A 54,687-nucleotide genomic window follows, 5' to 3' on the forward strand; every position below is an offset into this window, starting at 1 on the left:
CTTCACGGGCGGGCGGCACGGCCGGGGAGTCGGGCGGGGCGGGCATGTCCCGCAGGGCTCGGACGGGGGAGGTCGGCAGCAGGACCACGGGCACGACCTGGAGGAGCGCGCCTACGGCGAGGACGGCCCGTACGTCGAGGAGGAGCGCGAGGGCTCCGGCGGTCGCGGCGGCCAGGGGGCGGCTTCCGGCGGTCACCGTGGTGCCGGCCGCCTGCATCCGTCCCTGGAAGCGCGGGTCGCACCGGATCCGGCGGAGCGACTTCTCCGCGTTCTGCATGTCTCATGAGACGGTCTGGCCCCACAGATCGCTTGCCGGTGCGGGTCTCGAGGATGCCTTGGAGTCGGGCCCTTGCGGAGGAGGTTGAGACAGGGCGTACTCGAAAGTGGTTGGCCGTGAGGTTCACTCGGAAGAGGCTGGTTGGAGATCTGGCGGATAGTCGCTCGTGGACGGAGCGGAGGGTGGGAAGAACAGCGTTGCCGGGGTCTGACGCCCCAGCCTTCGCTGACTGACCGAGGTGATCGCGGTGAGCCGTTCCAAGACAGCCTCCGAGTTCGCGACCGGCACGGCCCATACGCGTAACCAGCAGGAGCCGTACTCTGCCGCTGCGTGTCCTTCCGGCCCGGCCGTGAGCGCTTGGCACTCGAAGACCACTGCCTGGTGCGGCGCCGTGACGCTCGAGCCCGGATGCCTGACGTTCGCTGGCCGGGTCGGCGTCACGGGTCTTCACTCGCACGCCGCGGTACAGCTGATGGTGGTGACGGAGGGGGAAGTGGTACTGGGGGATATGTACGGGCAGCGCCTGGCGGTGCGGGCCGCGTTGATTCCCACGAGGGCTGTTCACGTCGTTCACGGTCCAGGAGCCACGGCCGTCTTCGTCTACTGCGACCCGGACGGACTCCTCGGACCCTTCAGGACTGTTTCGCGGGCGAGCAGCGAGATCGCCTCGGCGCGTGGGCCGCCGCAGCGGGGCCGGCTCGGCAAGCGGCCGAGGCGTCCAGGCAGGATCGAGTCGGCCAGGAGGCACTTCGCGCACTGGGAGGCGGGCCGTGCCCGGTGCGCACAGGTCACCCAGCAGTACGCCGCGCCATCGGCCGTACGCAGTCCCTGCTGGGCGGCCCGGTGCGGCTGCAGGATCTGGCTGAGGCCGTGGATCTTTCCCCGAGCAGGCTCGGCCAACGCGGTCGAGACGTGATAGAGCACGGCGTCCGCGTCGGCCACGAGCCGCACGATCTGACGTGTGCCCGCTTCGTTCAGCGCGTGAGTGGCCTCCGGGCCGCTGGAGAAGTCGGTGACCGCCGCGCAGTGGACGACGGCGTCCACCCGTCGCACCACGTCGCTGTACACGGCCGGGTCCAGGCCGAGAAGTGGTGCGGTCAGATCGCCGACGAGCAGCTCGTCGGCACCGGGAACGGTGGTGCGGTGGATGAGGGCGATGACGTGGCAGTCGGAGAGTTCGGCAAGGAGCGCCGTACCGATCACGCCGGAAGCGCCGGTGAGCAGGACGGTGGGAGCACTAGACACGAGCGAGCACCTCACGGATGGGCAGGATTGCGCGTACGAGAGGACAGGAGCCGCCGAGGGTCCGAGTCGGGAGGGCGGCGCGGGGTATCGGCGCCCCGGCCCACAGGAGGGCAAGGGGGCGCCGCGGAATCCGCCCCCGTACCCCGGCGGACGCCGGAGCGGGGCGGTGCAGCAGAGCAGGTGGGACCGAGGGGGGCTCAGGGGATGCGCAGCGGATCGCCCGCCAGAGCGTCCACCAGAGGCGCGGCCATGCGGGCCCGCGAGGGCGGGTGGAACGCCAGCGCACGACAGGCGGAGTTCAGGTACGCGATGTCACCGGAGGAGATGAAGGCCATGCCGCCCAGGGCCTCGATCGTCAGCCCGAGAACCCGGTTGATCGCGTCCTGGGCGGCGTAGCGGCAGATCAGGGCGGACGCGAGGGCGTCCTGCCCGATCGGCTCGGTGGACGCGGCCAGCCCCTCTACAGCCAGGACGGCCGCCTCCAGGGCGGTGGCGGCCTCGGCGCGCACCGCAGCGTCGACCTTGGTGTTCGCGAGGGTGCGTTCGACCAGCGCGGAGGCAGCGCCCAGGTAGCCGGCGGTCATCAGCAGCTCGAACCAGACGAAGCCGACGGTCTGCAGGTGGTCGAGGCGTCCGTCGTTGGTGACGTCGGTGCGCACCAGGAGTTCGGCGGGCACTTCCACGTCGTCCAGGACGACCTCGTCGCTCTCGGCTGCGGCCAGGATCGGGCTGCCCCAGAACGGCCGTACGCTCACTCCGGGGGCTTCCGCGGGGATGAGGGCGATGGCGAGTTGAGGTGTGCCGTCGGGGCCGGGCAGGGTGACGGAGGCGGTGAGCAGGTTCATCGACCGGGCGAGACTGCATGGCTTCTTCGACCCGCTCAGCCACACCTTCTCGCCCTCCGTGCGGGCGGTGAGGTTGGGGGAGAGGATGCCCTGGCCGGTGCGGCCTTCGGCGAAGCCGGAGGCGAGCAGGAGTCGGTCCTTGGCGATGGCGGCCAGCAGCATCCACTCCAGGCCGTCACTCAGGGCAGCGGCCTCGACCAGGGAGGCGACGGAGAAGTGGTGCATGGTCGTGGCCACGGCCAGCGACGGGGAGCGGGCCCCGATCGCGCGCTGCACCCGTACGGCCGTCAGGAGGTCGGCGCCGTGGCCCCCGTGCTCGGCGGGGACCAGGAGCGCCGGCCCGCCGGCCTTGGTGAAGGCGGCCAGCCCCGGCCCGCCGGCGCTCTCCAGGTCCATGAGCGGGTATCCGGCCAGCTGCTGGTCCAGTCCGGGCATCACCGTCTCGAGAGCGGCGCGTTCGCGGTGCAGGAACTTCATCCCCGGATTCCCCCACAGTGTCGTGTGCTGATCGCCGAACTGCCGCCCATCGCAGGCTGGTTGGGCCGTGCTTGAGGCGACACCCAAGACGCTACGAACAGGCCATGCAGAACCCGTGCAACGCATATGCAGCTGCCGAACAGGATTTCGCGTGTAGGGGAATGTGTCGTTCCTTGAACTCGGCCGCCGGAGGGATGCCCGGACACAAGGCCGCCCCGGTGTCGTTGATGACACCGGGGCGGCAGGTAGCTGCTGAGGGGCGGGCGGGAGTCAGTCGTCGAGGCCGATGCGCTTGTGCAGGCGGGCCAGGGGGCGAGGGGCCCACCAGTTGGCTCGGCCGGCCAGGCGCATGAAGGCGGGCACGAGGATGCCCCGCACCAGGGTGGCGTCCACGATGACGGCCAGTGCCAGACCCACCCCGAGCAGCTTCAGCGGGGTGAGCCCGGATGTGGCGAACGCCAGCAGGACGGTGGCGACCAGGACGGCCGCGGCGGTGACGAGGCGGCCGGTGCGCTCCAGACCCCACGCGACCGCGGAGACGTTGTCGCCGGTGCGGTGGTACTCCTCCTTGATCCGGGAGAGCAGGAAGACCTCGTAGTCCATGGACAGGCCGAAGGCGACGCAGAACATCAGCACCGGTGTGTCGATGTCGATGGCCCCGGTGACGGTGAAGTCGCCGACCAGCCAGCGCAGATGCCCTTCCTGGAAGACCCAGACCATGGCACCGAAGGTGGCGGTGAGGCTGAGGAGGTTCAGCACGATGGCCTTGAGCGGGATGAGGAGGCTGCCGGTGAACAGGAACAGCAGCAACAGAGTGGAAGCGGCGATGATGCCCAGCGCCCAGGGCAGCTTGTCGCCCAGAGTGTCCTTGGAGTCCACCAGCAAGGCCGCCTGCCCGCCGACCAGGCTTTCGGACGGTGAGGGCACGGCCCGCACGGTGGAGACCAGGGACATGCCTCGCTCGGAGTACGGCTCGGTGTCGGAGGTCACGGACAGCCAGGTGCCGGATGCCGTGTCCTTGGCGGCGAACCGCTGGGAGAGCTCGCTGGGCGGGGCCACTTCACGGCCCGCGTTGTAGGAGCCGGTCGCGGCGTCCACCCGGGTCACGTCGGGCAGCTTCGACAGAGCGGTGGCGTAGGCGGCCACCTTCTCGGAATCCGTCGTGGGGTCCAGGTCGGGCAGGACGACAGCGATGGGTGAGCCTTCCTGGCTGTCGAACTGCTCGCGCAGCACCTGCGCGCCCTGGTGGGCGGTAGAACTGGTGGGCAGGACCCGGTCGTCGCTGTCGGCGAACTCGACACGCAGGAACGGGATTCCGAGCGCGATCAGTACCGCGGCCACGGTCAGGGCGAAGGGCAGCGGGCGGCGCATCACGGCCATCGCCAGCCGGTGCCAGAACCCTTCGCGGTCGCTGCGTGCGCCGCTGTTCTTCGACTTGCGGCGCCACCACCGTACGTTCCAGGCGTCCACCCGGCGGCCGAGTACGGCAAGTAGCGCGGGCAGGACGATGACCGAGCCCAGTGCGGCCAGAGCCACGACGGCGATCCCCGAGTAGGCGAAGGAGCGCAGGTGGTACATGGGGAAGACGAGCATCGCCGACAGCGACAGGGCCACCGTCAGTGCGGAGAACAGCACGGTGCGGCCGGCGGTGCGCATGGTCTCGGCGATGGCCGGATGCACCTCGCGTCCCGCTGCCAGTTCCTCGCGGAAGCGGGTGACGATGAACAGGCTGTAGTCGATGGCCAGGCCGAGCCCCAGTGCGGTGGTGATGTTCACCGAGAACACCGAGACCTGGACCACCATGTCCAGGAGCCGCAGGACGACGAACGAGCCGATCACGGCCAGCACGCCCACGGCGAGCGGGGTGCTGGCGGCCACCACGCTGCCGAACACCAGCAGCAGGATGATCAGGACCAGAGGAGCGGACAGCATCTCGGCCTTGACCAGGTCCTCCTCGCTCTGCTTCTCGATCTCCATGCGCACCGCGGTGGCCCCGGTGACGGTCAGTTTCAGTGGCCCGCGCTCGCCGATGACGGTGGGCATCACACGCTTGGCGTGCTTGCGGACCTGGTCCTCGTCCCCGGCGAGACGCACCATGATCAGGGCCGACGTCCCGTCCTTGGCCTTCAGCGCCTCGGCGTTGCCCAGAGACCAGTACGAAGCGGCCTGCACCACGCCCGGTTCCTTGGCCAGGCGGTCGGTCAGCGCCTGGCCCTCCTTCGCGGCATCGGCTGCGTCGACGGAACCGGCGGCTCTGGCGATGAACACCAAGTGCGGGGAACCGCCTTCGAACCGGGTGTTGAGCAGCTCATCCGCGCGCGCTGCCTCCGAGCCGGGGGCGGTGATACCTCCCTCGGAGAGGCGGCTTTCCACGTCGGAGCCGAACGGAACCGCGAACACGAGTGCGGCCAGGGTGAGAAGGAGCACCAGCACCCGCCGCCGGGCGAGCCATGTGCCCAGGCGCGCGAGCCCTCGCGCGGGGGGCGGTGGTGGCGGAGCAGGGCTGGCGGGTTCGGCTGTCACGGTGGTGCGGGCAGCGGGTCGGGTTCCCACGCCTCCTCCTAGGGGTGAGTGCGGCCCACGACGGGGCCGGCAGATGTAAGAGATCAAGGGCCGGCGAACACAGGTGGCCACCGGACGGGCAGGGACGCCTGCCACATTCATCCGCGCGCGCAGAGAGTGCCGAACGCTGCGGGCAACGGCGTCAGCGTAGAGAGCCGCAGGTCAGCAGAGCGGCAGCGCACATACAAGGCACGTGCAAGAAGGGGCACAAGATCACCTCCGGCTCGACTCGAGCGCGGCGGGACCCGAAAGGGCGAGGTCCGGCTGCCAGATGGGGAGTTGTACCTCGGCATGCAGGCCGCCGGCGGGGGCGCGCTCCAGCAGCACCTCGCCGCCGTTGGCGCGCGCCAGACTCGCTGCGATCGCCAGCCCCAGCCCAGAGCCCTCGCCGGGTTCGGCATCGGGGCCGCGCCAGAACCGGTCGCAGGCCCGCGAGCGATCCGCGGCGCTCATGCCGGGCCCCTGGTCCTGGCACTGAACCGCCACGACACCCTCGTCGGCGACCACCCGTAGACGGATCGAGCTGCCACTCGGGGAGACGCGTACAGCGTTGTCGAGAAAGACGTCGAGGATCTGGTCGAGCGTGCCCGGGATCGCCGCGCCCAGCGGCTCGCACCCTTCGACGATGTCGATGCCGACGGCACAGGGGGCGGCCACCGTCCGCCAGGACGCCACCCGCTCCTCCAGCACCGCGAGGACGTCGACCGGGTGAGCGGGTTGCTCCTGGCTCTCCGAACGAGCCAGGAGCAACAGGGCGTTGAGGATGCGCCGCATCCGCTCCGCCTCCGCCAATGCCTGGGCAAGGCGCGCGGAGCCGTCCTCGTCGACGTATGGTTCCAGGTTCTCCAGACGCAAGGACAGCGCCACCAGCGGCGAGCGCAGCTGATGACTGGCGTCGGCGACGAACGACTGCTGAACTTGCACCTGGTGCTGGACCTGCTGTGCCAGGTGATTGAACGTCTCGGCCAGCACCCGAAGCTCCGGCGGCCCCAGGTCCACCGGTACGCGCGCATCGTGGTCCCCGGCGGCGAAATCCAGCGCGGCCCGCTCCAAGTACCGGATGGGCTTCAAGATCCACCGGGCCAGCGGCTCTGCCAGGAAGGCGGCCACCGCCAGTGCCAGGAGAGCGATGACAGCGATGATGACCCATGCCGTTACTACGCTGACCTGCAGGTCGTCGAGGAACGAGCAGATGACCACCACCCCGACCAGCACACCGCCGTGGACGACCGGGACAGCGATCACCAGCTCGGCCGCCTGCCAGGACGTCCGCTGTTCCGCCGAGTCTCTGAAGTCACCCGTAAGCGCGGCTCGCACCGGCTCCTCGTCTCGCAGCTCCTCGGGCGAGAGAATGCACAGCGCGCCCAGTAACGCCCGGCCCGCCGCGTCATAGACCTGGATCCGTCCGCCGGTACGGTCCTGGAAGTCGGCGATGTGCCTGCGTGCCCTGTCCGAGTCGCCGCCGCGCACCACATCGGCGGCCAAGTCCTTCATCTCCCGTGCCTGCTGCGTGCGGATCTGCGTGAGCTGCCGCACCGCCCGGTCGTCGCGCTCCGCCGCCAACGGGAGCCCGAGCACCACCAGCACCACCGTCGGTAACACGACCAGGGCAGCGACCAGATGACTCCGCACGCTGCCGACCTTCTTTCCGCTCCGCCCGGCGAGCCCGCCGCGCGGCCCCGCCCTGTCGCCGCCCTCAGGCCGCATCAGCCACCGCCAGGCGGAACCCGACTCCCCGCACCGACTCGATCCACTCCCGGACACCGAGCTTGCTGCGCAGAGAACCGACATGGACGTCCAACGTCCTGGTCGATCCGTGCCAGTTGGCGTCCCATACCTCGTTGATCAGATCTTCACGGGCACGGACGGCCCCCGCGTCTGCCGCGAGGGCCGCCAACAGATCGAACTCGCGCCGCGTCAGACTCACCGGCTCGCCATGAACCCGCACCTGACGAGCCCGCAGGTCCAACACCAAGGGGCCCGCAGTCCAGCAGTCCTCACGGGACTCGCCACCAGCGGCAGCAGTAGCGGGGCCGGTGACCCGGCGTGCCACGGCATCCATCCGGGCCAGCAGCTCGCGCATGCTGTAGGGCTTGGTCAGATAGTCGTCCGCCCCTGCCTGCAACAGCAGGATCCGGTCCACCTCCTCCGCGCGGGCCGTGACCGCGATGATCGGCACCCACGACCGCTCCCGCAGCCGGCGGCAGACCTCCTGCCCGTCCAAGTCCGGAAGCCCCAGGTCCAGCAGAACGAACTCGGTCCTCTCCGCCGCCGTCAGTGCCTCGCGCCCCGTAGCCACCCTGGTCACGTCGTGGCCGAACCGCTGCATGGCTTCCCCGAGCGCATCCGCGATCCTCTGGTCGTCCTCAACAATCAGAACGTGCATCTCAACCCCCACAGGCGATGCGGCCGACCCCCCGCCGACCGTTCCGATATCGGATCCTAGCGATATCATCGACGCGTGGCGATGAAACCAGAAGGTAACTTTCGCGCCCTTTGCGGCTTCATTGTGTGAGCTGGGGGCACTCCTGCCGTTCCCGTCGTGGGTGCGGCGTCGGGGGATGGTCGCCATCTCCGCTCACTGCCCGTCATCACGGGCGGCTGCCCTTCGGTGGCATCCCTGAAGGTGAGGTGCGCGGTGCGCCTCGGACCTTGGTGCATTGCGATCGGGATTCCCCCTTGTCAATGCATCGGCAGAGTTCGCTATCATCGTTCCATGACGATGAATAGTGCGGGGGTGGCCCCGTCGGCCACCACGACGACGTGCGGGGCGCCGTCGGCTGCCGTTGCCCTGTTCCGCTCCCTGGGGGAGCCGGCCCGCTTGGCGATCCTGATGCGCCTGGCCGAGGGCGAGGCGCGGGTGGTCGATCTGGTCAGGGCGCTCGGCCTGGCTCAGTCCACGATTTCGGCGCACCTGGCGTGCCTGCGCGACTGCGGCCTGGTCGACTCCCGGGCCGAGGGGCGCTCGTCGTTCTACTTCCTGGCCCGCCCGGAGCTGCTGGACCTGCTGGCTTCGGCCGAGGATCTGCTGGCCGCCACGGGCGAGGCCGTGGATCTGTGCCCCACCTACGGCCGCACCCCGGCGGCCACCCAGCGCAAGGAGGACGACCATGGGTGACGCCTGCGGTTGCAGCGGCGACGAGCCGCGCACCGGTGCCGAGACCGAAGAGGCCGCACCGGAGAAGATCTGGCAGGTCAGCGAACTGCAGTGGGCCGCGGTCGGCGGAGTGTTCCTGCTGGCCGGCTTCATCACCGGCCTGGCCGGCGGCTCGGAGACGGTCCAGCTGGTCCTGAACGCGACAGCCCTGGCCGCCGGCGCCTGGACGTTCGTGCCCGGCACCCTGCGCCGCCTGGCCAAGGGCAAGATCGGCGTCGGCACGCTGATGACGATCGCCGCCGTCGGCGCCGTCGTCCTGGGGCAGGTCGAGGAAGCGGCCATGCTCGCCTTCCTCTACTCCATCAGCGAGGGCCTGGAGGAGTACTCCCTGGCCCGCACCCGCCGCGGCCTGCGCGCCCTGCTGGACCTGGTGCCCAGCGAGGCCACCGTGCTGCGCGACGGGGCACAGGTCACCGTGGACCCGGCCACCTTGAAGCTCGGCGACGTACTGCTGGTCAAGCCCGGCGAGCGCCTCGCCACCGACGGCACGATCCGCAGCGGCCGCAGCGCACTCGACGTCTCCGCACTGACCGGCGAATCCGTCCCCGTCGAAGCAGGTGTCGGCGAAGCGGTGTACGCGGGGTCGATCAACGGCACCGGCGTGCTGGAGGTCGAGGTGACCGCCACCGCGGCGGACAACTCCCTCGCCCGCATCGTGAAGATCGTCGAGGCCGAGCAGTCCCGCAAGGGCACAGCCCAGCGCCTCGCCGACAAGATCGCCAAGCCACTGGTTCCCGGCATCATGATCCTCGCCGCCATCATCGCCATCACCGGCAGCGCCCTGGGCGACCCGCAGACCTGGATCGAGCGGGCCCTGGTCGTCCTGGTCGCGGCTTCCCCGTGCGCCCTCGCCATCTCCGTGCCCGTCACCGTGGTCGCCTCCATCGGCGCCGCCAGCCGCCTCGGCGTCCTGGTCAAGGGCGGAGCCGCCCTCGAAGCCCTCGGCCGGATCCGCGCCGTCGCGCTGGACAAGACCGGCACCCTGACCCGCAACGAGCCCACCGTCATCCGAACCGTCTCGGTCGACGGCCGCAGCGACAAGCTGGTCCTTGAGATCGCGGCCGCGCTGGAGGCCCGCAGCGAGCACCCCCTGGCCCGCGCGATCCTGGCCGCCGCCCCCGAGTACCCGCAGGCGGAGGGTGTGGAGGCGGTCACCGGTGCCGGTCTGATTGGCACCGTCGACAGCCGCCCCGCCCGCCTGGGACGGCCCGGCTGGATCGAGGCCGGCACTCTGGCCGACGATGTCACCGCCCTGCAGGACGCCGGCGCCACCGCCGTCCTCGTCGAATACGACGGACACGTCATCGGTGCCATCGGCGTACGGGACGAACTGCGCCCCGAGGCCGCCGAGGTCGTCGCCCGCCTGCACGGCTCCGGCTACACGGTGGCCATGCTCACCGGCGACAACGAGCGCACCGCCGCCGCCCTGGCCGCCCAGGCCGGCATCACCGAGGTCCACGCCGACCTGCGCCCCGAGGACAAAGCCACCCTTGTCCGCGGCATGCGCGAGACGCGGCCGGTCGCGATGGTCGGCGACGGCATCAACGACGCCCCCGCCCTGGCCAGCGCCGACACCGGCATCGCCATGGGCGCCATGGGCACCGACGTCGCCATCGAGACCGCCGATGTCGCCCTCATGGGCGAGGACCTGCGCCACCTTCCCCAGGCACTCGACCACGCCCGCCGCTCCCGCGCGATCATGCTGCAGAACGTCGGCATGTCCCTCGGCCTGATCACCCTGCTCATCCCGCTCGCCGCATTCGGCGTCATGGGCCTGGCCGCCGTCGTCGCCGTCCACGAACTCTTCGAGATCGTCGTCATCGGCAATGGCGTGCGTGCCGGACGCGCCCGCCCCCTGCCCCCGGTGCCGGCACCGACAGCAGCCGAGCGGCCTGTCCCGGCGGCGGCAGGAGTCTGAACCATGTCCGAGCAATCCACCCGCGTGTCCTCGGCGGCCCGGCGGCGCGCGGCCCTTGCGGCCGGCGCCGCCGCCCTGGCCGGAGCCGACCTCGCCCTGAAAACCTGGGCCCAGGACACCCTGGCCGGAGCACCCGTCGGCCCCGACTTCGCCCAGCTGCGCCTGGCCTACAACCCCGGCGTCGCCTTCTCCATGGGCGACACCCTGCCCTCCTGGGTGGTGATCGGCTTCACCGCCCTGATCACCGCCGGGATCGGCGTGGCCGCCTGGCGCACGGCTCCCAAGTCGAAGGCCGCCACCGCGGCGCTCGCCGTCATCCTCGCCGGCGCCGTAGCGAACCTGATCGACCGCGCCGGTGACGGTGTCGTCACCGACTACCTCCACACCGGCTGGTGGCCCACCTTCAACCTCGCCGACGTCTTCATCGTCTGCGGCGGTCTCGCCGTCGTCGCCCTGTCCTGGCGCCGCACCGACCAGGAGCACGCAAAGGCACCTGACATCACCTGAGGACGGGAGGGGCGAACGCCATGGCTGTCCTCGCGCTCGCCCTGTTCGCGGGGTTCCTGCTGCTCGCCGGCGTCGCCCGGATTGTCGTCCAGTACCGCCGCACCGGGGACACCGGCGTCCGTCGGGCCCGTGCGGCGGGCCCGGCCCAGCTATGTGCCCGCGCAGCCTTGATCACGGGCAGCCTCCTGACCGGGTTGCCGCACCCGCGGCCGGACTTCTGGGCGTGGATGCGGTACCCGTCCTGGACCAGCCGGGCCTGCGAGCGGTCGGCGCCGTCATCGCCGTGCTCGGCATCGCCGCCGTCATCGGCGCCCAGAACGCCATGGGCGCCTCCTGGCGCAACGACGTAGATCCCACCGAGCGCACCGCCCTGGTCACCCACCGCCCATTCCGCCTGGTGCGCAACCCGATCTACACCGCCGCCCTCGCCTTCGCGACCGGCCTGGCCCTGACCGTGCCCAACTTCCTCGCCCTGCCCGGCCTGGTGCTGCTCCTGTTCGGCCTGGAACTCCAGGTGCGGTACGTCGAGGAGCCCTACCTGCACCGCATCCACGGCACCGCGTACGAGGAGTACGCCGCGCGCACCGGCCGGTTCCTGCCCGGCGTCGGCCGGCGACGGGGCTGATCAGGCGCCTGGCTAAATCCCTCGGTGGCCAGGTGTCCAGGGCAGAAGGGGTCCCTGTCGTCGGCGATGACTGCGCGGTTGCCGAAGCCGACCCACTGGGAGAACCGGTTGAACAACTCGCCCTTGTTCGTCGCTGCGGTCACCAGCGTGCGAGGGCTGGGCCAGGCCCCTGTGGGCCTGTCGGGTCATTCCGGATTTCGGCGCCCGCGACGGGGGTCAGCCCGTGGGTGAGGGGGCAGCTGTCGTCTTGCGGCCGTCCGGGGTTCCGGCCGGCTCGGATTCGAGGATCCAGCAGACGCTGGCGTTGTCGTGGTCGGACGGCTGGCCGTGCTCGGCGTGGGTGAGCAGGGTTTCGAGATGGGCTTCGAGGGTGACGAGTTCGGCGATCTGGGCGCGTACGTTGTCCAGTCGCTCTCCCAGCAGGCGTCCGACGTGGCCGCAGGGGCTCTCGCCGCGGTCGTGGACGGTCAGGATCTGCCGTACTTCCTGGAGGGACATGCCCGCGGCCTGGCAGCGGCGGATGAACCGGAGCCGGTCGGCGGTCTCGGGGGCGTAGTCGCGGTGGCCGCCGGGGGTGCGGGTGGGGGGCGGGACGAGGCCGGTGTCCTCGTAGAAACGGATGGTCTTCGTGCTCGCGCCTGTGAGCCTGGCCACTTCGCCGATCTTCATCGCACCCTCCACTTGAACTTCCAGTGCGCTGGAAGTGTAACGCTGTGCGTGTTCCAGGGTCCCCCTGCAACCGACGACCGCGGATCCCGGCGGTCGCCCCACGCAAGCGAGGAGCGTCAGATGAGCGACACCACGTACACGGTCACCGGCATGACCTGCGGCCACTGCGGCGACGCGATCACCAAGGAGCTCAGCGACCTCCCCGGTGTCCGCAAGGTCGATGTCGATGTCCCCTCCGGCCGGGTCACGGTGACCAGCGACAGCCCGCTGGCGACGGAGGACGTACGGGCCGCCATCGTCGAGGCCGGCGAGTACGAGCTGGTCGCCTCCTGACGCTTGCCGGAGAGTCCAGCGGCGCCCGGCGGCTGCTGGGCGCCATCCGGTGCCACACCCAAGGCCCCCAGACCGCCGGTGAAGGTCGGCGGCCGAACCAGAAGCGGCCTGTTCCCGGTCCCAGGCACAGAAAGACACGTAGCCGTATGACGACCACCGAGTCGGAAACGACCGTTCAACTGTCGGCAGTCGCGCCGCAGAACACGGTCGATCTGTCCATTACGGGGATGACCTGTGCCTCGTGCGCTGCGCGGATCGAGCGGAAGCTGAACAAGCTGCCCGGTGTGAGCGCGTCGGTGAACTTCGCGACCGCCAACGCGCGGGTCTCCTACGCCGACGACGTGACGCCCCAGAAGCTCATCGAGGTGGTCAAGGCCACCGGGTACGGGGCCAGTCTCCCCGCACCGCCCGCCTCCGCCGAGACCGGGGGCGCGGGCGACGGCGGTGACGGTCCTGTCGGCGAGGAGGAGCGCCACGTGCGGGCGCTGCGGGACCGGTTGCTGGTCTCCGCCGCGCTGACGGTGCCGGTGGTGATGCTCTCCATGATCCCAGCCCTGCAGTTCCGGTTCTGGCAGTGGCTCGCCTTCGCGCTGGCCTCCCCGGTCGCGCTGTGGGGCGCCTGGCCATTCCACCGCGCGGCCGCGCTGAACCTGCGGCACAAGGCGGCGACCATGGACACACTGGTGTCGCTCGGCGTGATCGCGGCCTGGCTGTGGAGCGTGTACGCGCTGTTCCTCGGCGGCGCGGGTGAGCCGGGCATGAGGATGACGTTCTCGCTCCTGCCCAGCACGGGCGGCCACGCGGGTGCCGAGGTGTATCTGGAGGTGGCCGCGGCGCTGACCGCGTTCATCCTGGCCGGCCGCTACTTCGAGGCGCGGGCCCGCAGGCGTGCCGGCGAGGCGATCCGGGCCCTGATGGACCTGGGCGCCAAGGACGTCACCGTGCTGCGCGACGGGCGCGAGGTGCGGGTGCCGATCGACCAGCTGGCGGTCGGGCACGAGTTCGTCGTACGGCCCGGGGAGAAGATCGCCACCGACGGCGTGGTCGTCGAAGGCTCCTCGGCCGTGGACGAGTCGCTGCTGACCGGTGAGTCGCTGCCGGTGGAGGTCGGCCCGGGTGACGCGGTCACGGGCGCGACGGTGAATGCCGGGGGCCGACTCGTCGTACGGGCCTCCCGGGTCGGATCGGACACCAAGCTCGCGCAGATCGCACGCCTGGTCGAGGAGGCCCAGACCGGCAAGGCCGAGGTGCAGCGGCTGGCCGACCAGATATCGGCGATCTTCGTCCCCGTCGTCATCCTGCTGGCCGTCGAGACCCTGCTCGCCTGGCTGTATCTGGGCTACTCCCCGCAGGTCGCGCTGACCGCGGCGGTGGCGGTGCTGATCATCGCCTGCCCCTGCTCGCTGGGACTGGCCACGCCGACCGCGCTGATGGTCGGCACCGGACGTGGGGCCCAGCTCGGGCTGCTGATCCGGGGCCCGGAGGTGCTGGAGTCCACCCGGCGTATCGACACGATCGTGCTGGACAAGACCGGCACCGTCACCGAGGGCCGGATGCGGCTGGCCGACGTGGTTCTCGCCGAGGGCGAGGACCGGTCGGAGGTCCTGCGGCTCGCGGGCGCGGTCGAGCACGCCTCGGAGCACCCGATCGCCAAGGCGATCGCCGACGCCGCCGCCGACGAGCACGGTGACCTCGCGCCGGTCACGGACTTCGCCAATCACGCGGGGCGAGGCGTCACCGGCATCGTCGAGGGGCGCGAGGTGATCGCGGGCCGGGCGAGCTGGCTGTCCGAGCAGGGTCTGGAGATCCCGTCCACGATGGTGCGCACTCAGCAGAAGGCCGAGCGCGCGGGACGCACCGTGGTCTTCGCCGCCTGGGAGGAGAAGGTACGGGCCGCCCTGGTGGTCGCCGACACCGTCAAGGCCACCAGCGCGGAGGCGGTCGCCCAGTTCAAGGCGCTCGGCCTGACCCCCGTACTGCTGACCGGCGACAACGAGGCCGCCGCCCGGCACGTCGCCGCCGAGGTCGGCATCGACACCGTCATCGCCGAGGTCCACCCCGAGGACAAGGTCGCCGAGGTCAAGCGGCTGCAGGGCCAGGGCAAGGTCGTCGCGATGGTCGGCGACGGCGTCAACGACGCCGCGGCCCTCGCCCAGGCCGACCTGGGACTCGCGATGGGTACCGGCACGGACGCGGCGATCGCCGCCGCCGATCTCACCCTGGTCAAGGGCGACCTGCGTGGCGCGGCCGACGCGATCCGCCTCGCCCGCAAGACGCTCTCCACCATCAAGGGCAACCTCTTCTGGGCCTTCGTCTACAACGTGGCCGCCCTGCCGCTGGCCGCCTTCGGCCTGCTCAACCCGCTCATCGCCGGGGCCGCGATGGCCAGTTCCTCGGTCTTCGTCGTCACCAACAGCCTGCGACTCCGGCGTTTTAAGCCGGGCAACCGCACGTAGCGATCCTCTCCACCCGTACGCACTTCTCACACGTCAGACACACGCGCAAAGGACAAGCCCATGGCTCTGGAGATCAAGCACCGCACCGCCCTCGCCATCGCCGCCGGAATCGTGACGGTCGGCGTCACCGCCACCGTGGCGGTCGCCGGAGGCGCAGATCCGGACATGCCGAACATGCCGGCCGCCTCGCCGACCGCGACCGCTGCCCCGGCCCCCTCCACGACGGCGGCGCCCGCTCCCTCCGCTTCCCCGACCCAGCCGGCCCAGTCCGCGCCGCCGGCTCAGCCGACCGCGCCCGCCAACGGCATGAGCGCGGAGCAGATGCGGATGTGGATGGAGCTGGAAGCCATGCGCATGGGCATGGAGATGGGCATGAAGATGGGGAACGGGCAGCAGATGCCCGGCATGAACGGCACCCCGGCCCCTGGCGGCACCCAGCAGAACGGCACCGGCGGCGGCGCACCCAGCAACGGCATGGGTGGCGGCGGCATGGGCATGGGTGGCGGCGGCATGGGCATGGGTGGCGGCATGGGCATGGGCGGAATGATGGGCATGGGCGGGATGTGACCGTGGCCGACCCCAAGAACCCCGAGGACGAGCGGGACCGTCGTATGGCCGTGCGGGTGAGCGTCGCGGCGGCGAGCCTGGCCGGGGCCACCCTGCTCACCGCCGCGCTGGTGGGCGCCGCCGAACCGTCCGCGGCCGCCGCCGCGCCCGCGGTGGCGAGCGCCACGCCCTCCGCCGCGACACCGGCTCCCCAACAGACGGCGCCCGCCGCTCCGGTGACGCGCAGCAGCGGCAGCGGTTGCGGCTCCGGTGCTCAGTCCGCACCGCAGGCCGCAGCCCCCGCACCGCCCCAAGGCCAGGGCCAGGGGCAGGCGGTGCCGCCGTCCGCTCCACCGGCTCCCCCCATGACGACCAGCCGTGGCAGCTGAGCCGGCCGAGGCGCGGTTCCCGGTGATGGGATCCGACGGCCATCTCCTGGTGACCGGCGGATCCGCACCGCAGCTCCTCTCCCGGGCCCGCTCCCGCCTGGAGGAACTGGAGTCGCTGTGGTCCCGGTTTCGCCCCGACAGCGAGCTCTGCCGCCTCAACGCCTCGCAAGGCCGCTGGGTCCGCCTGTCCGAGCCGACCGCCACGCTCGTCCGTCAGGCCGTACGGGCCTGGCAGGCGACCGGTGGGCTGTTCGACCCCACCGTGCTCCCCGCACTGGAAGCCGCCGGATACACCCACAGCTTCCCGTCGCTGCCACGCGACCTGCCGCCCACCGTCACGCCGCCCCCGGCTCCGGCCCCGGGCTGCGCGGGCATCGAGATGGCGGACTACCGGGTACGCCTGGCCCCCGGTGTACGGCTCGACCTCGGCGGCATCGGCAAGGGCTTCGCCGCCGACCTCGTCGCCCAGGAACTCCTGGCGGCTGGAGCGGAGGGCGCCTGCGTCAACCTCGGTGGAGACGTACGGGCGACGGGGGCGGCCCCCGGCGCCGGGGCGTGGACCGTCGCGGTGGAGGACGAGGCCCGACCGGGCACCGACCTGGCGTGGCTGGCCCTCGCCGACGGTGCGGTGGCCACCTCAACCCGGCTGCGCCGCCGCTGGGAGCGGCAGGGACAGCGGCTTCACCACATCATCGACCCGGCGAGCGGCGCGCCGGCCGCCGGCGCGGTGGCCACGGTCACCGTTGTGGCGGGTCAGACGCACTGGGCGGAGGTGCTGGCCAAAGCGGCGCTGATCGCCGGACTGCCCGCGGGCCGAGCCCTGTTGGAGGCCCAGGGGGTCGCCGGCCTGCTGGTAACGGAAGACGGGACGGCACACCGCGCCGGGCCCTGGGAAAGGTATGTGACGTGGACCCCCAACTCTGGTGGCACCTCGCCCGCGTCGGCGGGCTGATGTCCTGGTGGCTGCTCTCCGCCACCGTCCTGTGGGGACTGCTGATGTCCACCCGCGTGCTGGGCCCTCGCGTGGTTCCCGCGCGCCTGTTCGACCTGCACCGCTTCCTGTCCGGCCTGTCCCTGGCCTTCCTGACGGTCCATCTGCTGGCGCTCGTCGCCGACTCCTGGGTGGACATCGGCCTGCTCCAGCTGCTGATCCCCTTCACCTCCGACTACCGGCCCGCGGCCGTCGCCTGGGGTGTCACCGCCCTCTACCTCCTGGCCGCCATCGAGGTCACCTCCCTGCTCAAGCACCGCATCCCGCACCGGTGGTGGCGCTACGTCCACGCAAGCACCTTCGCCGTGTTCGTTCTGACCACCGTGCACGCCCTGACCGCGGGCACCGACAGGACAACGGTGTGGTGGACCGCGCTCGCCCTCGCCGCCGCGGTCGGCTTCCTGTCCCTCTACCGGCTGCTGGCCGGACGCCGAACCGGCGGCGGCGATGCGCCCGCGACCGCACGTACCGCCGTCGAACCGCCCGTACACCGCGACCCGCTCGGATCCCGGCCTGTGGTCGTGAGGGACACACGGCGCGCCGCTGACGGCGTCGTGACCCTCGACCTCGCCGCCCCTGACGGCGCACCCCTGCCCCCATGGGAGCCCGGTGCCCATGTCGACCTCGTCCTGCCGTCGGGGACGATCCGGCCGTACTCGCTGTGCGGCGACCCCGCCGACCGGAACACCTACCGCATCGGCGTACTGCACGTACCCGACGGCCGCGGCGGCTCGGCGGAGGTCCACGCGCTGGAGGAGGACCAGCGCATCGCCGTCAGGGGGCCACGCAACAGGTTCCCGCTGGTCCTCGCCGACCACTACCTGTTCATCGCCGGCGGCATCGGCATCACGCCCATCCTGCCCATGGTCCGCGCGGCAGCCGCGGCGGGGCGCGACTGGCACGTTCTCTACGGCGGCCGCTCCCGCGCGACCATGGCCTTCGCCGACGAACTACTCGCCCTCGGCGGTGACCGGGTATGTCTGGTCCCCGAGGACACCGACGGCCTGCCCGACCTCGCCACCGCACTGACGGCGACCCGGCCGGGAGCGGCCGTCTACACTTGCGGCCCCGAACCGCTGATCAGAGCCGTGGAGAAGACCGTCGCCACGGACTTCCCCGACCGGCACCTGCACATCGAACGGTTCGCCGCCCCCCGGAACGCGAGCCTGAACTCTGATGATCCGGCCCCCGCCCGCGAGTTCCAGGTCGAGCTGCGCCGAACCGGACGAGTCCTGCCGGTCCCGGCCGAGCGCACCCTGCTGGAAGTCATCCGCGAGGCCGCCCCGAACGTCCCCTCATCCTGCGAGGAAGGCTTCTGCGGCACCTGCGAACTGCGCGTCCTGGCAGGCACCCCCGACCACCGCGACACCGTGCTGCCCGCCGGCGAGCGGGACCGCCGCGACATCGTCTATCCCTGCGTGTCACGCTCCCGCACCTCCCGCCTGGTCGTGGACCTGTGACACGCGTCGGCAGGCCCGAGGCCGCGCCGGGGCGGCCTCGGGCCTACTGATCAGGGTCCGGCAGGGCTTCGATGACCTGGCAGATGACGGCTTCGCCGTCGGCCCGGCGAGCCTCGTCGGCCGTGCGGCGGGCTGCCTGCAGGACCTGCCGCAGCTGCCGAAGCTCGGCCATTCTGCGGGCTATCTGGCCGATGTGGGCGTCGAGCATCTCCGTCACCCGGCCACATGGTTGGGCTCCGCCTCGTTGCAGGTCCAGGATGTCGTTGATCTCTTCGAGGGTGAGGCCGAGGGCCTTGGCGCGCCGGATGAAGCGCAGCACCTCAAGATCCGCCTCGTCGAAGAGCCGGTACCCGGACTCAGTCCGGCTTGCCCGTGCGATCAGGCCCTTGGCCTCCCACAGTCGTGTGGCCTTGGAGCTCACACCCACCAGCTCCGCGGCTTTACCCACGGTCATGCCGTTCACGAGTCGTCCTTGTCTCCGTGACCTACGCGCATCTGCTGCTATGGCGGCCCGCGGGGTCGAGCAGTTCGGCCTCCGAGCCGGTCATGGTCACGGTCGGTGCGAGCTCGTCGAGTGCCTGGGGCTTCCACGCGCCGTCGCGGGCGTAGTCGGCGGCGAACAGGGCGATCAGCTGCTGCTGCCGGGTGCGCTGCTGTCCGGCCAGGTAGTCGTCGAAGCGGTCGCCGAAAGCGGTGTTCACCAGCACGGCGGTCAGTGCGGCCGTGCCGATCCCGAGGGCGGCGAAGGCCAGGGCGAGGCGGCGGGCGAACCGGCCGCGCAGCAGTTCACGCATCGCGGTCCACATCGCGATCCACTCCGAGTTTGTAGCCGACGCCCGGCACGGTGACGATCACGGTGGAGGGCGGGGTGTCGCCGAGTTTGCGGCGCAGGTTCTTCACGTGCACGTCGATGGTGCGTTCGTACGCCTCGAAGGTGTGGCCCTGGACGCGGCCGACCAACTCCAGGCGGGTCCAGGCCCGCCCGGGGCGGGAGGCGAGCGCGGCCAGCAGGTCGAACTCGGTGCGGGTCAGGTCGACCGGCCGGCCGTCGGCGTGCACCTCGCGGCGTTCGGTGTCGATCCGCAGCCGGCCCTCCCCGTACGACGCGGCCTCCTCCTCGGCGGGCGTGCGGCCGGCACGGGCCCGGCGCAGCACGGCCTCGACGCGGGCGACCAGCTCGCGCGGGCTGAACGGCTTGACGACGTAGTCGTCGGCGCCCAGTCGCAGCCCCATCACCCGGTCGTTCTCGCTCGCCTTGGCGGTGAGCATCACGATCGGCACGTCCCCGGCCTTGCGCAGGAGCCGGGCCACCTCCTCGCCGGGCAGACCGGGAAGGCCCAGATCGAGAACGACCAGGTCGGGAATGGGAGGCGGTGGCGAGGTCCAGGGCGCTGCGGCCGTCGCTCGCCTCCAGCACCGTGTAGCCCTCGCGCTCCAGATAGTCGCGCAGCAGGCCGCGCAGCTTCGCCTCGTCGTCGACGACCAGCACCGTCGCGGTCACGGGCACACATTCCTTCGTACGGGTTCCATCATGCGGCCACAGGCGCCTTGGCCGCGGCGTCCGCCGACGACGGCGGGGAGGGGGGCAGCGACTGGGGGGTGAAGCGGCGCAGCCGGTTGGCGTTGCCGACCACCGACAGCGAGGAGGCCGCCATCGCCGCGGCGGCGATGATCGGGCTGAGCAGCCAGCCGGTGACCGGGTAGAGGACGCCTGCCGCGAGCGGGATGCCGGCGGTGTTGTAGACGAACGCCAGGAACAGGTTCTGGCGGATGTTGCGCATGGTGGCCCGGCTCAGCGTCACCGCGGTGACCACGCCGCCCAGGGATCCGGAGATCAGCGTGATGTCGGCCGCCTCGATGGCGACATCGGTGCCGGTGCCGATCGCGAAGCCCACATCGGCCTGCGCCAGGGCCGGGGCGTCGTTGATGCCGTCGCCCACCATGCCCACGCGCTTGCCCTCGTCCTGCAGGCGGCGGATCTCGTCCGCCTTGTGCTCGGGCAGCACCTCCGCCAGCACGCGGTCGATGCCGACCTGGGCGGCGATGGCCTCGGCGGTCCTCGTGTTGTCACCGGTGATCATGACGATCTCCAGGCCGAGCCGCTTCAGAGCGGTGATGGCGGCGGCCGAGTCCTCCTTGACGGTGTCGGCGACCGCGACCAGGCCGAGCAGCCGCCCGTCGGCCGCCGCGAACATCGCCGTCTTGCCCCCGGTGGCCAGCCCCTCCGCCTCCACCGTGAGCGGGCCGGCGTCGATTCCCTGGTCGGCGAGCAGTGATGGCTTGCCCACCAGCACGCGGCGGCCGTCGACGGTGGCGGTGATGCCGTGGCCGGTGACCGAGTCGAACTCGCCCACCTCGGCCAGTGAGATGCCGCGCTCGGCGGCACCTGACACGATCGCCTGGCCCAGAGGGTGCTCGGAGGAGTGCTCGGCTGAGGCCACCAGGCGCAGCACCTCGTCCTCGGTGAAGCCGGCTGCGGGCACAAGGTCCGTCAGCTGCGGCCGGCCCTGGGTGACGGTGCCGGTCTTATCCAGCACGATCACGTCGAGGCGGTGCGCGCTCTCCAGCGCCTCGGCGGAGCGGATCAGGATGCCAGCCTGGGCGCCCTTGCCGGTGCCGACCATGATGGACAGCGGTGTGGCCAGGCCCAGCGCGCACGGACAGGCGATGATCAGCACGGCCACGGCCGAGACCAGCCCCAGGGTCAGCGCCGGGGCGGGACCGATCAGGAACCACACAGCGAACGTGGCGACGGCGATGAACATCACCGCGGGTACGAAGTAGCTTGAGACCAGGTCGGCGATCCGCTGGATGGGCGCCCGCGATGCTTGCGCCTGCTGTACCAGCTTGATGATCTGTGCGAGCACGGTGTCCGCGCCGACCTTGGTCGCCTCGAACCGGAAGGCGCCGGTCTGGTTGATGGTCGCGCCCACCACCTCGTCGCCCACGGTCTTGGTCACCGGGAGCGACTCACCGGTGACCATGGACTCGTCCAGCGTGGAGCGGCCGTCGACGATCACGCCGTCCACGGGGACCTTCTCCCCGGGCCGGACCACGACGATGTCCCCTGCGGTGACTTCCTCGACCGGCACCTCGACCTCCACGCCGTCGCGCACCACGCGGGCCGTCTTGGCCCGCAGGCCAAGGAGCTCGCGGATCGCCTGCCCGGTCCCGGCCTTGGCCTTCGCCTCGAACAGCCGGCCCAGCAGGATGAGGGTGAGGATGACTCCCACCGCCTCGTAGTACACCTCGCGCACGCCCTCGGGCAGCACGCCAGGTGCGACCGTCACCAGCAGGCTGTAGCCGTACGCCGCCGACGTGCCGAGCGTGATCAGCGCGTTCATCTCGGCGCTGCGGTTCCGCAGAGCGCGCCAGCCGGTGCGGTGGATCGGCCAGCCCGTGTAGAACATCACCGGCGTGATCAGCGCGAACTGGAACCACCGGTTGAGCAGCAGGCCGGGCACCTCCACGCCGAACACCTCGTGCAGCATGACGGCCACGACGACGGGCAGCGACAGCAGCGCGCCGAAGACGACCCGGCGCGACAGATCGGCGATCTCCTCGCGTCGAGCAGCGGTTTCGGCGTCCTCCCGCTCAGCGTCGCCGGGCGTGGTGGTGACGGCGGGCCGTTCACCCTCGGCGGGGGAGACCGTCGCGTCCGCCTGGCCGTCATCGTCGCCCGGCTCGACCAGCAGGGTGCCGTGCACCATGTTCATCCCGCACGCGAACCCGAACCGGCCCGCCTTGTCGGGCGTGAACTCCACCGCCGTCCTCTCGTTCGCCGGCAGCGACGCCGCCACCGCGAAGTCGGGAAAGACAACCCGCGAGGTGCAGTCCCCGCTCTCCTGCCGGTCGAAGAGCAGACGGACCGGCAACCCCTGACGAACCGTCACGAGATCGGGCGAGTATCCGCCTTTCACCGTGATCCCGATCTCCTGCACGCCACCGACGAATTCGGCCTGGCGTGACTTCTTCGGCCCGAAGAAGTACCAGGCCAGGAACGCGATCAGTGCGACCGCGCCGGCGACGACTCCGATGTCCGTGGCGCTCATGACGATTTTCCTTCCGTGCGCTGCGTGATGTCGTGTCCGGACCGCCGCTCGGTCTTCATGCCGATCCCGGCCAGGCGTACAAGCGACTCGCCGCCGACCTCAGGGGCGAGGCACTGCCGCTTCGGTGCAGCCTCGGGATGTGTCATCACGCACCTCCTGACTCGGAAGCTACGCCTACCCCCGGGGGGTAGCAAACAGCTGTAAGAGCGGATTTTCGGGGTGTTCCAGCCCGTACCCACGGCACCGCCCTCGGTGAAGGTGCTGGTCAGTGGCGTCTTCGGTGGAGGTGTGGGTGGGGGTGGCGCAAGCCGGGACGAAGCTCGAACGCCGTCAGCGCACAGGGCCCGCACATGGCCGCTTCACGGCCCCTTCACAGCGCGGGCCTAGCTTCGGCGGCGTACCGGGAAACGACGGGAAGGACCACGGTCATGATCAACCGCAGGACCATCGGTGTGGCCGCGGCCACCGCCCTGCTCGGCGGCCTCGGCGCCTACGGTGCCGCCACCGCCTTCGCCTCCCCTTCGGCCACGGACCCGCAGCCGACCCCCTCGGCCACGGCATCAACGAACAGCACCCACGATGGCATGGACCGCGACGAGATGATCCGTCACTGCACGGACCAGCTGCCCGCCGGTGAACGCGCCAAGGCCCGGCAGCAGATGGAGAAGATGATGCCCGCCGACATGGACGGCATGATGTCCGGCTCGATGACGGGCGGCGGCATGGACGGCATGATGTCCGGCTCGATGACGGGCGGCGCGTCCACGGACGGTCACCACGGCATGGGCTGACACCCGGCCACGCCCCGGGCCGGGCCGCACCCCCGGCGACCCACCGCATGGGCATGGGCTGACACCCGGCCACGCCCCGGGCCGGGCCGCACCCCGGCGACCGGCGACCCACCGCATATCCACACCCCTCGACGCCAAGAGAACCGATGACCCTTGCCTTTCTGCCGAGCCCGCCCAGCCCGTACCTGAACCTCGGCCCCCTCATGCTCCACTGGTACGCGATCATGGTGATCCTCGGCGTCATCGCCGCCGTCGCCATTGGCCAGCGCCGCTGGAGCGCCCGCGGCGGCGCCGCCGGCACCGTCCTCGACGTGGCCATGGTCGCGGTGCCGTTCGGCATCCTCGGCGGCCGCCTCTACCACGTGATCACCAGCTGGCAGCTGTACTTCGGCGAGGGCCGCAACCCCGTCGAGGCCCTGTACGTGTGGCAGGGCGGTCTCGGAGTCTGGGGAGCCATCGCCGGCGGGGCCCTGGGTGCCTGGATCGCCGCCCGCCGCCGCGGCATCGACTTCGCCGCCTTCGCCGACGCGGCAGCCCCCGGAATCCTGGTCGGCCAGGCCATCGGGCGGATCGGCTGCTGGTTCAACCAGGAGCTGTACGGCCGCCCCACCTCCCTGCCCTGGGGCCTGGAGATCGACCCGGCCAACCGCCCGGCCGCCACCCCGGACGCCGCCACCTACCACCCGACGTTCGCCTACGAGGCAACGTGGAACCTGGGCGCGGCCGCGCTGATCGTATGGGCCGAACGGCGCTTCCGCCTCGACCGCGGCCGGGTCTTCGCCCTCTACGTCGCCGCCTACACCGCGGGCCGCGGCTGGATCGAGACCCTGCGGGTCGACCCCGCCAACCACCTCCTCGGCCTGCGCCTGAACGTGTGGACCAGCCTGCTTCTCTTCCTCGCCGCGGTCGCCTTCCTCATCTGGCGCCGCGGCGGCGGCCCCGCCCTCGCGGCGGCGACCGACGACGCCGGGGTCCCGGCGTCGGGGACACACGTGGCGACCGCTGCGGCCGTCGGCGAGCCCGGGGCAGTGCCCGAGCCGAGCGAGAGCACGGTCACGCCCAGTTCGCCCAGGCAGCAGAAGAGAGATCCCGTGGCGGAATCGACGGCCGCGACGAGGAGGACGCGATGAACGAGCGACACCACCGCCTCCGGGGCGCGGGTACCGGGCAGGACACGCTTCTGCTCTACACCCTGATGCCGCTCGGACTGATCCTCTTCGCCCTCGGCATCCTCGGCGCCACCACCGGCATCACCCTGCTGCCCTTCGACCCCCACCACGTCATCACCCAGATCGGCGGCCTGGTCCTCGCCTTCATCGGCCTGCGCCACTGGAAATAGCCCCCTTCCCCACGGCCGCCAGGACCCCGACGCACATCGGCCGCGCATCACGAGCACACCGGCTCTTCACAGCACCCGCCTAGATTCGACCGTAAAGCCTCCTCCGGGCATCACCATGGAGGGAGACCCGCCCCTTGGAGTGGTCATGAAGATGTGCCTGAACAAGAACGTTCTCATCGGCCTCGGCGTCGTCGCCGTCGGCCTGCTCGTGCTGAGGCCGGCGTGGGCGCTGGCAGTCCTGCCGTTCCTGATCCTCGCCATCTGCCCGCTGAGCATGATCTTCATGATGCGCGGCATGGGCAGCCGCGGCGGCAAGGCTGGCTCCTCCTGCTCCACCGGCGCCCAGAACCAGAGCGGAACCTCGAGCACCTCGGCCGACGAGACCGACCAGCAGATCAGCGCGCTGCAGGCAGAGCTCCGCTCGCTGAAGGCCGCGCAGGCTGCCCAGGCCGAGCGGGAATCCGGCGCCACCGCAGAGCAGCCCCAGCCCAGGAAGCACCTGTGAGATCACCCGCCCTCAAGAGCGGAAAGCGTGCTTCGGCGCCCTGAGGGCGCCGAGCCACGTGCCAGATGGACGCCACGGGCAAGGGAGCGAGGAGGGACGACGGGCAGCGGTTACGGCTACGGCCTGTGGGCCCTGGTGGCCGTCAACACCCTGTTGCTGGTGATCTTCGCGGCGAGTTTCTTCCACCCCCGCACCGGCCGGGACTGGCGGGTGCTGGGCGGCCTCTCCGCCTTCGCGGTGGCTCTGTTCACCGAGATGTACGGCTTCCCGCTCACCGTCTACCTGCTGGCAGGCCCCCTGGGGAACTGGTTCCCCAACCTCGGGCTCAGTCACGCCCAGGGCCACCTGTGGAACGACCTGATCGGCTGGGAGGCCGACCCGCACATGAGCCCGCTCCACCTGGCCGCCTACGCCCTGATCATCACCGGGTTCGTCCTCATCGCCGCCGCGTGGAGACAGCTTCACGCCGCCCAGAAGGCGGGCCGGCTGGCCACTCAAGGCCCCTACCGGCGGATCCGCCACCCGCAGTACACAGGGTTCCTCGCCATCATGGTCGGGTTCCTCCTGATGTGGCCGACCCTGCCTACACTGGTGATGTTCCCGGTGCTGGCCTGGGTCTACCGGCGCCTTGCGATGCGGGAGGAAACCGAGGTCGCCGCGAGGTTCGGCGCCTGGTACGCGGCCGATACGCCCCGCTTCCTGCCGTCGTTGCGACCGCGCAAGACCGTCGAGGCACACGCCGAGCCGCCGACGGGTGGCACATTCCGCTCCGAGTCGGCGAATGACCCCACCGCGGCGGGATCGCGGACCCGAACGCGGCCCCGTGGTCGGTGACCTGGGCTGTCGGCGGGCCTGCCGTCCCTTCGGAAGGAGCTGACGATGTCCCAGTACCTTCCGCTCCTGCTGCTGTTGCTTGCCTGCCCCGTGGGCATGGTCCTGATGATGTGGTTCATGGGGCGGTACCAGCACAGGAACGTCGAGCAGAACCAACCCGAGCGTCGGCCCGCCGCCCCCACCGCCGCCGGTGACGAGGACGCCCGGGCAGCCGAGGTCGTCCGCCTGCGGGCGGAGATCGACCAGCTCAAGGCCGCCCAGCGGGACTCGGGCGACAAGCCGGCATCGTCACCCGGAGACCGCCCGCCCCAGACTTGACACCGGGGTCGGCACAGACGACGCCGCGCGGCGCGTGGGAAGCACTCGGGCGGTGCGGCCGGGAGTTGTCCCGGCCGGGCCGCCGTGTGCAGCGCGACCGTCGCGTCAGCCGTCCAGGCGGGCCTGGTATTCGCCTGCGCGCCCAACGGCCGCGACGAGCTCGGCGGTGTCCACTTCCGCCCCCTTGTCGAGCAGGATGGTGGTCCGTCCCGCGCGGAAGCTGGTGCTGGCCGAGCGAACACCGGGGACCTCCTCCAGCTCGTCGTCGATCAGCAGACCGCAGCTCGTGCAGTGCATGCCCTCGATGTCGAGCACGACCTCGGCACCGGTCTCGGCCTTGTTCTTTCGGCTGAACAACATCACTTGGTGTCTTTCTACTGGAAGTCGATGCTGCCGGTCTGCATGCCCATCGCGCAGGAGAAGCGCAGGGTGCCGGCCTTGCGGGTGCCCAGGTCGACATTGGTGTCGCCGTCACGCTTGACGATCTCCTGGACCCCGAGTTCGGGGATGGTGAAGGCACGTGCACAGCCGCCGGAGTCCTTGCCGCGCAGCACCAGTGTGGTCGGCACGCCCGCCTTCGCGGTGAACTGGGTGGGGACGTAGAAGTCCGTCACAGTCAGAGTCACGATCTGCTTTCCGGAGGCGTCGATGCGCACGGGTCCGTCGGCGGCCGGCTTCTGGCCGCTCCCCGATTCCTTCCCGGCGTCCGACGGGGCCGGTGCGGCGGCAGCGGCCGGGGTGTCGCTGAGGTTGAAGGTCGCCCAGCCGCCTGCCTGCAACCCCGAGACGACCGTCCACGCGGCGACGCCGAGCACGACGACGCCGGTGAGGACGGCCAGACGGCCGGACAGGGCCTGGCTGGTACGGCGGAACAGGTAGCCCAGGGCGGCGAAAAGCGGCGCCGTCCCCACGACGAACCCCGCCATCACCGCCGCACCGGCCACCGGGGATCCGGAGGTGATCGCGAGCAGCTCCACCGACAGGGTCACGCCGCAGGGCACCAGTACGGTGGCGAAGCCGATCAGGGCCGGGGTGGCCACCGAATCGGTCTTGGCGCTCCGTCGCAGCAGGCGGCCGAAGGAGGCCGGGGCCCGTGGCACGAGCCGCCCCACGGCCTTGACGCCGAGCAGGTCGAGCGCGAAGAGGACCATGAGGACCGCGGCGGCCAGCAGCATGATCGCCTGGGCCCGGGGGCTGGGCTGGAGAGCATCACCGAACACGCCCAGCAGGGCACCGAGCAGAGTGTGGGAGACCAGCTTCCCGGCGAGGAACGCCCCGACGGGCACCAGCGGCCTGGGCTCCGTCAGCACGGCGTGTGACCGACTGGCAGTGCGGTGTTGCGTCGCCGTGCGGGATCCGCGGCGCGCGGGTGCCGGTGAGGCGGTTTTCGAGGTGGGGGTGGTGGCGGGGTTGCGGCGGGTCACCGCGCCGGCCAGCAGACCCCCTTGGACGGCGGCGCAGGAAGCACCACCGGCGAGCAGACCGGTGGAGACACCGGTGACGAGCAACGCGACAGACGACGGCATGCGTCGACACTCCTGAACAGAAACGACGGCACGCGCACGCGGGCGTGCCGAATCGGACATGACAGGCAGCACGTCCGCGCGACAGAAGTCCGCGGACGTGGTGCCCTCACGTCCGGCACACGCACAAGCGGTGCAGATCAGGAGGGGGAGTCGGCGCGGTGGGAGGTGGCACACCGGAGCGGGGCGCCTGCGACACCGAGGAGACGGCCGCTCCCGCGTCGGCGACGCGGGAGCCGGCATGGCCGGTATCCGTTCCGTGGGTGGGACCGACCGACGGCTGCGCACAGGCGGTGGTCGTCGACGGGCAGTCGCCCATGCCCCCGGCTTCGGCGGACGCCGACGTCGTTGCCTGCCCGGCGGTGTGCCCGGCCCCGTGGTGCATCGTCTGCATCGGGCCGGTCATCGCCATGGCCGGGCGGGCCATGCCGGTCACACAGAACGCGAGCGCGGCGACCAGCACAAGCCCTGCCCACAGGCGGAACGAGTACGGAGCGCGCGAGATCACGAGCGGCATCGTAGCGGCTCGCGCGCCGGGGCGTCGGACGCCGTCGCCTCCCGGGCGACGAAGAGCGCCCCGGGCGCCTCCGGCCGGGCACAGAGCGTGCACATGACGGCTTCATCGGTTCTTCACACCACCTGCCTAGCGTGGTCGGCGACCCGGAGACCCCCGGTAAACAGGGAGTTCGGTCCGCCCGGAGTGCCATGGGCGATCGCTGAAGGCGCGGCATGGCGCCGTACGGAAAGGCTATGGATGAGCGAGCTGCTTCTCGGGACGACCCTGCTGGCCTCCTTCTTCGGCGGGATGGTGGCGCTGCTGGCCCCGTGCTGCATCTCGGTGATGCTGCCGGCCTACTTCGCCACCGGGTTCCGTTCCCGTGGCCGGGTGGTCGCGGGAACCCTGGTGTTCGGCGCCGGTGTGGCCACCGTGATCGTGCCGATCGGGCTCGGAGCCGCAGCCCTGTCCGCCGCGCTCCAGCGATACCACCTCGTCGTCTACCTGACCGGCGGCGCGCTGATGCTGGCCGGCGGCCTGGCGGTGCTCGCCGGGTGGAAGCCAAAGCTCCCCATGCCCTCCGGGCGCTCTCCCCAGGGAGGCGGCTTCGGCGCCGCCTACGGGCTCGGGGCCTTCTCCGGTATCGCCAGCGCCTGCTGCGCGCCCGTACTGGCCGGAGTCGCCGTCCTGTCCGGGGCCACCGCCTCCTTCCCGGCGGCGCTGAGCGTGGGCTTCGTCTACGTACTGGGCATGGTCGCCCCCCTCGTGGTGATCGCCCTCGCGTGGGAGCGCGGCCACCGAGGCCCCGCCAAGATCCTTCAAGGCCGGCGGGTGCGGCTGCGGGCCGGGGCCTGGCAGCGGAGCCTGCCGCTGGGCGACCTGCTCGCCGGGATCCTGCTGATCGCCATGGGCGTACTGACCGCCGTCCTGGCGCTCAGCGGCCCGTCGATGCCGAACTCCGGCTGGCGGGTCACCTTCGCCGCCGACCTCCAGCACCTCGCGTCCGCCGCGACCCGGGCCCTTGGCTGGCTGCCCGGCTGGGCGGTCGCCGCGATCGCCGCCGTGGCCCTGGCGCTGCTGATCCGACGCGCCCGCCGCCGCCCCACCAAGACCACCACCGACGCGGACAACGCCGACTGCGGCCGCATCCCGTCCGCCGACCGCACCACCGCAAGGGAGAGCTCCACCCATGGGCGCTGAATCCCGTCCCCGAGCCACCGGGGCCACGAACAAGACCGCCCGGCGCGAGCGGGCGATCCAGACGCGCGAGCAGGAGCAGCGACAGCATCGCCGTCGGCGCCTGCGCAACGCCGCCGTCCTCGCGGCGCTTCTCCTCGCCGTCGTCGCCGGCCTGTACGCGGTGTTCGACAGATCCGGGTCCGGACAGCCGTCGGCCAAGGACTACGAGGTCGGCAGCCCCGGGGTGGGCCAGACCGCGCCGGGCTTCTCCCTGGCCTCCAGCGACGGCGGGAACACCAGCCTGGCCGCCTTGAAGGGCAAGACGGTGCTCCTGTACTTCCAGGAGGGTCTGACCTGCCAGCCCTGCTGGGACCAGATCCGCGACCTGGAGAAGTCCGCCGCCGAGGTCAAGGCCGCCGGCATCGACCAGATCGTCTCGGTCACCACCGACCCGGCCGACCTGGTGGCCCGCAAGGTCAAGGACGAGGCACTGAAGACCCCGGTGCTCTCCGACCCGGACCTGAAGGTCTCCACCGCGTACCAGACCAACGAGTACGGAATGATGGGCACCTCCCGCAACGGCCACAGCTTCGTGCTCGTCGGCCCCGACGGACAGATCCAGTGGCGCGCGGACTACGGCGGCGCCCCCAAGTACACGATGTACGTCCCCGTCGACCGGATCCTCACCGACCTGAACTCCGGGCGGCAGGCATGAGCGCCCGGCGGATCACCCTCCTCACCCAGGCCGACTGCGCGCTGTGCGAGCACGCCAAGACCGTCCTGGCCAAGGTCGGCGCCGACCACGAGCTGGCCGTCACCGAAATCGACCTGGCCGAGGAGGAGGGCCGCCGGCTCGGCACCGAGGCGGGAGTCCTCTTCGCCCCCGGCATCCTCCTCGACGGCCGCCCCTTCTCCTACGGACGGCTCTCGGAACGACGCCTGCGCCGGGCCCTCAACGCCACCCCCTGACAACCCCGCCGACCGTCCCCACACCACCGAATCGCCAAGGAAACCGACCATGAGCGAACTGATCAAGCTACTGCCCCTCCTGGCCTGCCCGCTGGGCATGGGAGCCATGATCTGGTTGAGGGTGCGGTCCGGCCGCAAAACCACCGACACGCCCTCCACCGCCCCCAAGACCGCAACCTCCGATGCCGATCCGCGCGAGCAGGAACTCGCCGCGCTGCGCACGCAGGTCGACGACCTCAAGCGGCACATGGCCCACGACGGCCAGGCCCCCGACCAGGCGCACACGCGCTGACGGACTACGCCCTGCCCGCTGCGAACTGCGACAGCCGCCCTGCCCCGAGTCCCGGGACGGCCACAAGACGTTCGCGCCACACCGGCTACGCAACGGCCTGTCGGAGCGTGGCCAGGTGTCCGGCCTGGTGGGCGATGACCTCCTCGACGACCTGTCCGAGGGTCCGGCTGGCGTCGGAGATGTGCGGGATCGGCGGGGTCATGCTGTCGAGCTGGTCGGCCGTCAGGTCGGCCAGTCGGCTGATCGGGACCTCGGCGTCGGCCAGGCGGCGAATCAGGTCCGGCACGGTCATCGGAGCCGGGCGCTCGGGGCGGGTGTGCCCGGCTGCATGAGCGTGGGCTGTGTCCGGCAGAAGTCGGCCCAGCCGGTGATACCCCTCGGCGATGTGCGCGGCCAGTGCGCCGACCGTGTCCCCGGCCTGACCGCCTGTGCAGGGCTGGAGCAGGTCGTCCTCGCTCAGGGTGGCGAAGAGCTCCTTGACCTCCGACAGTTGCCGGCCTGCCCTCTCCATCAATTCGGTACCGCGTCGGCTCACGACAACCTCCTTTTACGCCGTCAGGCCGTACCACCCCGGGGTGGTACGGCCCGCTGCTGTCGCTGCCTGCGTTGGCCGTAGCGGGTCCGGCCGGGCGGCTTGTACACCGACAGCACCGTGGCCACGAGCAGCACCAGCACGGCGAGGCCGGACTGGATCACGAGCTGAGTCCCCAGCCCCGCGTGCTCACCAGCGGACCAGTCCGGGCCGGCCGCGAGGCCCGCGACGTAGCTGACCGGGCCCATGTGGACGACCAGGGCGACGGTGGCCAGGGCGGTGATCACCAGCTTCACGACGACCCAGTAGTACCGCAGCAGCCCCCAGGTCGTGCCGAGCGCGGACACCACCCCGGTCAGCAGCGAGGCTGCGGCCAGCGGCACGATCACGTACCAGCCGGTCACCTCCATGGCCATGTACGCGCCCCTGACCGTCTGGTCATTCCGGCTGGTCAACGCGGCGACAGCGAGGGCCAGGAAGGCGGCAACAGCACCGAGCCAGCCCACCGAGGCCGTCACGTGCGCGGTCAGCGCGAGCTTGCGCTGCCGGGGCGTCAGGGCGGCCATCAGCCGTGTCCCCCCATGCCGCCGCCCGCGACATGGACGATCACGAAGACGAGGACCAGGGCGATGGCGACGTAGATGAATGCGGTCACCCAACGCGGCCGGCCCGGGTCCGTGCCGGGGGAGGGCGAGTCGGCCATGAGCATGTCCTTCGCTGTCGCGCGTGGCTGCCGGATGCTGATGGCCGCCACTTTTACGAGACAGATTGTCTCTGTCAAGTCATGGTGTCACGGAATCGGCGTCACGTATATTCGGAGGATGCCGAAGCTGTGGAACGAGACGATCGAGACGCACCGGCACGCGGTGCGCGAGGCGGCCCTGGACGCCACCGCGGCGCTGGTGGCCGAGCGCGGCCTGCTTTCGGTGACCATGTCGCGCATCGCCCAGGAGGCCGGCATCGGACGGGCCACGCTCTACAAGTACTTCCCCGATGTGGAGTCGATCCTGGCCGCCTGGCACGAGCGCCGAGTCACCGGGCACCTCGAACACCTCACCGCCGTACGGGACCAGGCCGGCAGCCCGGGCGAGCGACTCGAAGCCGTCCTGACGGCCTACGCGCTCATGATCCACCAACGGGGCGAGCATCACGGCACCGAAATCGCCGCGCTCCTGCACCAGGGCGAGCCCATCGCCGAGGCACACCGGCAGCTCCACGACCTCGTCCAGGACCTGCTCGCCGAAGGCGCCCAGGCGGGTGAACTCCGCGACGACGTCTCCCCTGACGAGCTTGCGGACTACTGTCTCCACGCCCTCAGCGCCGCCGCCGGTCTCCCGTCCGAGGCCGCGGTCCGCAGGCTCGTCGCCGTCACCCTCACCGGCGTTCACCTCACGGCCAACCCCGTAAACCCCGGGCACGCCCAGGAGGACGCCGCAGAGGGGCAACACCCGCCGCGCCGGCACCGGCACGCTCACCACTGATCCAGGGTCTTGGGCGGCCGGTGGTGAACTCGCGGTCGACTGCCGCGAGTTCACCACCGGCTGGCTAAGACCCTCGGCGATTAATTGCGGTAGCCGAGGACGGTCATCATCCCGGACTCCGCGTGGTAGACGTTGTGGCAGTGGATCATCCACAGGCCGGGGTTGTCGGCGTCGAAGTCGACGTGCAGCGTCCGGCCCGGCAGGACGATCGCGGTGTCCTTGCGTGCACCGCCGTTGGGCAGGGAGAAGGTGTGGCCGTGCAGATGCATGGGGTGCCACATCTGGGTGGTGTTGACGAAGGACAGCCGGACCCGCTCGCCGGAGCGCACCCCGTACCGCTGTGCGGGGTCGTACTTCTTGCCGTTGATGGCCCAGTCGTACTTGGCCATCGAGCCGGTGAGCTCCAGCTTGATCGTGCGGTCGGGCTTGCCGGACTTCAGGCGCACAGGGTCGGCGGCCTTCAGCTGCCCGGCCTGGAGCAGCTTGCCGTCCAGTTCCTTCGGCCGTACGGACGCCTTCGGCGCGGCACCGCCGCCCGTACGAAGGATCGCCATCGCGGTCTGCTGCTTGCCCTCGGCGAGCGCGGTGAGGGGGAAGACGCCGTCCTTCGCGGTGACCAGGACGTCGTAGCGTTCGCCCATGCCCAGCAGCAGCGCCTCGGTCGTGGCCTGCTCGACGGGGAAGCCGTCGGTGTGCGTCACCGTCATCTCGTGGCCGCCGAGGGCGACCCGGAAAGCGGTGTCGCCGCCCGCGTTGATGATGCGGAGGCGGATACGGTCGCCCGGCTTGGCGGAGTAGGTCTCCGGGTTCTCGGGCGTACGGCCGTTGACCAGGTAGTACGGGTAGGCCACGTCTCCGGCGTCGCCGCCGAGGAGGTCGCTGGTGGCGCCCATCATCATCCGGGGCGGGCCGGACGGCTTGGGGGAGGGAGACTTCTTCGCCGTCATCGACATGCCGGACATGTCGTGCCCTCCTGTGCCGCCGGAGTCGCCCTCGCCCATGTCCATGCCGCCCATGCCCCGGCTCAGCTCGGCGAGTACGGCGTCCGGCGTGCTGCCGTCCACGCCGTCGACCCAGTCGTCGAGGACGATGACCCACTCCTTGTCGTACTTCAGCGGCTCCTTGGGGTCCTCGACGATCAGCGGTGCGTAGAGCCCGCGGTCCTGCTGTGCCCCGGAATGCGGGTGGAACCAGTACGTGCCGGGGTGCGCGACCGCGAAGCGGTAGTCGAAGGCCGCGCCGGGCTTGATCGGTGTCTGGGTCAGGCCGGGGACGCCGTCCATGTCGTTGCGCAGCGCGAGGCCGTGCCAGTGCAGTGAGGTGGACTGGGGCAGGTGGTTGGCGAGAGTGAGGGCGAGCGTGTCGCCCGCGGTGACGCGGACCTCCTGGCCCGGCAGCCGGTCGCCGTAGGCCCAGGACCTGACGGTACGACCGCCGAGGTCCAGGCGGGTCTCGACCGCGGTGAGCTTCACGTTCCGAACGGGACCAGGGTTGCGCCGGGCTTCGGCGTCGGCGACCTCCTTGCCGTCGGGGGACACGTAGCCCTCCGGAGTGGCCATCGGCTTACCGCCCATGGCGGAGTGGTCCATGCCGGAGCCGGAGCAGGCGGCGAGCAGTCCGCTGCCGGCCACGGCAATGCCCGCGCCGAGCACGGCGCGACGAGTGGGTGTACGCATGACGGAGTTGAACCTCGTATCGGTGTCAATGCTGGAGAAGGACAGGCGCGTGTGCCGCTCCGGGGCGGAGCGGCCGGACGCCGTCCTATACGCGCAGTACCGACAACTGGACGAGGGAGAGCCCGCGCGGCGGCGGGTTCGGCCGCAGCGCGTACCGCAGCCCGGTGCGGGCCGAGGTCAGAAGGTCGCCGCATTGCCACCGCAGCAGCCCGGCGGCCGTGAGCGAGATGATCCCGGCGCCAAGCACCGCGAGGCAGACGGCCAGCGGGTTCATGCCGTCTGTCGGCATTGGGCCGTCGGCGTGCGGGGCGCGAGACGCGGTTCGCGTTTCGAGGCGGGCCGACCCGTGCGCGGCGGGGGCTTCGGCGCTCGCGGGCGCCTGCGCGGAGCCGTGCTGTGCGGGGTTTTCCATGGCCGAGGCCATGGGCGGATGGCCGAGGGTGTGCATCATGACGATGCCGCACAGCAGCGCGCCGAGCAGCAGCAGCCGACCGCACCACGCGGCGGCCCTCCGCTGCCCGTCCATCATGATCCTCCCAGGGCTCCGTCTCCGATCGGGGGCATACTACCCGGGAGGGGTATAGGCGCGGCGTGTGGTGGACCGGCCGCACGGAACGTCACCGTCCATCGCGCAGTGTCTGGCTCAGTCGCTCTTCCCGCCCGTGCACACCGCACCCGGCTCGGGAGTCTGCGGGCCCTGCACGTACTTCTCCAGGAACTCCGGGACCCGCGGATCGGACGCATTCTGCACGTCCAGCTGGCGTCCCCAAGCGGTCAGCGTGATCGGCGCGGACTGCCCGGGGGACGGGCTCATGAGCGTGTACGGGGTCTTGGAGACCCGGTCGCCCAGCGCCTCGATGTCGTCTGCGGTGGCCTTGTTGCTGTAGGTGACCCACACCGCTCCGTGCTCCAGGGAGTGCACCGCGTTCTCCTTGCGGAGCTCCTTCGTGTACACATCGCCGTCGCAGTTCTGCCAGACCGGATCGTGATCCCCTCCCACGGGCGGGGTCACGGGGTAGGCGATGTCCTTGGTGACGTGGTTCCGGCTCAGATCCGACCATGTCTTCTCACCCGCCACCGGAGCGGTCTTCACTTTCTCGGCCTCCTCACCGGCGGAGAAGAGGAACCAGCCGCCGACGACCAGCCCCACGATGACCAGGACCGAGGCGGCGATCGCGATCATCCTGTTCCGGCGTTCCCGCGCCCGCTCCTCCTGGCGCATCCGCTCTATCCGCGAACGCCGGTCCGCGCCCCTGCCGTCCGAACCTCTTGCGGCACCCATAGCACGTCCCTCTCCCCGCCGCCTCTCGAACGCGGCGGTGGGTGTGGGCTGCCCGGATGGCGTTGCGGCCACAGGGCACGGACGGCTGGCTCTCGAAGGACCAGCGCGCGGGGCATCCGGTTCAGATCCGCTCTCTTCGCAGGATAAGCCGATACACGCTGTGCGACATCGGGAGCGAGGACGAGGCGGCCGACGGCCCTGAGAGGTTCTCACCCTCGTCCTTGCCGGTGATGCGATCAGCCCGGACCGGAGGCCAAACATCCTTGACGCCCGCCCTGTGCCACCGCCAAGAGTCACCGGACGAGCTGTAGCCATGGTCATGAGGATCGCCGGTTTGACTAACCGGCGATCTGCGGCTATGTTGCCGCGCCGTTTCGGCCCCTCGGATTTCTGTTGAACCATGGGTGCCTCCTCCTTTGAGGCGGGATGGAGGGGCCTGGGCCGGCTGATCCATGGCGGTGCGCAGCCCGGCTTCAGGTCGACCGCCCTCGCTCCTGACCGCCACCCAGACCGCCAGAGTGACGGTGATCACGGACACCCTTCGGAGGGTGCTGCGTAGGCTTGTGTAGTCGTCGCGGTGGGGTCCAGGAGGGCGGGCGAAGCTCCCCTGCAATCGCCTGACGATGCGTCAGGAAAGTCAGCAAGTGGTCAGCATGAGTCCTGAAAAACCTGGGGAATGCTGCCCGAACATGCGACTCGTTGTAGGGTAGGGAAACCGCCCTTGACCTGCGAAAACGCAGGCAGGGAGCCTATGTCCAGGAGTACCTCGATGATGCGTACCATGTTCAAGTCCAAGATCCACCGTGCCACCGTCACCCAGGCCGATCTGCACTACGTCGGGTCCGTGACCGTCGACGGCGAGCTCATGGAGGCGGCCGATCTGCTGCCCGGGGAGCTTGTGCACATCGTCGACATCGACAACGGTGCCCGGCTCGAGACGTACGTCATCGAGGGGGAGCGCGGGTCCGGTGTCATCGGGATCAACGGGGCCGCCGCGCATCTCGTCCATCCCGGGGATCTGGTGATCCTCATCAGTTACGCCCAGGTCGAGGACGCCGAGGCCCGTGCGCTCGTGCCGCGGGTGGTGCACGTCGACGCGGACAACCGGATCATCGAGCTCGGGGACGACGCCTCCGCGCCCGTGCCCGGCGGCGACACCCTGCGCAGCCCGCACGCCGTGGCCGCGCACGCCTGACCGACCGTAGCGAGGGAGAGGTTCCGCATGGCAGTCGAGCTGGAGATCCGCGACGATCGGGAGAAGGGGCGCCTGGAGGCGTTCGAGGACGGCCGGTACGTCGGTGTCGTCGTCTACTTCGTCCTGGACGCCGAGCCCCACGCCCTCGTGGCCGTGCACACCGTCGTCGAGGAGGGCGACGAGGGCAAGGGCATCGCCGGGTCCCTCGTACGGGAGTTCTACGCCATCGCCGCCCGCGCGGGCGTCCCCGTCGTGCCACTCTGCCCGTACGCAGCCGCATGGGCCGAGAAGCACCCCGACGAGGCCCCCGTCCCGCCCGAGGGCGTCGTCCGCGCGGCCAAGCTCCAGCTCAAGGCCACCCCCGAGCTGTGGTGACCCTCGCCCTCCTGCACACCTCCCCGGTCCACGTGCCCGTCTTCGACGGGCTCCGCGACCGCCACCACCCCGGCCTCGACCTGAAGCACCTCGTCGCCGAGGAACTGCTGGTACGGGCCCGGGCCGACGGCCCCGAAGCCGTGGCCGACGCCGTCCGTGACGTCCTCGCCGAGGCCGTCGCGGACGGCGCGACCGCCGTCCTCTGCACCTGCTCGACCATCGGCGGCATCGCCGAACGGAATGCCGCCGCGCTGGGTGTGCCCGTGCTGCGGGTCGACCGGCCGATGGCTGCCGAGGCCGTCCGTGCCCGGAAGGTCGTGGTCGTCGCCGCCGTCGAGTCCACCCTTGCTCCCACCCTCGAACTGCTCCGGGACGAGTCCGGGGACCCGGCCCCGAGCGTCACCACTCTCCTCGTCGACGGCGCCTGGGCCCCGTTCCTCGCCGGTGACCACGACGGCTATCTCGACGCCGTCGCAGCGGCCGTCGACCGTGTCGACCCCGCCGGCGGCGGGGTGGTCGTCCTCGCGCAGGCGTCCATGGCGGACGCCGCCGAACGGACCACGACCCCGCTGCCCGTCCTCTCCAGCCCCCGCCTCGGCCTCGCCGCCGCCGCGAGCGCGGTGCGCGGCCACGGATGAATGGCCCCGGCGGGCGCGGGCAGACGCTCCGGGAGAGCCTGGAGCCGTACGGCCCCGTCGACCAACGAGAGGCCCCACCCGTCATGACCCACCCATTCCCCGACCCGGTGCCGCCCGGGCCGATCCCGACGCCCGGCCCGCCGCCCAACCCGCCGGCCCCGGTGCCCGAACCGCCTCCCGTACCCCCGCCCAACCCGGTTCCCGAGCCCCCGGGCCCCGCCCCCCTCCCGGAACCCGAACCCCAGCCCCAACCCGGGCCCGCAGGGCGCTGAACGAGCCTGGACCGAGCCCTGAACCCTTGTCACGGCCTGTCACCTTCCCCTACCTTGGGCGACTGCTGATGCGTTCAGCGCACGCGCTCAAGGGGGGGCCATGGCCTTACGGGGACGACACCGCAAGAACCAGCCGAGCCGGATCAACCGCGCCTCGCTCACCGTCACGGCGGGCGGCGCCGGCATCGCGCTCCCGCTGGTCGGTGCCGGTGCGGCCCAGGCAGCCTCGCTCGATGTCTGGGAGAAGGTCGCGGCCTGCGAGTCTTCCTCCAACTGGAGCATCAACACCGGCAACGGCTACTTCGGCGGGCTCCAGTTCAGCCAGTCCACCTGGGAGCGGTACGGCGGTACGCACTACGCGCCGCGCGCCGACCTCGCCTCCAAGGACCAGCAGATCGCCGTCGCCGAGAAGGTCCTCAAGGGGCAGGGGCCGGAAGCCTGGCCGACCTGCTCCCCGCGCGCCGGGCTCGCCCAGCAGGGGAACACGGGCCTCAAGCCCGCCTCCCTGCCCCGGCAGCGGCCCGTGGCGACGCAGACCCCGGCCACGCGGGCCACACCGACCACCGTCCCCCAGGTCCGCGAGATGTACACGGTCACCCCGGGCGACTCGCTCTCCCGCATCGCCCGCGAGGAGCGGGTGAAGGGCGGCTGGCAGCGCCTGTACGAGGCGAACCGCAAGGTCGTCGGCGACGACCCCGACCTGATCCTCCCGGGCCAGAAGCTGACCCTCCGGATCACCGCCCCGAGCGCGACGAAGCCGAGCACGACGAAGCCGAGCAAGACCGAGCCGAGCAAGAGCGCTTCGAGCAAGGCCGTGCCGAAGACCAAGCCGCCGGCCGCCAAGCCGCCGGCCGCCAAGCCGCCGGCCGCCAAGCCGCCGGCAGCCAAGCCGCCGGCCGCCAAGGCCCCCACTGCCAAGCCCCCGGCCCCCAAGCCGCCCGTCACCAAGACCAAGCCCGTCTCGAAGCCCGCCACCACCAAACCAGCCCCCAAGCCGGCCCCCAAGCCCGAGACGCGCTCCGACAGCTTCTCCGCCCCCGTCTCCGCCTCCATAGGCACCCGCTACCGCGTCTCCGGTTCCTCCTGGTCCAGCGGCTACCACACGGGCGTCGACTTCCCGGTCCCCACCGGTACGTCCGTGAAAGCGGTGGCACCCGGTCGGGTCGTCTCCGCGGGCTGGGCCGGGGCGTACGGCTACCAGATCGTGATCCGGCACGACGACGGCCGCTACAGCCAGTACGCGCACCTCTCCGCGCTCACCGTGCGCGACGGCCAGCGGGTCAACGGCGGGCAGCGCATCGCCCGTTCAGGATCGACCGGCAACAGTTCGGGGCCGCATCTCCACTTCGAGATGCGCACGGGTCCCGGGTACGGCTCCGACGTCGATCCCCTCGCGTACCTGCGTGCCCGCGGCGTGTCGATCTGACTCCGCGGCCCCTGACTCCGCGGCCCCTGACTCCGCCGCTTCTGACGCCACCCCGTCCGACGCCACCCCATCTGACACCGACAGCGCGTCCGACGGGCCCTTCAGCCGGTCCACCGTGAGCTGGACGATCCCGAGCGCCGCCACGGACCCGCAGATCAGCGCCGCCACGGTGCCGGCCGCCCCGTACCGGAAGCTCTCGCCGAACAGGGTGAGGCCGACCGTCGCGGCCACCACCGGGTTGACGACCGTGACCGTGGCCAGCGGGGCCGCGAGGCCCGCGCCCTTGTACGAGGCCTGCGAGAGCAGCAGCCCCGTCACGGCGAGGGCCGAGAGGACCAGCAGGCTCGGCCACTGCGCCAGCGGCGCGCTGGACGTCCACTCCACCGCCACCGTCTTGGTGAAGACCGAGGCGATCCCGAACGCCACGCCCGCCGCTGCCGCCAGGGCGATGCTGCGCAGTACCGAGCGGCCCACCACGTGCGCGGCGGTGAAGAGCACGCCCACCAGGCAGAACGTTCCGGCCGCGAGCAGCCAGCGTTCCGCGTCCGCCAGGGACTGCGTGTCGGCGCCGCCGGTCAGACTGAGCAGCCCGGCGAGGCCGACCGTGGCCATGAGCGCGCCGCGCCAGGCCGTGTGCCCGGCCCGGCGGCCGACGAAGAGGGCGGCCATGGGGAGGGCGAAGACGATGGTGAGGGCGCCCAGCGGCTGGACCAGACTGAGCGGACCGTAGGCGAGCGCGGCCACGTGCAGCGCCGCCCCGAGACCGTTGAGCAGCACGGACCCCCACCAGGCCGGGCTGCGCAGCGGTGCGTACGTGAGGCCGGCGGCGGAGGCCGCGACCCGCTCCTGCACGATCGCCGCGGCCGCGTACGCGACCGCCGAGACCAGCGCCAGGAGCACGGACAGCAGGAGGGGGCTCATACTCCAACGATCTCTCTTCCGGGCGTTCACGTCGTCGTACCAGGGAACGCCTTCGGACGTACTGCCGTCGCAGTACGGGACCGTCACGTACGCCTTGGGATGTACACCCGCGCAGGTCAGGAGGGGTGGAAAGCGACCTTTCCGGTATCCAGGTCGAAGCGGGCACCGGCGATCCCGGCCTTGTCGAAAGCCTCATCCCGAGCCAGTCGCCGTCGAATCCGGTCCACATTGGCCCGCACCGTGTTCTCCACCCAGTCGCCCGGCAGATCACGGGCGGCGCGCGCCGCGGGCGCGAGCTCCTCCACGATCCTGGCGAGGTGTCCCTCGACGGGCTTGCCGGTCCGTACGTACTCCACGGCGGCGGTCGCGGCACCGCAGCGCTCGTGCCCCAGGACGAGGACCAGCGGGACGCCCAGCTCATCGACGCCGAACTGGATCGAGCCGAGCACCGCCTCGTCGAGGGCCTGCCCGGCCGACCGTATCGCCAGCAGGTCCCCGAGCCCCTGGTCGAAGACGAGCTCGGGCGGCACCCGCGAGTCGACACAGCCGAGGACGAGCGCGAACGGGTGCTGGGAGACGGCCACGGCGGCGCGCCGGGCGGCGTCCTCGTGCGGGTGGATCTGCCGGAGCGCCGCGAACCGGGCGTTCCCGGTGCGGAGTTCGGCCAGGGCCGCGGCGGCGGTGAGCGGTCCCTCGGGTCGGGACCGGCGGGCCGGGGGCGTGGCGGCCCGGGCGGAGGCCGGGATGGCCGCCGTCGCGGCCGCGGCGGTCAGAGCGAGCACCGCGCGACGGCCGGGAACGGTGGACGAGAAGGGGTTCGTGGGAGGTGTCATGCGGTCGAGCGTTACGGTGATCGGCGGTCGCGGAGCCTCACTTGGAGCGAGCACGACTCGAAGATGACCATCCATGACCCGAAGATGACCATGTATGACCCCGAACGCGACCGGGCTTTTGCCGGGAGTCGGTGCACCGAGCAACCATGCACCCGACGGCCGTGCACCGGACAACCATGCACCCGATGGCCGTGAATCGACGTCGTACCCCGGCGACCGTGTCAGGAGGCAGTGACGGTGGATCTTGTCGAGAGCCGTTCGGTGGGCGGCTTCTTCGCCCTGCGCACAGCCCCGCCGGAGACGAGCGGCGCGACGCACCTGCCGCTCGCGCGTCTCTACGCCGGGGACACCGCTCCCCTCACCGCCCGCGTCGACCGCGTCGGGGACCGTCTCGGTACCCCCGAGCGGCGCGTCGCTGCCTCGATCGCGCACCTCGGCCTCGCGGCCCGGCTCTGGTCGACCGCACTCGGTCCGGCCGCGCTCTTCGGCCGGTTCCCCGCCCTCGATCCGGCGGAGTTGTACTGGGACGGTGCGCTGACCTCGCCCGACGACCTGTGGTGGGCGGGCAGCGCCACCCGCCCCGCCACCGTGGCGAACCTGCGCGAGGCGATCCAGACCGGCCATCTCGTCCCGCTGCACGAGGCCTTCCGCCGCGACGGGCGGATCTCGCCCCGGCTGCTGTGGGGGAACGCCGGTTCGGCCCTCGCCGGGGCGCTGCGCGAGCTCACCCGCTGGGCCCGCGCGCAGGACCGGCCCGAGGTCGCCGCCCGCGCCGCCGAACTCGTATCCGGGCTCTTCGCCCACCCCGACCTGGTCCGCACCGTCCAGAGTGGCCCGGCCCTCCGCCGTACCAGCTGCTGTCTCTACTACCGCTGCCCCGGCGGCGGCCTCTGCGGCGACTGTGTCTTCGACCACGCGCCCGCGTAGGTACGGGCCACGCGTTTGGAGACACGGCCCCCCGCTCCGTAAAATCCACCTTTTGGATGTGTGGGCGCGCGCGAGCGTACGAGCGATCGAGGAACGGCAGAGGCCATGACGGTGACCGAAGAATCCCAGGGGTACGGGCCGGGTATCGACCCCGATCGCCTGGCCGTCTGCCTGAGCGTGCTCGACGAGCTCGACAAGATCGACGTCGACCACCCCGACGCGATCGCCGTCCGGCGCGCCACCGCCGGCATCTACCGCACGGTGAAGCAGCGTCGCCGCCAGGACCGCCGGGCCGCGAAGACCGCGCACGACAAGGCGGTCACCGAGTCGACCGCCACCGGCTCCGCCCAGCGGATCGACGACGAGACCGAGGGCCTGCTGCCCTCCTCCGTCACCGAGGCCGGCCAGATCGCCGGGATACTCCAGCGCCCCCGGTCCTGCTACACCTGCAAGACGCGGTACGTCGAGGTCGACTACTTCTACCACCAGCTCTGCCAGGAGTGCGCCGCCCTGAACCGGGGCAAGCGCGACGTCCGCGCCGACCTCACCGGCAAGCGCGCGCTGCTCACCGGCGGCCGGGCCAAGATCGGCATGTACATCGCGCTGCGGCTGCTGCGCGACGGCGCCCACACCACGATCACCACCCGCTTCCCCAAGGACGCGATCCGCCGCTTCAAGGCGATGGAGGACTCGGCGGACTGGATGCACCGACTGGAGGTCGTCGGCATCGACCTGCGCGACCCCGCGCAGGCGGTCGCCCTGTCGGAGCAGGTCAGCGCCCAGGGTCCGCTGGACATCCTGATCAACAACGCGACGCAGACCGTGCGCCGGCTGCCCTCCGCCTACGCCGCGCTGGTCGAGGGCGAGAGCGCACCGCTGCCGGCCGGGGAGCTGCCCGCCCACCACGTGATCGGCGCCTTCAACTCCGGTGCGGTCGACGGCATCGCCGCGCTGCCCGTCGGCGTGAGCGGCCTGGACGCGCAGCAGGTCGCCGACCTCGCCCTGGTCGCCGGCAACGCCAGCGTCGAGCGCCACCGTGACGGCAGCGCCATCGACGCGGGCGGCCTCGTGCCGGACGTGGTCGACACCAACACCTGGGTGCAGACCATCGAGCAGATTTCCCCGGTGGAGCTTCTCGAGACCCAGCTGTGCAACTACACGGCGCCGTTCATCCTGATCAGCGCGCTGCGCCCGGTGATGGCCGACGCCGCGAAGAAGGCCGCGAGCGGGCGGGCGTACGTCGTCAACGTCTCCGCGATGGAGGGCGTCTTCGGCCGCGGCTACAAGGGCGCGGGCCACCCGAACACCAACGCCGCGAAGGCGGCGATGAACATGGTGACGCGGACCAGCGCCCAGGAGATGTTCCAGACCGACGGCATCCTGATGACCTCGGTCGACACCGGCTGGATCACCGACGAGCGGCCCCACTTCGACAAGCTGCGCCTTGCCGAGGAAGGCTTCCACGCCCCGCTCGACCTGATCGACGGCGCCGCCCGCGTCTACGACCCGGTCGTACGCGGCGAGGCGGGCGAGGACCTGTACGGCTGCTTCCTCAAGGACTACAAGCCCGGCAACTGGTAATCACACCCGGACGCCCGGCCAAACCGCCCGGATGTCCGAAATTCACTCGATCGCGTCACACTTTTGAGCCCCATAGAGCGCTGGCGCGCTCATTTGGTTAGTCTGATGTCCACGGTCGACCACCGGGGTTTCACCAAACCCTCACGGTCGGCCTGGGGACTGGCCTGCCACCAAGGCCGCGGTCCCGCCCGGAGAACGGCGCCACCGCGACCGAACGGCCATGTCCTTATAGGTACGCGACACAAGGGAGTGCGCGGTGACACCAGAACTGACGAAGCAGGAACAGCGACCGGACGAACGTCCGGAGCGGCCCCACCGCTCCGGTGAGCTGGGAAGCCTGGAGGTGTGGGCGCACGCGGCCCCGATCCGCCTGGCGGGCTACGAGGACGACCTCGCGGAGCCCCACATCCTGCCCGGCATCGACTGACCTGCCCGGTACCGACCGAGTCGTACCGACCGAGTCGTACCGACCGAGTCGTACCGACCGAGTCGTACCGCTTCACCCGTGCCCCCGGCCGCCCCCGCGCCCGGGGGCACGGGTCTGTCCGGGGTTCTGTCCGGGGTCCGTCCAGGGGGTCCGTCCAGGGATCCTCAGCGCCGCGCCGTGGGCGTCCCCAGACCGACCGGCGGCAGGTACTCCCGTACCAGCGTGCGATGCCACCAGGCCCCGGTCTCCCGCAGCTCGCGCCAGGTCGTGTACCGGTAGCGGTAGACCCGGGCCCGGACAAGGGCCGGAGGCGCGTCGGGGAAGGGGTTGTGCCGCAGCAGCCGCAGGGTGTCCCGGTCCCCGTCGAGCAGCCGCTCGACGAACGGCCCGAACCAGTCGCGGGCGTACGCGGGGGAGAGCGCCGCGAACCACATCAGCCAGTCGAGCCGCAGATGGTACGGGGCGAACTGGCGCGGCAGCCGGCGCGGATCGCCGGGCTTGCCCTTGAAGCCGTACTCCTTCCACAGCGTGTCCGGGTGCGGCACCGGGTCGTCGGTGCCCTCGACCACGATCTCGTCCCGGATCCGGCCCACAGTGCCGAACGCGCCGTACGTGTTGACCAGGTGGAACGGGTCGTACGAGCGGTTCATGGCCTGGTTCCGGGACAGCAGGTTGCGGACCGGGCGGTAGCTGCGGAACAGGATCAGCGCGGTCACGGCGACGACCACGACCACGAACCAGAGCGGCGCGTCCGGCTGGGGGTGCTCTCCGACCAGCAGGGAGCCGTCGATGGCGGAGAGGGCGAGGACGATCGTCAGCCAGTTCAGCCAGGCGAAGTTCCCCGAGAGCACCAGCCACAGCTGGGTCGCCACCATCAGACCGGCGGCCACCGTCGCCACCGGCTGCGGGGTGAACAGGAGGACCGGGACGAGGAGTTGGACGACGTGGTTGGCCGCCACCTCGGCGCGGTGCAGCGGGCGCGGCAGATGGTGGAAGAACCAGCTCAGCGGGCCGGGCATCGGCTGGGTCTCGTGGTGGAAGTAGAGGCAGGTCAGGTTCCGCCAGCAGCGGTCGCCCCGGATCTTGATGAGCCCCGCCCCGAACTCGACGCGGAACAGCAGCCAGCGCAGCAGCCACAGCACGAGGACCGGCGGCGCGATGTCGTCGTTGCCGAGGAAGACCGCGAGGAATCCGGCCTCAAGGAGCAGCGACTCCCAGCCGAATCCGTACCAGGTCTGCCCGACGTTGACGATCGACAGGTACAGCCCCCAGAGCACCGCCCAGCACAGCATCGAGACCGCGAGCGGCACCGCGTCCCCCGCGCCCGCCACCAGGGCGAGCGCCAGCGCCGCACCGCTCCACGCGACCGCCGCGAACAGCCGGTCCGAGTAGCGCCAGTGGAAGAGGCTGGGGGCCCGGCGCGGCTCCACCCGGCGCAGATACTCCGGTACGGGGAGCATGCCGCGCTCGCCGATCAGGGCCCGGAACTGGAGAGCGGCCGAGAGGAACGCCACGAGGTAGAGCCCGGCGAGCCCGCGCTGGAAGACGATCCGGCTCAGCCAGTAGTCCGGTGCGGTGAACCAGTCCATCGTTGCCGGTGTCGACGCCGTCCGGACCGGGCGTCAGCTGATCTCGTCCTCTTCCAGGGCGCGCTGGCCTTCCGCCTGGGACGGGGTGGTGCGGTCGGTCGCGGGGTGCCGGTGGTCCCGCTGGAGCGCGTCCATGTCCTCTTCGAGCCGCTCTCCCTCGGCCTGGGAGGGAGTGCTGTACATGTCGTACTGGGACTGGCTCACGGCCGCCTCCTGGGTCGGAACGTTTACCTATAAAAGGAGCGTAACCCCGCACGTCATCCCGCGACGACGCGTCATCCCGCGACGACGCGTCGCAGCGTGCGGCCGAGCCGGCGGGCGTAGGCGCGCTGGAGGACCGGGACGAGCGGGCCCCCGAGGCGGGTGTACCAGGCGGCGGGGCGGCTGAAGGCGGTGACCGTGAACCAGACCGTGCCGTCGGGGTGCAGATCCACCACGAAGGACTCCTCGCCGCTCTCGGGGTGCCCCGCGCGCGTGCCGTACGCGAAACCGATCCGGTCCTTCTCGTACGCCGTCCAGATCACCTCGCACGGCGCGGCGAAGCGCACGGGGCCGAGGCCGAGCGAGACCTCGACGAAGACGCCCGGTTCGGCGCGGACGGCCTCGCTGCGGACCCGGGCGCCCGAGGCGCGGTGCATCCGCCAGGTCGTGACGGCGGCCCCGGCGGTCTCGAAGGCGTCCCGGCCCCGGCCGACGCGCACCATGTGGTGGAGGTGCTGGTAGCCGCCGGGGAGGAAGTCGCGCGCCGTGGCGCCGACCTCGCGGTAGTTCAGAGACATCGGGGCGGCCGGAGTGGCGAGGTCGCGGATCAGGCGGGCCATGGTGCGGTCTCCTTCGTCGGGGCGGTCGCCCGCAGGCGACGCAGGGCGAGCAGCGAGCAGAGCGCGAATCCGACGGCGTTGCCGAGACCGTGGGTCGCGGCCATCCAGGTCAGGCTCGGGTGCGGGAGGCCGGTGGCCTCGCCGAGCGCCCAGCTCAGGGCGAGCAGCATCGTCGCCACCAGGACGACGGCCGAGACGGCGAGGAGCGCGCGGGTGACGCGGTCAGGACCGCCGGGCCGCAGATCGCGCCAGGTCGGCAGGGCGACGGCCCACATCCCGGCGGTCAGGACGACAGCCCCGGCGAGCTCGGCCCAGTCGTCCACGAAGTAGCCGGCCAGGACGAGCAGGGTGCCGAGCGGGACGCTGAGCGCGGCGAAGCGGGTGGCGGGAGTGTCGGACGTACGGCAGACCAGGCCGGCCACCAGCGCGGCGGCGAAGCCCGCGAAGTGGAAGTGGGGCACGGTCAGGGCCAGGATGCCGAGGTCGAAGCCGAGGAGTTCGTGTCCCGCGCGCTCGGCGACGAGGGCGAGGCCGGCCACCGACGGGGTCACGAGCGCGGTGAGCACGGCGATCTCGGACGGGGCGAGGGGGTGGACCGGGGTCTCCTCGCCGGGAGGCCGACCGGCGCGCGCCGCGAGCCGCGCCGGGGCGCAGAGCGCCAGGGCCACCGTGGCCAGCGCGTACACGGCGGCGAGCGCGGCGGCGGTGGGGGAGCGGGGGAGCCAGAGCGCGACGGCGCCGGGCAGGGCGAACAGCGGCCAGAGACGGCGGAGCGGGCCGAGGGCGCGCGGCCGGGGGCCGTCGATCAGGCCCAGGCCGATGGGGACCACGACGAACATCCCCAGCATCACGATGAGCCCGACGAGTACGGACACGCGCACCCACCCCCGACCTCTGATTGAACGTGTTCAAACCGGCTGGTTCCGAGAGTAGGGCCTTCCTTGAACGTGTTCAAGTCCTGGTCTCGTCCCTTCGGCCCCGCCCCTTCGGCCCCGCCCCGCTTGCGGGCGGCCGCGCGGTGCGACAGACATGAAGGAATGTCTCGGGGTGGAAAGAGGCGGGAGAACCACGTGCGCTCATCGACACGCCGGTCGGCACGGCCCCACGTCACCGCACTCGCCGCAAGTGCGCTGGCCGCGGCGCTGCTCCTGGCGGGCTGCTCGTCCGGTGACGGGAACGGCGAAAGCGGCGCGGACCGGACCACCGCCGCGGCCGCGCAGGAGGTCTTCCTCCAGCCGGTCGCCGCCCAGGGCCCCGACCCGTTCACCGCCTCCACGTCCCAGGCCACCACCCCGCCCACACCCACGGGCACCGATCCGGCCGACACCCCCGCGCCGACGGCCACGGCGCGCACCATCAACGAGATCACCGGCTCCACCCCCGGCCTCTACGGCGGCACCCGCTCCGTCGCCAGCTGCGACGTCGAGCAGCAGGTCGCCTTCCTCACGCGCGACCGCACCAAGGCCCGCGCCTTCGCCGAGGCGGCCGGTATCCCCGAGGCGGGCCTCCCCGACTGGCTGCGCGGCCTCACCCCCGTCGTCCTGCGTGTCGACACCCGCGTCACCAACCACGGCTTCCGCGACGGCGGCGCCACCGCGTTCCAGTCCGTCCTCCAGGCCGGTACGGCCGTCCTCGTCGACCCGTACGGCGCGCCCCGGGTCCGCTGTGCCTGCGGGAACCCGCTGCGCTCACCGGTCGCCGTCCAGGGGGCCACCCACAAGGGCCGGCCCTGGAGCGGGTTCCACCCCGACCGCGTCGTGGTCATCAGGCCGACGACGACGGTCGTCAACAGCCTGGTCATCGTGAACGTCGTCAACAACACCTGGATCGAGCGGAAGACCGGCACGGACGGCGAGCAGGACACCCGCCCGGTCGTGATCCCGCCCTGCGAGCCGGACGCGTGCGACCTCACCGGTACGCCGACCCCGGTGCCGTCCCCCTCGGTCACCGACGGCTCACCCACGACGGGCGGCCCGACCACGCCGGGCGGCTCCACCCCGCCCACGTCCCCGGAGAGCGACATCTCCCCGCCGCCGTCGACGCCCGACTGCCCGTCGCTGCCTCCGGCCACCTCCCCGGAGGACGGGACCGGCACACCCGACACGACCTCCCCGGACGTCACGTCCCCGAGCCCGTCGATCCCGCCCGGCTGCCCGACCCCGACCTGGACCGAGCCGACCGACCCGGCCGAGCCGCCCGCCCCGCCCGCCCCCGAACCCCCGGTCGAGTCCCTCCCGGAGCCCCAGCCGGAAACCGAGTCGGACGTGCCCTCCTTCGAGGACCTGTTCCCCACCGACACGGCCCCGCAGCAGCCGGAGACCTTCGAGGGCTGACACGCCCGGGCCGGGGATCTTCGCCATGCGCACCGTCGGGCGTGCGCCTAGCGTGGCCCCATGAGCGCGGGACGTGGGGGTGGCGAGGCGACGGAGCCCTGCCGCTGCGGATCGGGGCCGGCGGGTCTGACGTGCTGCTTCCTCCGGGACTACGGGCGGGCGTTCCGGATGGGCAGCTTCGACTGGGACCTGCTCACCGGAGTGATGGCCATGGACGAGGGCGCCCTCCGGGTCTTCGACATGCCCCCCGAGGAGTACGACGGCAACCCCACCACCCTCAGCTCCCGCGTGATGCCCAACGAGGGCCGGCAGCTCGACACGCTCGTCACCCACGCGCTCAAGGACGGCAGCGACCACTACGGCGCGTACTTCCGGGTCCGCCTGCGCGACGGGACACCGCGCTGGACGCACACCGAGGGCGAGATCCTGCGCGACGGGACCGGCCGCCCCGTCCGTATCATCGGCATCGTCCGGGACGCCTCCGAGGAGGTGACCGAGCAGGCCGCCCGGCTCGGCCTGGACGAGGGCAGGCGCGAACGCACCAGCGTCGTGGAGGGCACCACGGCCGCCCTCGCCCACGCGAGGACCGTGCAGGACGTCATCGACCTCCTCAAGGACTCGCACGGCCTCGAGTACTTCGGCGCCACCAGCCTGGTCATGGGGCTCCTGGAGTCCGGCCGGATCCACCTCGTCGCCGAGGGCCCGATGGGAGCCTTCGTACCCGGTACGCGATTCACCCGGGTGGACGAGCCGTACCCGATGGGCGAGGTGATCCGGACCCTCAGACCCCGGTTCATCGACTCGCCCGAGGACTTCGCCGCCTCGTACCCGATCCTCTGGCCCCACATCAGCGGGCTCGGCATCACCTCGGCGGCCTACCTGCCCCTGATCGCCCAGGCCAGGCCGATCGGCGCGCTCGGGCTGCTCTACAGCGACAAGAACGGCTTCAGCGCCGACGAGCGCAATCTGCTGGTCGCGCTCGGCAGCAGCATCGCGCAGAGCCTCCAGCGCGCCATGCTCTACGAGCAGGAGCACGACCTCGCCGAGGGGCTCCAGCAGGCGATGCTGCCGCGCCGCATCCCCGACGTGCCCGGCGCCCAGATAGCCGTCCGGTACCGCTCCGCCCGCCTCGGCCGGGACATCGGCGGCGACTGGTACGACATCATCCCGCTGCCCGGCGGCCGGGTCGGCGCCGTCATCGGCGACGTCCAGGGACACGACACCCACGCGGCGGCCGTGATGGGGCAGCTGCGGATCGTGCTGCGCGCCTACGCCGCCGAGGGGCACAGCCCCGCGACGGTCATGGCCCGGGCCTCCGTCTTCCTGCACGAGCTGGACACCGAACGCTTCGCCACCTGCACCTACGTCGAGGCCGACCTCACGACCGGGGTCCTCCAGGTGGTCCGCGCCGGGCATGTCGACCCGCTCCTCCAGGACACCGACGGAAGCTGTCGGCGGCTGCCGGTGGAGGGAGGTCTGCCGTTGGGCCTCTCGGCCGAGTTCGACCGCCTCGACTACCCGGCGACCACGCTGGAGCTGTCCCCGGGGCAGACCCTGCTGCTCTACACCGACGGGCTCGTGGAGAAACCGGGCGTGGATCTCGACGAGGGGATGCGGTGGCTCTCCTCGCTCGTACGGCGCGGGCCGCGCGAACTCCAGCAGCTCGCCGACCAGCTCTGCGACGTCGTGGACGACCGGGGCGGCGAGGACGACGTGGCGCTCCTGCTGCTGCGGCGGCAGGGGGCGTACTTCCCGCAGTCCGGCGGCCGGCTCCAGCAGCACGTCGCGCAGAGCGACCCCGAGGCGCTCAGCTCGGCGCGGCACATGATCCGCGCGGCGGTACGGGCCTGGGGCGCGGGCGAGCGCTCCGACGAGATCGAGCTGGTCGCCGACGAACTGATCACCAACGCGCTGATGCACACCGACGGCGGGGCGATCGTCACCCTGCGGATGCTGGCGGGCCCGGAACGGCGGCTCCGGGTGGAGGTGGAGGACCGTTCCAGCGCGCTGCCACGGCGCCGGGAGGCGGGGGAGGCGGGCGTCTCGGGCCGCGGGCTGATGCTGGTGGACCGGATCTCGGACGTCTGGGGCGTCGAACCGCGCGGCAGCGGCAAGTGCGTCTGGTGCGAGTTCATTGTTAACTCTGCGTACGTGGATCGTTCTTGACCGTGACGGATCGTACGCGATTGACTGCGGTCTCCCGCCACCCTCCCGCCGCCCTCCAGCACATGGGGACCCCTTGAGCACCGAGCTTCTGGCACCTCTCGACCTGGCCTTCTGGCGCCTTGAGTCCACCGGCCACCCCTTGCACCTGGGCGCCCTCGCCCACTTCGGCCCGCTCCCCTCCGGTGGCGACCCGTCCACCGTCCTGGAGCTCCTGGGAAGCCGCGCCGCCGCGATCCCCCGGCTGCGGATGCACGTCCGTGACGTCCTGCTGCCGGTCGGCGGCGCCGCCTGGTCCACGGACAAGCACTTCGACGTGGGACGGCACGTGCGGGAGATCGCGCTGCCGGGCGCCGACTTCGGCGCCGAGACCGCCCGGCTGGCCGGTGAACTCATGGAGCGGCCGGTCGAACGCGGCCTGCCGCCCTGGGAGATGTACCTGCTCACCGGCGCACACGACGGCTCCTTCGGCGTCCTCGTGAAGCTCCACCACGCCCTCGCCGACGGCATGCGGGCCGTCGCCATCGGCGCCGGGATCTTCGACGAGATCGCCGCCGTCACCCGCCGGGCGGGCGGCGACAGCGGGGGCGGCGGCGGTACGGCGGGCGGCCGCAGGCCCCGCGCCGTACCGCCGCGCTCCTGGCTGCCCGGCCCCGGCCGGATCATGGGCGCCGCGCGCGAGCGGATCGGCGACCTGGGCCGGGCCGTCGAGGTCGGGGCCTCCGTCGTCGGCGTCTCCGTCGCCCGGGTCGGCCGGCTCGACGGGCCCGCGACGGCCGCCCTCGCCGCCGACTCCAGCGGGACCCGCCGGGTCGCCACCGCCGTCCTCGACCTGGACCGCGTCCACCGGGTCCGCCGCAGCTCCGGCGGCACCGCCAACGACGTGCTGCTCGCCGTCCTCGCCGGAGCCCTGCGCCGCTGGCTCGACGGGCGCGGCGCGTCGCTCCCCGGCGCCGACCCGCGCGCCCTGATCCCGGTCTCCCGCCGCCGCCCGGGCGCCCCGGCGGGGTCCGGCAACAGCCTCTCCGCCTACCTCCTCGCCCTCCCCGTCACCGAGGCCGACCCCGCCGCCCGGCTGGCCGGCGTACGCCGGGACATGGACCGCAACAAGGCCGACGGGCCGCTGCGGGGCGCAGGCGCCATCATCGCCCTCGCCGACCAACTGCCCCCGCTCGCCCACCGCTTCGGCGCCCCGCTCGCCTCCGGCGCCGCCCGGTTGCTCTTCGACGTCCTGGTCACCAACGTGCCGCTGCCCCGCTCCGCCCTCTCCCTCGGCGGAGCCCCGCTGCGCGCCCTCTTCCCGATGGCCCCGCTCGCCCGCGGCCAGTCGCTCGCCGTCGCCATGTCCCCGTACGGCGGCCGGGTCCACGTCGGTCTGGTCGCCGACGGCAAGGCCGTCCCCGACCTCGACGCGCTCGCCGCCGCCCTGGCCGACGAACTCGACCTCCTCGACGGGGCCGGCTGAGCGCGCGCCCGCGCGGCGGCTGCGGCAGGGTGGTGCCATGCCCGAACTCCCCGAGGTGGAAGCGCTCCGCGAGTTCCTCGACGAACATCTGGTGGGCAAGGAGATCGCCCGCGCCCTGCCCGTCGCGATCAGCGTGCTCAAGACGTACGACCCGCCGCTGAGCGCCGTCGAGGGCGCCACCGTCACCGGGATCGCCCGGCACGGCAAGTTCCTCGACATCGCCACCGAAGGCCCCGCGGGCCGGCTCCACCTCCTGGTCCATCTGGCGCGCGCGGGCTGGCTCCAGTGGAAGGACCCGCTGCCCTCCGGGCCGCCGCGCCCGGGCAAAGGGCCGCTGGCCCTGCGGACCGCGCTCACCGGCGGCGACGGCTTCGACCTCACCGAGGCCGGTACCACCAAACGCCTCGCCGTCCACCTGGTCCGCGGCCCGCAGGACGTGCCCGGGGTGGCCCGGCTCGGCCCCGACCCGCTCGCCGAGGACTTCGACCTCGCCGCCTTCGCCGCCCTGCTCGCCGGCGAGAGGCGGCAGATCAAGAGCGCCCTGCGGGACCAGAGCCTGATCGCCGGCATCGGCAACGCGTACAGCGACGAGATCCTCCACGCGGCGAAGACGTCCCCCTTCAAACCGACCCAGAACCTGACCGAGGAGGAGACCGCGCATCTCTACGAGGCCATGCGCACCACCCTGGGCGAGGCCGTCGAGCGCTCCCACGGCGTGGCCGCCGGCAAGCTGAAGGCCGAGAAGAAGAGCGGTCTGCGCGTCCACGGCCGGACCGGTGAACCCTGCCCGGTCTGCGGGGACAGCGTCCGGGAGGTCTCCTTCCACGATTCCTCGCTCCAGTACTGCCCCAACTGGCGGGGGATCATTGTCAGGTACCGGGTAGGGGTATCGAGGGGGGTTGGTGTGGTGGTGGGGGTAGGGGGTGTGGGTATGTGAGTGGAATTTGTTCTGCTGATCTTCGTTCTTGGTGTCGTTTAGAGCGTTCAGGAATAAGACCCTCAGACCGCACAGGGCAGGGGTACCGCACGGACTCCACAGGTGAAAGTCGGTTGGGCAGGTATTTCTCTGTCTTGTTCCGCAAGGGAAGGGAGGGTGGGTGGCGAGGGTGGGGGAGTAGGGGTGGATAGGTGGTTGGAGAGATGTCGATGCGTGTGTAATCGATAACGGTAAGTGAAGAGTTTGAGGTTTGAATTTCAATTTTTGTTGTTTGTGGAAACATTTACCGCAAAGGAAAGTGTTTCCGTGGAGGAAAAGTGTTTGTTTGGAAGATTGAAGGAAAGTTTCCGTTTCGGGAAAAGTTTCCGCTTTGGTTTTTCTTTGTTTCACAAGAGGAGCGGGAGGGTACCCGTGTGGCCGGGCCCGGGGGACCCTGCGGGTTTTGGGGTGATTTGGATCTAAACTTCCCTGGATTCCGTGGCGGGTGGGTAATCGCGAAATTTCTAAACCCGGAATGCCATATTTTTGCCGTATAATTGCAATGTGCAGCTAGCTGTGCACTAGGGCAATCCCCGGCCTTTTACTTTTAATCTGTTCTCCTGGCCTGCTGGGGTTGCCCTTTCTCTTTTGGATTTTCAGGGAGTGGAAATGGCAAGTAAGGGTTACCGGTATTCCTCTGTGGCCGGGGTGTCACCCGAGGGCATCGAGTTCGACGGGCGGGGTGTCCCTGTGGGCTACCAGGCGGCCCCGGAGCGCTGGGGGCGGTTGAAGCGCTGCGGGATGTGTCGCCGGTACAAGCCCAGGGAGCTGTACACGCCGGCTGAGTGGCTGCACCACGGCTACTGCCAGGTGTGCCGCCGGGTCGACAACAAGCTGCGCCGTGCTGAGGCGAAGAGACGCCGCTTAGCGGGTGGTGGCTCATGAGCCGACGCAAGAGCGAGCTGGGGGAGCAGTTCGGGACGCTACGGCAGGTCCTCGCACTGCCCGCGCAGGCAGGCTCTGAGGGCCGTATGCGGCACCATAGGGGCGAGACCGTCGTATGCCGTGGCTGCTGTGTC

General features: G+C 71.4%; 57 protein-coding genes and 2 pseudogenes. 32 read left to right on the forward strand and 27 right to left on the reverse strand.

Annotation, left to right across the window (positions count from 1 at the left end; genetic code table 11):
* The 6 genes and pseudogenes from Q5762_RS32510 to Q5762_RS32535 all read right to left on the reverse strand — a co-directional run.
* Positions 1-277: pseudogene (locus Q5762_RS32510) on the reverse strand (MFS transporter); the annotation flags it as partial.
* A 600-nt stretch (positions 278-877) separates the two neighbouring features.
* Complete coding sequence (locus tag Q5762_RS32515; RefSeq protein WP_315895877.1) at positions 878-1,522, reverse strand: SDR family oxidoreductase; 645 nt, start codon at positions 1,520-1,522, stop codon at positions 878-880.
* A gap of 197 nt (positions 1,523-1,719) precedes the next feature.
* Complete coding sequence (locus Q5762_RS32520; RefSeq protein WP_315895878.1) at positions 1,720-2,844, reverse strand: acyl-CoA dehydrogenase family protein; 1,125 nt, start codon at positions 2,842-2,844, stop codon at positions 1,720-1,722.
* Positions 2,845-3,114: 270 nt separating this feature from the next.
* Positions 3,115-5,397 carry an MMPL family transporter gene (locus Q5762_RS32525; protein WP_315895879.1) on the reverse strand — a complete coding sequence of 761 codons (2,283 nt, stop codon included), beginning with the start codon at positions 5,395-5,397 and terminating at the stop codon, positions 3,115-3,117.
* A 222-nt stretch (positions 5,398-5,619) separates the two neighbouring features.
* Positions 5,620-7,038 (reverse strand): HAMP domain-containing sensor histidine kinase, encoded by a 1,419-nt coding sequence (locus Q5762_RS32530; protein ID WP_315895880.1) that lies wholly within the window; start codon positions 7,036-7,038, stop codon positions 5,620-5,622.
* Between the two features lie 64 nt (positions 7,039-7,102).
* Positions 7,103-7,792, reverse strand: a complete 690-nt coding sequence (locus Q5762_RS32535; RefSeq protein ID WP_315895881.1) for a response regulator transcription factor — start codon at positions 7,790-7,792, stop codon at positions 7,103-7,105.
* 330 nt (positions 7,793-8,122) lie between these two features.
* On the opposite strand from Q5762_RS32535, the gene Q5762_RS32540 reads away from it, so the two are divergent.
* The 4 genes from Q5762_RS32540 (at position 8,123) to Q5762_RS32555 (ending at position 11,613) form a co-directional block, all read left to right on the forward strand.
* Complete coding sequence (locus Q5762_RS32540; RefSeq protein ID WP_315895882.1) at positions 8,123-8,524, forward strand: metalloregulator ArsR/SmtB family transcription factor; 402 nt, start codon at positions 8,123-8,125, stop codon at positions 8,522-8,524.
* Positions 8,517-10,481, forward strand: coding sequence for a cation-translocating P-type ATPase (locus Q5762_RS32545; protein WP_315895883.1), 1,965 nt, complete (start codon positions 8,517-8,519; stop codon positions 10,479-10,481). Before Q5762_RS32540 ends, Q5762_RS32545 begins: the two co-directional genes overlap by 8 nt.
* Before the next feature lie 3 nt (positions 10,482-10,484).
* On the forward strand, positions 10,485-10,988 hold the full coding sequence (locus tag Q5762_RS32550) for a signal peptidase II (RefSeq protein WP_315895884.1): 504 nt from the start codon (positions 10,485-10,487) through the stop codon (positions 10,986-10,988).
* A gap of 223 nt (positions 10,989-11,211) precedes the next feature.
* A complete protein-coding gene (locus Q5762_RS32555) occupies positions 11,212-11,613 on the forward strand; it encodes an isoprenylcysteine carboxylmethyltransferase family protein (protein ID WP_315895885.1) in 402 nt (133 codons plus the stop codon).
* A 216-nt stretch (positions 11,614-11,829) separates the two neighbouring features.
* Here the strand turns inward: Q5762_RS32555 and Q5762_RS32560 are convergent, their stop codons facing one another.
* Positions 11,830-12,282 (reverse strand): heavy metal-responsive transcriptional regulator, encoded by a 453-nt coding sequence (locus Q5762_RS32560; RefSeq protein ID WP_315895886.1) that lies wholly within the window; start codon positions 12,280-12,282, stop codon positions 11,830-11,832.
* A gap of 120 nt (positions 12,283-12,402) precedes the next feature.
* On the opposite strand from Q5762_RS32560, the gene Q5762_RS32565 reads away from it, so the two are divergent.
* The 6 genes from Q5762_RS32565 to Q5762_RS32590 all read left to right on the forward strand — a co-directional run bounded on the left by Q5762_RS32565 (position 12,403) and on the right by Q5762_RS32590 (position 18,457).
* Positions 12,403-12,615 carry a heavy-metal-associated domain-containing protein gene (locus Q5762_RS32565; protein ID WP_315895887.1) on the forward strand — a complete coding sequence of 71 codons (213 nt, stop codon included), beginning with the start codon at positions 12,403-12,405 and terminating at the stop codon, positions 12,613-12,615.
* Between the two features lie 146 nt (positions 12,616-12,761).
* Complete coding sequence (locus tag Q5762_RS32570; protein WP_315895888.1) at positions 12,762-15,071, forward strand: heavy metal translocating P-type ATPase; 2,310 nt, start codon at positions 12,762-12,764, stop codon at positions 15,069-15,071.
* Between the two features lie 60 nt (positions 15,072-15,131).
* Complete coding sequence (locus Q5762_RS32575) at positions 15,132-15,638, forward strand: hypothetical protein (RefSeq protein WP_315895889.1); 507 nt, start codon at positions 15,132-15,134, stop codon at positions 15,636-15,638.
* 2 nt (positions 15,639-15,640) lie between these two features.
* Positions 15,641-16,006, forward strand: a complete 366-nt coding sequence (locus Q5762_RS32580) for a hypothetical protein (protein WP_315895890.1) — start codon at positions 15,641-15,643, stop codon at positions 16,004-16,006.
* Positions 15,996-16,958, forward strand: a complete 963-nt coding sequence (locus Q5762_RS32585) for an FAD:protein FMN transferase (protein ID WP_315895891.1) — start codon at positions 15,996-15,998, stop codon at positions 16,956-16,958. The genes Q5762_RS32580 and Q5762_RS32585 overlap by 11 nt, the downstream gene beginning before the upstream one ends.
* Positions 16,913-18,457 (forward strand): 2Fe-2S iron-sulfur cluster-binding protein, encoded by a 1,545-nt coding sequence (locus tag Q5762_RS32590; protein WP_315895892.1) that lies wholly within the window; start codon positions 16,913-16,915, stop codon positions 18,455-18,457. Before Q5762_RS32585 ends, Q5762_RS32590 begins: the two co-directional genes overlap by 46 nt.
* A gap of 43 nt (positions 18,458-18,500) precedes the next feature.
* Here Q5762_RS32590 and Q5762_RS32595 read toward each other — a convergent pair whose 3' ends face one another.
* From Q5762_RS32595 to Q5762_RS32615, 5 genes and pseudogenes are all read right to left on the reverse strand, one after another.
* Positions 18,501-18,911 (reverse strand): MerR family DNA-binding protein, encoded by a 411-nt coding sequence (locus Q5762_RS32595; RefSeq protein ID WP_315895934.1) that lies wholly within the window; start codon positions 18,909-18,911, stop codon positions 18,501-18,503.
* A 31-nt stretch (positions 18,912-18,942) separates the two neighbouring features.
* Complete coding sequence (locus Q5762_RS32600; protein WP_315895893.1) at positions 18,943-19,251, reverse strand: hypothetical protein; 309 nt, start codon at positions 19,249-19,251, stop codon at positions 18,943-18,945.
* A pseudogene (locus Q5762_RS32605) lies at positions 19,244-19,958 on the reverse strand (response regulator transcription factor). Before Q5762_RS32605 ends, Q5762_RS32600 begins: the two are co-directional and overlap by 8 nt.
* A 28-nt stretch (positions 19,959-19,986) precedes the next feature.
* Entirely contained in the window at positions 19,987-22,509 is a 2,523-nt protein-coding gene (locus tag Q5762_RS32610; protein WP_315895895.1) for a heavy metal translocating P-type ATPase, read from the reverse strand.
* Positions 22,506-22,655, reverse strand: a complete 150-nt coding sequence (locus Q5762_RS32615; protein ID WP_315895896.1) for a hypothetical protein — start codon at positions 22,653-22,655, stop codon at positions 22,506-22,508. The genes Q5762_RS32610 and Q5762_RS32615 overlap by 4 nt, the downstream gene beginning before the upstream one ends.
* Before the next feature lie 282 nt (positions 22,656-22,937).
* Between Q5762_RS32615 and Q5762_RS32620 the strand changes: the two genes are divergently transcribed.
* From Q5762_RS32620 to Q5762_RS32645, 6 genes are all read left to right on the forward strand, one after another.
* The gene (locus Q5762_RS32620) at positions 22,938-23,300 is read left to right on the forward strand and encodes a hypothetical protein (protein ID WP_315895897.1); all 363 of its coding nucleotides are present in this window, start codon (positions 22,938-22,940) and stop codon (positions 23,298-23,300) included.
* 146 nt (positions 23,301-23,446) lie between these two features.
* Positions 23,447-24,430 carry a prolipoprotein diacylglyceryl transferase gene (gene lgt / locus Q5762_RS32625; protein WP_315895898.1) on the forward strand — a complete coding sequence of 328 codons (984 nt, stop codon included), beginning with the start codon at positions 23,447-23,449 and terminating at the stop codon, positions 24,428-24,430.
* Positions 24,427-24,639: a hypothetical protein gene (locus tag Q5762_RS32630; RefSeq protein WP_315895899.1), complete on the forward strand. Its 213-nt coding sequence runs from the start codon at positions 24,427-24,429 to the stop codon at positions 24,637-24,639. The genes lgt and Q5762_RS32630 overlap by 4 nt, the downstream gene beginning before the upstream one ends.
* 145 nt (positions 24,640-24,784) lie before the next feature.
* Positions 24,785-25,144, forward strand: a complete 360-nt coding sequence (locus Q5762_RS32635; protein ID WP_315895900.1) for a DUF2933 domain-containing protein — start codon at positions 24,785-24,787, stop codon at positions 25,142-25,144.
* A gap of 123 nt (positions 25,145-25,267) precedes the next feature.
* Positions 25,268-25,978: a methyltransferase family protein gene (locus Q5762_RS32640; RefSeq protein WP_399495319.1), complete on the forward strand. Its 711-nt coding sequence runs from the start codon at positions 25,268-25,270 to the stop codon at positions 25,976-25,978.
* Positions 25,979-26,023: 45 nt separating this feature from the next.
* Positions 26,024-26,296 (forward strand): DUF2933 domain-containing protein, encoded by a 273-nt coding sequence (locus Q5762_RS32645; protein WP_315895902.1) that lies wholly within the window; start codon positions 26,024-26,026, stop codon positions 26,294-26,296.
* 105 nt (positions 26,297-26,401) lie between these two features.
* On the opposite strand, the gene Q5762_RS32650 is transcribed toward Q5762_RS32645, so the two are convergent.
* The 3 genes from Q5762_RS32650 to Q5762_RS32660 form a co-directional block, all read right to left on the reverse strand.
* Positions 26,402-26,656 (reverse strand): cation transporter, encoded by a 255-nt coding sequence (locus tag Q5762_RS32650; RefSeq protein ID WP_315895903.1) that lies wholly within the window; start codon positions 26,654-26,656, stop codon positions 26,402-26,404.
* A gap of 14 nt (positions 26,657-26,670) precedes the next feature.
* The gene (locus Q5762_RS32655; RefSeq protein ID WP_315895904.1) at positions 26,671-27,822 is read right to left on the reverse strand and encodes a sulfite exporter TauE/SafE family protein; all 1,152 of its coding nucleotides are present in this window, start codon (positions 27,820-27,822) and stop codon (positions 26,671-26,673) included.
* A 106-nt stretch (positions 27,823-27,928) separates the two neighbouring features.
* A complete protein-coding gene (locus tag Q5762_RS32660) occupies positions 27,929-28,327 on the reverse strand; it encodes a hypothetical protein (protein WP_315895905.1) in 399 nt (132 codons plus the stop codon).
* Positions 28,328-28,573: 246 nt separating this feature from the next.
* On the opposite strand from Q5762_RS32660, the gene Q5762_RS32665 reads away from it, so the two are divergent.
* From Q5762_RS32665 to Q5762_RS32680, 4 genes are read left to right on the forward strand one after another with little or no spacing between them, the layout of a single operon-like run.
* The gene (locus tag Q5762_RS32665; RefSeq protein WP_315895906.1) at positions 28,574-29,515 is read left to right on the forward strand and encodes a cytochrome c biogenesis protein CcdA; all 942 of its coding nucleotides are present in this window, start codon (positions 28,574-28,576) and stop codon (positions 29,513-29,515) included.
* Complete coding sequence (locus tag Q5762_RS32670; RefSeq protein WP_315895907.1) at positions 29,505-30,209, forward strand: peroxiredoxin family protein; 705 nt, start codon at positions 29,505-29,507, stop codon at positions 30,207-30,209. The genes Q5762_RS32665 and Q5762_RS32670 overlap by 11 nt, the downstream gene beginning before the upstream one ends.
* Positions 30,206-30,463 (forward strand): glutaredoxin family protein, encoded by a 258-nt coding sequence (locus Q5762_RS32675; protein ID WP_315895908.1) that lies wholly within the window; start codon positions 30,206-30,208, stop codon positions 30,461-30,463. Before Q5762_RS32670 ends, Q5762_RS32675 begins: the two co-directional genes overlap by 4 nt.
* Positions 30,464-30,512: 49 nt before the next feature.
* The gene (locus Q5762_RS32680) at positions 30,513-30,755 is read left to right on the forward strand and encodes a hypothetical protein (RefSeq protein WP_315895909.1); all 243 of its coding nucleotides are present in this window, start codon (positions 30,513-30,515) and stop codon (positions 30,753-30,755) included.
* A gap of 85 nt (positions 30,756-30,840) precedes the next feature.
* Here Q5762_RS32680 and Q5762_RS32685 read toward each other — a convergent pair whose 3' ends face one another.
* The 3 genes from Q5762_RS32685 to Q5762_RS32695 are packed head-to-tail and all read right to left on the reverse strand — an operon-like array spanning position 30,841 to position 31,990.
* Positions 30,841-31,290 (reverse strand): DinB family protein, encoded by a 450-nt coding sequence (locus tag Q5762_RS32685; RefSeq protein WP_315895910.1) that lies wholly within the window; start codon positions 31,288-31,290, stop codon positions 30,841-30,843.
* Positions 31,291-31,310: 20 nt separating this feature from the next.
* Complete coding sequence (locus tag Q5762_RS32690; RefSeq protein ID WP_315895911.1) at positions 31,311-31,853, reverse strand: hypothetical protein; 543 nt, start codon at positions 31,851-31,853, stop codon at positions 31,311-31,313.
* Positions 31,853-31,990 (reverse strand): hypothetical protein, encoded by a 138-nt coding sequence (locus Q5762_RS32695; RefSeq protein ID WP_315895912.1) that lies wholly within the window; start codon positions 31,988-31,990, stop codon positions 31,853-31,855. The genes Q5762_RS32690 and Q5762_RS32695 overlap by 1 nt, the downstream gene beginning before the upstream one ends.
* Before the next feature lie 118 nt (positions 31,991-32,108).
* On the opposite strand from Q5762_RS32695, the gene Q5762_RS32700 reads away from it, so the two are divergent.
* Positions 32,109-32,768: a TetR/AcrR family transcriptional regulator gene (locus Q5762_RS32700; RefSeq protein ID WP_315895913.1), complete on the forward strand. Its 660-nt coding sequence runs from the start codon at positions 32,109-32,111 to the stop codon at positions 32,766-32,768.
* 80 nt (positions 32,769-32,848) lie between these two features.
* Here Q5762_RS32700 and Q5762_RS32705 read toward each other — a convergent pair whose 3' ends face one another.
* From Q5762_RS32705 to Q5762_RS32715, 3 genes are all read right to left on the reverse strand, one after another.
* Positions 32,849-34,444, reverse strand: coding sequence for a multicopper oxidase family protein (locus Q5762_RS32705; RefSeq protein ID WP_315895914.1), 1,596 nt, complete (start codon positions 34,442-34,444; stop codon positions 32,849-32,851).
* Positions 34,445-34,529: 85 nt separating this feature from the next.
* Positions 34,530-34,973: a DUF6153 family protein gene (locus tag Q5762_RS32710; RefSeq protein WP_315895915.1), complete on the reverse strand. Its 444-nt coding sequence runs from the start codon at positions 34,971-34,973 to the stop codon at positions 34,530-34,532.
* A gap of 114 nt (positions 34,974-35,087) precedes the next feature.
* A complete protein-coding gene (locus Q5762_RS32715) occupies positions 35,088-35,726 on the reverse strand; it encodes a DUF3105 domain-containing protein (protein ID WP_315895916.1) in 639 nt (212 codons plus the stop codon).
* Positions 35,727-36,495: 769 nt separating this feature from the next.
* Here Q5762_RS32715 and panD point away from each other — a divergent pair.
* From panD to Q5762_RS32735, 4 genes are all read left to right on the forward strand, one after another.
* The gene (gene panD / locus Q5762_RS32720) at positions 36,496-36,921 is read left to right on the forward strand and encodes an aspartate 1-decarboxylase (RefSeq protein ID WP_315895917.1); all 426 of its coding nucleotides are present in this window, start codon (positions 36,496-36,498) and stop codon (positions 36,919-36,921) included.
* A 27-nt stretch (positions 36,922-36,948) separates the two neighbouring features.
* Positions 36,949-37,296 (forward strand): GNAT family N-acetyltransferase, encoded by a 348-nt coding sequence (locus Q5762_RS32725; protein ID WP_315895918.1) that lies wholly within the window; start codon positions 36,949-36,951, stop codon positions 37,294-37,296.
* Positions 37,293-37,934 carry an arylsulfatase gene (locus Q5762_RS32730; RefSeq protein WP_315895935.1) on the forward strand — a complete coding sequence of 214 codons (642 nt, stop codon included), beginning with the start codon at positions 37,293-37,295 and terminating at the stop codon, positions 37,932-37,934. The genes Q5762_RS32725 and Q5762_RS32730 overlap by 4 nt, the downstream gene beginning before the upstream one ends.
* A 372-nt stretch (positions 37,935-38,306) precedes the next feature.
* Complete coding sequence (locus Q5762_RS32735; RefSeq protein WP_315895919.1) at positions 38,307-39,632, forward strand: transglycosylase family protein; 1,326 nt, start codon at positions 38,307-38,309, stop codon at positions 39,630-39,632.
* Here Q5762_RS32735 and Q5762_RS32740 read toward each other — a convergent pair.
* Positions 39,513-40,553, reverse strand: a complete 1,041-nt coding sequence (locus Q5762_RS32740) for a DMT family transporter (protein WP_315895920.1) — start codon at positions 40,551-40,553, stop codon at positions 39,513-39,515. The genes Q5762_RS32735 and Q5762_RS32740 overlap by 120 nt on opposite strands.
* Before the next feature lie 116 nt (positions 40,554-40,669).
* A complete protein-coding gene (locus Q5762_RS32745; protein ID WP_315895921.1) occupies positions 40,670-41,386 on the reverse strand; it encodes a carbonic anhydrase in 717 nt (238 codons plus the stop codon).
* A gap of 237 nt (positions 41,387-41,623) precedes the next feature.
* Here Q5762_RS32745 and Q5762_RS32750 point away from each other — a divergent pair, with 237 nt between their 5' ends.
* The 3 genes from Q5762_RS32750 (at position 41,624) to Q5762_RS32760 (ending at position 44,321) form a co-directional block, all read left to right on the forward strand.
* A complete protein-coding gene (locus tag Q5762_RS32750; RefSeq protein WP_315895922.1) occupies positions 41,624-42,313 on the forward strand; it encodes a (2Fe-2S)-binding protein in 690 nt (229 codons plus the stop codon).
* A 105-nt stretch (positions 42,314-42,418) separates the two neighbouring features.
* Positions 42,419-43,894, forward strand: a complete 1,476-nt coding sequence (locus Q5762_RS32755) for an SDR family NAD(P)-dependent oxidoreductase (protein ID WP_315895923.1) — start codon at positions 42,419-42,421, stop codon at positions 43,892-43,894.
* 256 nt (positions 43,895-44,150) lie between these two features.
* Positions 44,151-44,321: a hypothetical protein gene (locus Q5762_RS32760; RefSeq protein ID WP_315895924.1), complete on the forward strand. Its 171-nt coding sequence runs from the start codon at positions 44,151-44,153 to the stop codon at positions 44,319-44,321.
* A gap of 164 nt (positions 44,322-44,485) precedes the next feature.
* Here Q5762_RS32760 and Q5762_RS32765 read toward each other — a convergent pair whose 3' ends face one another.
* From Q5762_RS32765 to Q5762_RS32780, 4 genes are all read right to left on the reverse strand, one after another.
* Positions 44,486-45,910: a lipase maturation factor family protein gene (locus Q5762_RS32765; protein WP_315895925.1), complete on the reverse strand. Its 1,425-nt coding sequence runs from the start codon at positions 45,908-45,910 to the stop codon at positions 44,486-44,488.
* Positions 45,911-45,943: 33 nt separating this feature from the next.
* On the reverse strand, positions 45,944-46,114 hold the full coding sequence (locus Q5762_RS32770) for a hypothetical protein (protein ID WP_315895937.1): 171 nt from the start codon (positions 46,112-46,114) through the stop codon (positions 45,944-45,946).
* Between the two features lie 71 nt (positions 46,115-46,185).
* Positions 46,186-46,731: a DUF1990 domain-containing protein gene (locus Q5762_RS32775; RefSeq protein ID WP_315895926.1), complete on the reverse strand. Its 546-nt coding sequence runs from the start codon at positions 46,729-46,731 to the stop codon at positions 46,186-46,188.
* Positions 46,719-47,606 carry a YndJ family protein gene (locus Q5762_RS32780; RefSeq protein WP_315895927.1) on the reverse strand — a complete coding sequence of 296 codons (888 nt, stop codon included), beginning with the start codon at positions 47,604-47,606 and terminating at the stop codon, positions 46,719-46,721. The genes Q5762_RS32775 and Q5762_RS32780 overlap by 13 nt, the downstream gene beginning before the upstream one ends.
* Positions 47,607-47,801: 195 nt before the next feature.
* Between Q5762_RS32780 and Q5762_RS32785 the strand changes: the two genes are divergently transcribed.
* The 4 genes from Q5762_RS32785 (at position 47,802) to Q5762_RS32800 (ending at position 53,629) form a co-directional block, all read left to right on the forward strand.
* Positions 47,802-49,064, forward strand: a complete 1,263-nt coding sequence (locus Q5762_RS32785) for a DUF6777 domain-containing protein (protein ID WP_315895928.1) — start codon at positions 47,802-47,804, stop codon at positions 49,062-49,064.
* A 60-nt stretch (positions 49,065-49,124) separates the two neighbouring features.
* Positions 49,125-51,230 carry a SpoIIE family protein phosphatase gene (locus tag Q5762_RS32790; RefSeq protein ID WP_399495318.1) on the forward strand — a complete coding sequence of 702 codons (2,106 nt, stop codon included), beginning with the start codon at positions 49,125-49,127 and terminating at the stop codon, positions 51,228-51,230.
* Between the two features lie 73 nt (positions 51,231-51,303).
* Positions 51,304-52,692 carry a wax ester/triacylglycerol synthase family O-acyltransferase gene (locus Q5762_RS32795; RefSeq protein WP_315895929.1) on the forward strand — a complete coding sequence of 463 codons (1,389 nt, stop codon included), beginning with the start codon at positions 51,304-51,306 and terminating at the stop codon, positions 52,690-52,692.
* Between the two features lie 37 nt (positions 52,693-52,729).
* The gene (locus tag Q5762_RS32800; RefSeq protein ID WP_315895930.1) at positions 52,730-53,629 is read left to right on the forward strand and encodes a DNA-formamidopyrimidine glycosylase family protein; all 900 of its coding nucleotides are present in this window, start codon (positions 52,730-52,732) and stop codon (positions 53,627-53,629) included.
* Positions 53,630-54,687 lie beyond the last annotated feature (1,058 nt).

The sequence above is a fragment of the Streptomyces sp. P9(2023) genome (genome assembly GCF_032436795.1).
Classification (GTDB): domain Bacteria; phylum Actinomycetota; class Actinomycetes; order Streptomycetales; family Streptomycetaceae; genus Streptomyces.

Excerpts from the sequence above, each read along its gene's own strand:
- Q5762_RS32755 (WP_315895923.1), top strand. The coding sequence starts at position 42,419 with ATGACGGTGACCGAAGAATCCCAGGGGTACGGGCCGGGTATCGACCCC.
- Q5762_RS32620 (WP_315895897.1), top strand. The coding sequence starts at position 22,938 with ATGATCAACCGCAGGACCATCGGTGTGGCCGCGGCCACCGCCCTGCTC.
- Q5762_RS32790 (WP_399495318.1), top strand. The coding sequence starts at position 49,125 with ATGAGCGCGGGACGTGGGGGTGGCGAGGCGACGGAGCCCTGCCGCTGC.
- Q5762_RS32655 (WP_315895904.1), bottom strand. The coding sequence starts at position 27,822 with ATGCCGTCGTCTGTCGCGTTGCTCGTCACCGGTGTCTCCACCGGTCTG.
- Q5762_RS32700 (WP_315895913.1), top strand. The coding sequence starts at position 32,109 with ATGCCGAAGCTGTGGAACGAGACGATCGAGACGCACCGGCACGCGGTG.
- Q5762_RS32650 (WP_315895903.1), bottom strand. The coding sequence starts at position 26,656 with ATGTTGTTCAGCCGAAAGAACAAGGCCGAGACCGGTGCCGAGGTCGTG.
- Q5762_RS32800 (WP_315895930.1), top strand. The coding sequence starts at position 52,730 with ATGCCCGAACTCCCCGAGGTGGAAGCGCTCCGCGAGTTCCTCGACGAA.
- Q5762_RS32665 (WP_315895906.1), top strand. The coding sequence starts at position 28,574 with ATGAGCGAGCTGCTTCTCGGGACGACCCTGCTGGCCTCCTTCTTCGGC.
- Q5762_RS32565 (WP_315895887.1), top strand. The coding sequence starts at position 12,403 with ATGAGCGACACCACGTACACGGTCACCGGCATGACCTGCGGCCACTGC.
- Q5762_RS32705 (WP_315895914.1), bottom strand. The coding sequence starts at position 34,444 with ATGCGTACACCCACTCGTCGCGCCGTGCTCGGCGCGGGCATTGCCGTG.
- Q5762_RS32725 (WP_315895918.1), top strand. The coding sequence starts at position 36,949 with ATGGCAGTCGAGCTGGAGATCCGCGACGATCGGGAGAAGGGGCGCCTG.
- Q5762_RS32680 (WP_315895909.1), top strand. The coding sequence starts at position 30,513 with ATGAGCGAACTGATCAAGCTACTGCCCCTCCTGGCCTGCCCGCTGGGC.
- Q5762_RS32745 (WP_315895921.1), bottom strand. The coding sequence starts at position 41,386 with ATGACACCTCCCACGAACCCCTTCTCGTCCACCGTTCCCGGCCGTCGC.
- Q5762_RS32645 (WP_315895902.1), top strand. The coding sequence starts at position 26,024 with ATGTCCCAGTACCTTCCGCTCCTGCTGCTGTTGCTTGCCTGCCCCGTG.
- Q5762_RS32595 (WP_315895934.1), bottom strand. The coding sequence starts at position 18,911 with ATGACCGTGGGTAAAGCCGCGGAGCTGGTGGGTGTGAGCTCCAAGGCC.
- Q5762_RS32570 (WP_315895888.1), top strand. The coding sequence starts at position 12,762 with ATGACGACCACCGAGTCGGAAACGACCGTTCAACTGTCGGCAGTCGCG.
- Q5762_RS32775 (WP_315895926.1), bottom strand. The coding sequence starts at position 46,731 with ATGGCCCGCCTGATCCGCGACCTCGCCACTCCGGCCGCCCCGATGTCT.
- Q5762_RS32715 (WP_315895916.1), bottom strand. The coding sequence starts at position 35,726 with ATGGGTGCCGCAAGAGGTTCGGACGGCAGGGGCGCGGACCGGCGTTCG.
- Q5762_RS32545 (WP_315895883.1), top strand. The coding sequence starts at position 8,517 with ATGGGTGACGCCTGCGGTTGCAGCGGCGACGAGCCGCGCACCGGTGCC.
- Q5762_RS32765 (WP_315895925.1), bottom strand. The coding sequence starts at position 45,910 with ATGGACTGGTTCACCGCACCGGACTACTGGCTGAGCCGGATCGTCTTC.
- Q5762_RS32735 (WP_315895919.1), top strand. The coding sequence starts at position 38,307 with ATGGCCTTACGGGGACGACACCGCAAGAACCAGCCGAGCCGGATCAAC.
- Q5762_RS32690 (WP_315895911.1), bottom strand. The coding sequence starts at position 31,853 with ATGGCCGCCCTGACGCCCCGGCAGCGCAAGCTCGCGCTGACCGCGCAC.
- Q5762_RS32610 (WP_315895895.1), bottom strand. The coding sequence starts at position 22,509 with ATGAGCGCCACGGACATCGGAGTCGTCGCCGGCGCGGTCGCACTGATC.
- Q5762_RS32540 (WP_315895882.1), top strand. The coding sequence starts at position 8,123 with ATGACGATGAATAGTGCGGGGGTGGCCCCGTCGGCCACCACGACGACG.
- panD (WP_315895917.1), top strand. The coding sequence starts at position 36,496 with ATGATGCGTACCATGTTCAAGTCCAAGATCCACCGTGCCACCGTCACC.
- Q5762_RS32600 (WP_315895893.1), bottom strand. The coding sequence starts at position 19,251 with ATGCGTGAACTGCTGCGCGGCCGGTTCGCCCGCCGCCTCGCCCTGGCC.
- Q5762_RS32695 (WP_315895912.1), bottom strand. The coding sequence starts at position 31,990 with ATGGCCGACTCGCCCTCCCCCGGCACGGACCCGGGCCGGCCGCGTTGG.
- Q5762_RS32615 (WP_315895896.1), bottom strand. The coding sequence starts at position 22,655 with ATGACACATCCCGAGGCTGCACCGAAGCGGCAGTGCCTCGCCCCTGAG.
- Q5762_RS32630 (WP_315895899.1), top strand. The coding sequence starts at position 24,427 with ATGAACGAGCGACACCACCGCCTCCGGGGCGCGGGTACCGGGCAGGAC.
- Q5762_RS32560 (WP_315895886.1), bottom strand. The coding sequence starts at position 12,282 with ATGAAGATCGGCGAAGTGGCCAGGCTCACAGGCGCGAGCACGAAGACC.
- Q5762_RS32670 (WP_315895907.1), top strand. The coding sequence starts at position 29,505 with ATGGGCGCTGAATCCCGTCCCCGAGCCACCGGGGCCACGAACAAGACC.
- Q5762_RS32740 (WP_315895920.1), bottom strand. The coding sequence starts at position 40,553 with ATGAGCCCCCTCCTGCTGTCCGTGCTCCTGGCGCTGGTCTCGGCGGTC.
- lgt (WP_315895898.1), top strand. The coding sequence starts at position 23,447 with ATGACCCTTGCCTTTCTGCCGAGCCCGCCCAGCCCGTACCTGAACCTC.
- Q5762_RS32710 (WP_315895915.1), bottom strand. The coding sequence starts at position 34,973 with ATGATGGACGGGCAGCGGAGGGCCGCCGCGTGGTGCGGTCGGCTGCTG.
- Q5762_RS32550 (WP_315895884.1), top strand. The coding sequence starts at position 10,485 with ATGTCCGAGCAATCCACCCGCGTGTCCTCGGCGGCCCGGCGGCGCGCG.
- Q5762_RS32675 (WP_315895908.1), top strand. The coding sequence starts at position 30,206 with ATGAGCGCCCGGCGGATCACCCTCCTCACCCAGGCCGACTGCGCGCTG.
- Q5762_RS32635 (WP_315895900.1), top strand. The coding sequence starts at position 24,785 with ATGAAGATGTGCCTGAACAAGAACGTTCTCATCGGCCTCGGCGTCGTC.
- Q5762_RS32535 (WP_315895881.1), bottom strand. The coding sequence starts at position 7,792 with ATGCACGTTCTGATTGTTGAGGACGACCAGAGGATCGCGGATGCGCTC.
- Q5762_RS32575 (WP_315895889.1), top strand. The coding sequence starts at position 15,132 with ATGGCTCTGGAGATCAAGCACCGCACCGCCCTCGCCATCGCCGCCGGA.
- Q5762_RS32520 (WP_315895878.1), bottom strand. The coding sequence starts at position 2,844 with ATGAAGTTCCTGCACCGCGAACGCGCCGCTCTCGAGACGGTGATGCCC.